At 73.3% G+C, this 53,347-nt stretch carries 63 protein-coding genes and 3 pseudogenes; 31 read left to right on the top strand and 35 right to left on the bottom strand.

Going from position 1 to position 53,347, the window contains the following annotated elements; all coding sequences use genetic code 11:
• The first annotated feature begins 42 nt into the window (after positions 1-42).
• On the top strand, positions 43-345 hold the full coding sequence (locus tag ACIPXC_RS24115) for a DUF3040 domain-containing protein (RefSeq protein WP_401621819.1): 303 nt from the start codon (positions 43-45) through the stop codon (positions 343-345).
• An 18-nt stretch (positions 346-363) separates the two neighbouring features.
• On the opposite strand, the gene ACIPXC_RS24110 is transcribed toward ACIPXC_RS24115, so the two are convergent.
• From ACIPXC_RS24110 to ACIPXC_RS24085, 6 genes are all read right to left on the bottom strand, one after another.
• Entirely contained in the window at positions 364-2,319 is a 1,956-nt protein-coding gene (locus ACIPXC_RS24110; protein ID WP_401621816.1) for a family 20 glycosylhydrolase, read from the bottom strand.
• An 11-nt stretch (positions 2,320-2,330) separates the two neighbouring features.
• Positions 2,331-2,867, bottom strand: coding sequence for a hypothetical protein (locus ACIPXC_RS24105; RefSeq protein WP_401621813.1), 537 nt, complete (start codon positions 2,865-2,867; stop codon positions 2,331-2,333).
• Complete coding sequence (locus ACIPXC_RS24100) at positions 2,864-3,541, bottom strand: RNA polymerase sigma factor (RefSeq protein WP_401621810.1); 678 nt, start codon at positions 3,539-3,541, stop codon at positions 2,864-2,866. Before ACIPXC_RS24100 ends, ACIPXC_RS24105 begins: the two co-directional genes overlap by 4 nt.
• An 8-nt stretch (positions 3,542-3,549) precedes the next feature.
• Complete coding sequence (locus tag ACIPXC_RS24095) at positions 3,550-4,014, bottom strand: LPXTG cell wall anchor domain-containing protein (RefSeq protein WP_401621807.1); 465 nt, start codon at positions 4,012-4,014, stop codon at positions 3,550-3,552.
• Between the two features lie 334 nt (positions 4,015-4,348).
• Positions 4,349-4,978 carry a class I SAM-dependent methyltransferase gene (locus ACIPXC_RS24090; protein WP_401621804.1) on the bottom strand — a complete coding sequence of 210 codons (630 nt, stop codon included), beginning with the start codon at positions 4,976-4,978 and terminating at the stop codon, positions 4,349-4,351.
• 45 nt (positions 4,979-5,023) lie between these two features.
• Positions 5,024-5,398 (bottom strand): YbjQ family protein, encoded by a 375-nt coding sequence (locus tag ACIPXC_RS24085; RefSeq protein ID WP_401621801.1) that lies wholly within the window; start codon positions 5,396-5,398, stop codon positions 5,024-5,026.
• 392 nt (positions 5,399-5,790) lie between these two features.
• On the opposite strand from ACIPXC_RS24085, the gene ACIPXC_RS24080 reads away from it, so the two are divergent.
• Entirely contained in the window at positions 5,791-6,336 is a 546-nt protein-coding gene (locus tag ACIPXC_RS24080; RefSeq protein ID WP_401621798.1) for a hypothetical protein, read from the top strand.
• Here the strand turns inward: ACIPXC_RS24080 and ACIPXC_RS24075 are convergent.
• The 5 genes from ACIPXC_RS24075 to ACIPXC_RS24055 all read right to left on the bottom strand — a co-directional run bounded on the left by ACIPXC_RS24075 (position 6,302) and on the right by ACIPXC_RS24055 (position 10,807).
• Positions 6,302-6,712 (bottom strand): NTP pyrophosphohydrolase, encoded by a 411-nt coding sequence (locus ACIPXC_RS24075; protein WP_401621795.1) that lies wholly within the window; start codon positions 6,710-6,712, stop codon positions 6,302-6,304. The two genes, ACIPXC_RS24080 and ACIPXC_RS24075, sit on opposite strands and share 35 nt — an antisense overlap.
• A 9-nt stretch (positions 6,713-6,721) precedes the next feature.
• Positions 6,722-9,013, bottom strand: a complete 2,292-nt coding sequence (locus ACIPXC_RS24070) for an AAA family ATPase (protein WP_401621793.1) — start codon at positions 9,011-9,013, stop codon at positions 6,722-6,724.
• 57 nt (positions 9,014-9,070) lie between these two features.
• The gene (locus tag ACIPXC_RS24065; RefSeq protein WP_401621790.1) at positions 9,071-9,322 is read right to left on the bottom strand and encodes a hypothetical protein; all 252 of its coding nucleotides are present in this window, start codon (positions 9,320-9,322) and stop codon (positions 9,071-9,073) included.
• A gap of 16 nt (positions 9,323-9,338) precedes the next feature.
• Positions 9,339-9,773, bottom strand: coding sequence for a VOC family protein (locus ACIPXC_RS24060; RefSeq protein ID WP_401621787.1), 435 nt, complete (start codon positions 9,771-9,773; stop codon positions 9,339-9,341).
• A 65-nt stretch (positions 9,774-9,838) separates the two neighbouring features.
• Positions 9,839-10,807: a hypothetical protein gene (locus ACIPXC_RS24055; RefSeq protein ID WP_401621784.1), complete on the bottom strand. Its 969-nt coding sequence runs from the start codon at positions 10,805-10,807 to the stop codon at positions 9,839-9,841.
• A 250-nt stretch (positions 10,808-11,057) separates the two neighbouring features.
• Between ACIPXC_RS24055 and ACIPXC_RS24050 the strand changes: the two genes are divergently transcribed.
• Complete coding sequence (locus tag ACIPXC_RS24050; protein ID WP_401621781.1) at positions 11,058-11,369, top strand: YdeI family protein; 312 nt, start codon at positions 11,058-11,060, stop codon at positions 11,367-11,369.
• 99 nt (positions 11,370-11,468) lie between these two features.
• Here the strand turns inward: ACIPXC_RS24050 and ACIPXC_RS24045 are convergent, their stop codons facing one another.
• Entirely contained in the window at positions 11,469-11,873 is a 405-nt protein-coding gene (locus tag ACIPXC_RS24045) for a DUF5997 family protein (RefSeq protein WP_401621778.1), read from the bottom strand.
• Between the two features lie 58 nt (positions 11,874-11,931).
• On the opposite strand from ACIPXC_RS24045, the gene ACIPXC_RS24040 reads away from it, so the two are divergent.
• The 3 genes and pseudogenes from ACIPXC_RS24040 (at position 11,932) to ACIPXC_RS24030 (ending at position 13,649) form a co-directional block, all read left to right on the top strand.
• Positions 11,932-12,762, top strand: a complete 831-nt coding sequence (locus ACIPXC_RS24040; protein WP_401621776.1) for a LysR family transcriptional regulator substrate-binding protein — start codon at positions 11,932-11,934, stop codon at positions 12,760-12,762.
• A 263-nt stretch (positions 12,763-13,025) separates the two neighbouring features.
• A pseudogene (locus ACIPXC_RS24035) lies at positions 13,026-13,229 on the top strand (SpoIIE family protein phosphatase); the annotation flags it as partial.
• Positions 13,230-13,277: 48 nt separating this feature from the next.
• The gene (locus ACIPXC_RS24030; protein WP_401621773.1) at positions 13,278-13,649 is read left to right on the top strand and encodes a VOC family protein; all 372 of its coding nucleotides are present in this window, start codon (positions 13,278-13,280) and stop codon (positions 13,647-13,649) included.
• Between the two features lie 120 nt (positions 13,650-13,769).
• Here ACIPXC_RS24030 and ACIPXC_RS24025 read toward each other — a convergent pair whose 3' ends face one another.
• Positions 13,770-14,039: a hypothetical protein gene (locus tag ACIPXC_RS24025; RefSeq protein ID WP_401621770.1), complete on the bottom strand. Its 270-nt coding sequence runs from the start codon at positions 14,037-14,039 to the stop codon at positions 13,770-13,772.
• A gap of 296 nt (positions 14,040-14,335) precedes the next feature.
• Here ACIPXC_RS24025 and ACIPXC_RS24020 point away from each other — a divergent pair, with 296 nt between their 5' ends.
• The gene (locus ACIPXC_RS24020) at positions 14,336-15,820 is read left to right on the top strand and encodes a cellulose binding domain-containing protein (RefSeq protein WP_401621767.1); all 1,485 of its coding nucleotides are present in this window, start codon (positions 14,336-14,338) and stop codon (positions 15,818-15,820) included.
• A gap of 27 nt (positions 15,821-15,847) precedes the next feature.
• Here ACIPXC_RS24020 and ACIPXC_RS24015 read toward each other — a convergent pair whose 3' ends face one another.
• Positions 15,848-16,120: a hypothetical protein gene (locus ACIPXC_RS24015; RefSeq protein ID WP_401621764.1), complete on the bottom strand. Its 273-nt coding sequence runs from the start codon at positions 16,118-16,120 to the stop codon at positions 15,848-15,850.
• Positions 16,121-16,179: 59 nt separating this feature from the next.
• On the opposite strand from ACIPXC_RS24015, the gene ACIPXC_RS24010 reads away from it, so the two are divergent.
• Entirely contained in the window at positions 16,180-16,521 is a 342-nt protein-coding gene (locus ACIPXC_RS24010) for a hypothetical protein (protein WP_401621761.1), read from the top strand.
• Here the strand turns inward: ACIPXC_RS24010 and ACIPXC_RS24005 are convergent.
• From ACIPXC_RS24005 to ACIPXC_RS23985, 5 genes are all read right to left on the bottom strand, one after another.
• Positions 16,511-16,750, bottom strand: a complete 240-nt coding sequence (locus tag ACIPXC_RS24005; RefSeq protein WP_401621758.1) for a chaplin — start codon at positions 16,748-16,750, stop codon at positions 16,511-16,513. The genes ACIPXC_RS24010 and ACIPXC_RS24005 overlap by 11 nt on opposite strands.
• Positions 16,751-17,485: 735 nt before the next feature.
• Positions 17,486-17,944: a hypothetical protein gene (locus tag ACIPXC_RS24000; protein ID WP_401621755.1), complete on the bottom strand. Its 459-nt coding sequence runs from the start codon at positions 17,942-17,944 to the stop codon at positions 17,486-17,488.
• A 124-nt stretch (positions 17,945-18,068) separates the two neighbouring features.
• Positions 18,069-18,266 (bottom strand): hypothetical protein, encoded by a 198-nt coding sequence (locus tag ACIPXC_RS23995; protein WP_030662027.1) that lies wholly within the window; start codon positions 18,264-18,266, stop codon positions 18,069-18,071.
• A gap of 110 nt (positions 18,267-18,376) precedes the next feature.
• Positions 18,377-21,127, bottom strand: coding sequence for a LuxR C-terminal-related transcriptional regulator (locus tag ACIPXC_RS23990; RefSeq protein ID WP_401621752.1), 2,751 nt, complete (start codon positions 21,125-21,127; stop codon positions 18,377-18,379).
• A 92-nt stretch (positions 21,128-21,219) separates the two neighbouring features.
• Positions 21,220-22,104 carry a YhjD/YihY/BrkB family envelope integrity protein gene (locus tag ACIPXC_RS23985; RefSeq protein WP_401621749.1) on the bottom strand — a complete coding sequence of 295 codons (885 nt, stop codon included), beginning with the start codon at positions 22,102-22,104 and terminating at the stop codon, positions 21,220-21,222.
• A gap of 453 nt (positions 22,105-22,557) precedes the next feature.
• Between ACIPXC_RS23985 and ACIPXC_RS23980 the strand changes: the two genes are divergently transcribed.
• Positions 22,558-22,743 (top strand): hypothetical protein, encoded by a 186-nt coding sequence (locus ACIPXC_RS23980; protein ID WP_401621747.1) that lies wholly within the window; start codon positions 22,558-22,560, stop codon positions 22,741-22,743.
• A 59-nt stretch (positions 22,744-22,802) separates the two neighbouring features.
• Here ACIPXC_RS23980 and ACIPXC_RS23975 read toward each other — a convergent pair whose 3' ends face one another.
• The 4 genes and pseudogenes from ACIPXC_RS23975 to ACIPXC_RS23960 all read right to left on the bottom strand — a co-directional run.
• Complete coding sequence (locus ACIPXC_RS23975) at positions 22,803-23,249, bottom strand: hypothetical protein (protein WP_401621744.1); 447 nt, start codon at positions 23,247-23,249, stop codon at positions 22,803-22,805.
• A gap of 138 nt (positions 23,250-23,387) precedes the next feature.
• Positions 23,388-23,813 (bottom strand): YjbQ family protein, encoded by a 426-nt coding sequence (locus tag ACIPXC_RS23970; protein WP_401621742.1) that lies wholly within the window; start codon positions 23,811-23,813, stop codon positions 23,388-23,390.
• A 908-nt stretch (positions 23,814-24,721) separates the two neighbouring features.
• On the bottom strand, positions 24,722-25,363 hold the full coding sequence (locus ACIPXC_RS23965; protein WP_401621739.1) for a GNAT family N-acetyltransferase: 642 nt from the start codon (positions 25,361-25,363) through the stop codon (positions 24,722-24,724).
• Between the two features lie 41 nt (positions 25,364-25,404).
• Positions 25,405-25,590: pseudogene (locus tag ACIPXC_RS23960) on the bottom strand (hypothetical protein); the annotation flags it as partial.
• 214 nt (positions 25,591-25,804) lie between these two features.
• Between ACIPXC_RS23960 and ACIPXC_RS23955 the strand changes: the two are divergent.
• Positions 25,805-26,218, top strand: coding sequence for a DUF5133 domain-containing protein (locus tag ACIPXC_RS23955; protein WP_401621736.1), 414 nt, complete (start codon positions 25,805-25,807; stop codon positions 26,216-26,218).
• 23 nt (positions 26,219-26,241) lie between these two features.
• On the opposite strand, the gene ACIPXC_RS23950 is transcribed toward ACIPXC_RS23955, so the two are convergent.
• Positions 26,242-26,481: a DUF6213 family protein gene (locus ACIPXC_RS23950; protein WP_401621733.1), complete on the bottom strand. Its 240-nt coding sequence runs from the start codon at positions 26,479-26,481 to the stop codon at positions 26,242-26,244.
• A gap of 154 nt (positions 26,482-26,635) precedes the next feature.
• Between ACIPXC_RS23950 and ACIPXC_RS23945 the strand changes: the two genes are divergently transcribed.
• From ACIPXC_RS23945 to ACIPXC_RS23915, 7 genes are all read left to right on the top strand, one after another.
• On the top strand, positions 26,636-26,959 hold the full coding sequence (locus ACIPXC_RS23945) for a plasmid stabilization protein (RefSeq protein ID WP_401621730.1): 324 nt from the start codon (positions 26,636-26,638) through the stop codon (positions 26,957-26,959).
• A 23-nt stretch (positions 26,960-26,982) separates the two neighbouring features.
• A complete protein-coding gene (locus tag ACIPXC_RS23940; protein ID WP_401621728.1) occupies positions 26,983-27,231 on the top strand; it encodes a hypothetical protein in 249 nt (82 codons plus the stop codon).
• A 78-nt stretch (positions 27,232-27,309) separates the two neighbouring features.
• Complete coding sequence (locus ACIPXC_RS23935; protein WP_401621725.1) at positions 27,310-28,404, top strand: glutamate--cysteine ligase; 1,095 nt, start codon at positions 27,310-27,312, stop codon at positions 28,402-28,404.
• A 125-nt stretch (positions 28,405-28,529) separates the two neighbouring features.
• Positions 28,530-29,015 carry a helix-turn-helix domain-containing protein gene (locus tag ACIPXC_RS23930; protein ID WP_401621722.1) on the top strand — a complete coding sequence of 162 codons (486 nt, stop codon included), beginning with the start codon at positions 28,530-28,532 and terminating at the stop codon, positions 29,013-29,015.
• 10 nt (positions 29,016-29,025) lie between these two features.
• The gene (locus ACIPXC_RS23925) at positions 29,026-29,439 is read left to right on the top strand and encodes a VOC family protein (RefSeq protein ID WP_030027260.1); all 414 of its coding nucleotides are present in this window, start codon (positions 29,026-29,028) and stop codon (positions 29,437-29,439) included.
• A 92-nt stretch (positions 29,440-29,531) separates the two neighbouring features.
• Positions 29,532-31,916, top strand: a complete 2,385-nt coding sequence (locus tag ACIPXC_RS23920) for an ATP-binding cassette domain-containing protein (RefSeq protein ID WP_401621719.1) — start codon at positions 29,532-29,534, stop codon at positions 31,914-31,916.
• A gap of 330 nt (positions 31,917-32,246) precedes the next feature.
• Positions 32,247-34,802 (top strand): discoidin domain-containing protein, encoded by a 2,556-nt coding sequence (locus tag ACIPXC_RS23915; protein ID WP_401621716.1) that lies wholly within the window; start codon positions 32,247-32,249, stop codon positions 34,800-34,802.
• A 399-nt stretch (positions 34,803-35,201) separates the two neighbouring features.
• Here ACIPXC_RS23915 and ACIPXC_RS23910 read toward each other — a convergent pair whose 3' ends face one another.
• The 5 genes from ACIPXC_RS23910 to ACIPXC_RS23890 form a co-directional block, all read right to left on the bottom strand.
• On the bottom strand, positions 35,202-35,360 hold the full coding sequence (locus ACIPXC_RS23910; protein ID WP_401621713.1) for a hypothetical protein: 159 nt from the start codon (positions 35,358-35,360) through the stop codon (positions 35,202-35,204).
• Positions 35,361-35,579: 219 nt separating this feature from the next.
• The gene (locus ACIPXC_RS23905; RefSeq protein ID WP_401621710.1) at positions 35,580-36,485 is read right to left on the bottom strand and encodes a geranyl diphosphate 2-C-methyltransferase; all 906 of its coding nucleotides are present in this window, start codon (positions 36,483-36,485) and stop codon (positions 35,580-35,582) included.
• Between the two features lie 2 nt (positions 36,486-36,487).
• Positions 36,488-37,960 (bottom strand): family 2 encapsulin nanocompartment cargo protein terpene cyclase, encoded by a 1,473-nt coding sequence (locus ACIPXC_RS23900; RefSeq protein ID WP_401621708.1) that lies wholly within the window; start codon positions 37,958-37,960, stop codon positions 36,488-36,490.
• A 92-nt stretch (positions 37,961-38,052) separates the two neighbouring features.
• Entirely contained in the window at positions 38,053-39,465 is a 1,413-nt protein-coding gene (locus ACIPXC_RS23895; RefSeq protein ID WP_401621705.1) for a family 2B encapsulin nanocompartment shell protein, read from the bottom strand.
• Positions 39,466-39,733: 268 nt separating this feature from the next.
• Complete coding sequence (locus ACIPXC_RS23890) at positions 39,734-39,913, bottom strand: hypothetical protein (protein ID WP_401621702.1); 180 nt, start codon at positions 39,911-39,913, stop codon at positions 39,734-39,736.
• Between the two features lie 158 nt (positions 39,914-40,071).
• On the opposite strand from ACIPXC_RS23890, the gene thpR reads away from it, so the two are divergent.
• The 4 genes from thpR to ACIPXC_RS23870 all read left to right on the top strand — a co-directional run bounded on the left by thpR (position 40,072) and on the right by ACIPXC_RS23870 (position 43,385).
• Positions 40,072-40,656, top strand: a complete 585-nt coding sequence (thpR, locus tag ACIPXC_RS23885; protein ID WP_401621699.1) for an RNA 2',3'-cyclic phosphodiesterase — start codon at positions 40,072-40,074, stop codon at positions 40,654-40,656.
• 300 nt (positions 40,657-40,956) lie between these two features.
• On the top strand, positions 40,957-42,480 hold the full coding sequence (locus ACIPXC_RS23880; RefSeq protein ID WP_401621696.1) for an NUDIX domain-containing protein: 1,524 nt from the start codon (positions 40,957-40,959) through the stop codon (positions 42,478-42,480).
• Complete coding sequence (locus tag ACIPXC_RS23875; protein ID WP_401621693.1) at positions 42,477-43,031, top strand: NUDIX domain-containing protein; 555 nt, start codon at positions 42,477-42,479, stop codon at positions 43,029-43,031. Before ACIPXC_RS23880 ends, ACIPXC_RS23875 begins: the two co-directional genes overlap by 4 nt.
• 198 nt (positions 43,032-43,229) lie before the next feature.
• Positions 43,230-43,385 carry a DUF6131 family protein gene (locus ACIPXC_RS23870; protein ID WP_172671261.1) on the top strand — a complete coding sequence of 52 codons (156 nt, stop codon included), beginning with the start codon at positions 43,230-43,232 and terminating at the stop codon, positions 43,383-43,385.
• Between the two features lie 19 nt (positions 43,386-43,404).
• Here ACIPXC_RS23870 and ACIPXC_RS23865 read toward each other — a convergent pair whose 3' ends face one another.
• Positions 43,405-43,791, bottom strand: a complete 387-nt coding sequence (locus ACIPXC_RS23865) for a VOC family protein (RefSeq protein WP_401621690.1) — start codon at positions 43,789-43,791, stop codon at positions 43,405-43,407.
• 32 nt (positions 43,792-43,823) lie between these two features.
• Positions 43,824-45,044, bottom strand: coding sequence for an aromatic acid exporter family protein (locus ACIPXC_RS23860; RefSeq protein WP_401621688.1), 1,221 nt, complete (start codon positions 45,042-45,044; stop codon positions 43,824-43,826).
• A gap of 149 nt (positions 45,045-45,193) precedes the next feature.
• Here ACIPXC_RS23860 and ACIPXC_RS23855 point away from each other — a divergent pair, with 149 nt between their 5' ends.
• A complete protein-coding gene (locus tag ACIPXC_RS23855; RefSeq protein ID WP_401621685.1) occupies positions 45,194-45,379 on the top strand; it encodes a hypothetical protein in 186 nt (61 codons plus the stop codon).
• Positions 45,380-45,453: 74 nt separating this feature from the next.
• On the opposite strand, the gene ACIPXC_RS23850 is transcribed toward ACIPXC_RS23855, so the two are convergent.
• Positions 45,454-45,828, bottom strand: a complete 375-nt coding sequence (locus tag ACIPXC_RS23850; RefSeq protein WP_401621682.1) for a hypothetical protein — start codon at positions 45,826-45,828, stop codon at positions 45,454-45,456.
• A 107-nt stretch (positions 45,829-45,935) separates the two neighbouring features.
• On the opposite strand from ACIPXC_RS23850, the gene ACIPXC_RS23845 reads away from it, so the two are divergent.
• Positions 45,936-46,472 (top strand): SixA phosphatase family protein, encoded by a 537-nt coding sequence (locus tag ACIPXC_RS23845; protein ID WP_401621679.1) that lies wholly within the window; start codon positions 45,936-45,938, stop codon positions 46,470-46,472.
• Positions 46,473-46,600: 128 nt separating this feature from the next.
• Here ACIPXC_RS23845 and ACIPXC_RS23840 read toward each other — a convergent pair whose 3' ends face one another.
• Entirely contained in the window at positions 46,601-47,059 is a 459-nt protein-coding gene (locus tag ACIPXC_RS23840; protein WP_401621676.1) for a DUF5709 domain-containing protein, read from the bottom strand.
• Positions 47,060-47,121: 62 nt separating this feature from the next.
• Positions 47,122-47,472, bottom strand: a complete 351-nt coding sequence (locus ACIPXC_RS23835) for an STAS domain-containing protein (protein ID WP_401621673.1) — start codon at positions 47,470-47,472, stop codon at positions 47,122-47,124.
• Positions 47,473-47,573: 101 nt separating this feature from the next.
• Between ACIPXC_RS23835 and ACIPXC_RS23830 the strand changes: the two genes are divergently transcribed.
• The 6 genes from ACIPXC_RS23830 to ACIPXC_RS23805 all read left to right on the top strand — a co-directional run bounded on the left by ACIPXC_RS23830 (position 47,574) and on the right by ACIPXC_RS23805 (position 51,197).
• Positions 47,574-48,476 carry an oxygenase MpaB family protein gene (locus ACIPXC_RS23830; RefSeq protein ID WP_401621670.1) on the top strand — a complete coding sequence of 301 codons (903 nt, stop codon included), beginning with the start codon at positions 47,574-47,576 and terminating at the stop codon, positions 48,474-48,476.
• Positions 48,477-48,627: 151 nt separating this feature from the next.
• Positions 48,628-49,044 (top strand): hypothetical protein, encoded by a 417-nt coding sequence (locus ACIPXC_RS23825; protein ID WP_401621667.1) that lies wholly within the window; start codon positions 48,628-48,630, stop codon positions 49,042-49,044.
• A gap of 127 nt (positions 49,045-49,171) precedes the next feature.
• Positions 49,172-49,447, top strand: a complete 276-nt coding sequence (locus ACIPXC_RS23820) for a carotenoid oxygenase family protein (RefSeq protein ID WP_401621664.1) — start codon at positions 49,172-49,174, stop codon at positions 49,445-49,447.
• A 123-nt stretch (positions 49,448-49,570) separates the two neighbouring features.
• On the top strand, positions 49,571-50,443 hold the full coding sequence (locus ACIPXC_RS23815) for an oxaloacetate decarboxylase (protein WP_401621661.1): 873 nt from the start codon (positions 49,571-49,573) through the stop codon (positions 50,441-50,443).
• Positions 50,424-50,639, top strand: a complete 216-nt coding sequence (locus ACIPXC_RS23810) for a hypothetical protein (RefSeq protein WP_401621658.1) — start codon at positions 50,424-50,426, stop codon at positions 50,637-50,639. Before ACIPXC_RS23815 ends, ACIPXC_RS23810 begins: the two co-directional genes overlap by 20 nt.
• 60 nt (positions 50,640-50,699) lie before the next feature.
• Positions 50,700-51,197: an NUDIX hydrolase gene (locus ACIPXC_RS23805; protein WP_401621656.1), complete on the top strand. Its 498-nt coding sequence runs from the start codon at positions 50,700-50,702 to the stop codon at positions 51,195-51,197.
• Here ACIPXC_RS23805 and ACIPXC_RS23800 read toward each other — a convergent pair.
• Positions 51,170-51,988, bottom strand: coding sequence for a class I SAM-dependent methyltransferase (locus ACIPXC_RS23800; protein WP_401621653.1), 819 nt, complete (start codon positions 51,986-51,988; stop codon positions 51,170-51,172). The genes ACIPXC_RS23805 and ACIPXC_RS23800 overlap by 28 nt on opposite strands.
• A gap of 316 nt (positions 51,989-52,304) precedes the next feature.
• Here ACIPXC_RS23800 and ACIPXC_RS23795 point away from each other — a divergent pair, with 316 nt between their 5' ends.
• Positions 52,305-52,817 (top strand): hypothetical protein, encoded by a 513-nt coding sequence (locus ACIPXC_RS23795; protein WP_401621650.1) that lies wholly within the window; start codon positions 52,305-52,307, stop codon positions 52,815-52,817.
• Between the two features lie 38 nt (positions 52,818-52,855).
• Positions 52,856-53,224 (top strand): annotated as a pseudogene (locus ACIPXC_RS23790) (EamA family transporter); the annotation flags it as partial.
• Positions 53,225-53,347 lie beyond the last annotated feature (123 nt).

The following is a 53,347-nucleotide window of genomic DNA, read 5'->3' as shown; positions in this document are numbered from 1 at the left end:
CGGTCCGCGCCCGGCGGCGGCAGCCCGCGGAGGTGCGCCGTGATGGACGGAGCCGGCCTTTCCGATCGCGAGCAGCGCGTCCTCTCGGCGATCGAGGCAGAGCTGAGGACCGACCGTGCCCTCGACCGCATGCTGCGGTCGGGACGCCGGCGCCGCCGCGCCGGCTGGGCCGGGGTCTGGGGCGCGGTGACGGTGGCGCTGTTCGTCGCGGCTTCGGCCACCGTCTCCGAACCCCTGCTCCGGGGCTGCGCCGCCGCCTTGACGCTGACGGTGGTCACGGCGCTGCCGCAAGCCGTCCGGTGGGCCGCCGGCCGCAGACGGCCCGGGCGGCACCCGGAGGGCTGAGCGCAGGGGCGCGGGGGCTCAGAGCCGCCCGGCGAGGGCCTGGAAGTCGGCCCAGGACAACTGGGGCGTCCGCGCGTCCCAGACCTTCTGCGAGAGCGCGGCCAGCGGCATCCGGATGCCGGCCGCCACCTGGTCCTGGGTCTGCGCGCCGGACAGGTCGGCCCAGACGGCGAGGCGGCCGCCGAGGATCTGGCCGTCGTAGGAGGCGGGCACGGGGGTGGTGCCGCGCAGCACCAGCGGGGTCCACTGCTCGTAGATCCGCCGGCCGGTGGGGTAGGTGAACTGGTTCGGCTCGCCGAGCACGTAGTACAGGTACTCGTCGTTGAGGTTCACGAGCTTGCGGCCCTCGCGCAGGTACTCCAGCGGCGGACGGGCGCCTATCTCCTTGCCGGTCCAGTACTCGACCTGGATGTCCTCGGCGGCGCTGGTCACCCCGCCGGCGAAGAACCCGTCGTTCCACGCCTTGAGCGCCTTCCCCGAAGGGCGGACCACGTCGGCGCGGTCGTTCAGCCAGCCCGTGGCCAGGTCCTGCACGCGCGCCGAGGGTCCGTAGCGCTCCTGCGCCGCCCGCGCGAGCTGGGGGAAGGAGGCCTGCGGATCGCGGACGACCAGCGCCTGGTACTCGTCGGCGCCGAGGTGCCAGGCCCCGCCGGGGAAGAGCGGCCGGTACTCGCGCAGCAGGTCGTCGATCAGCTCGGCCGAAGCCGGGTTGGATATGTCCACCGCGCCCTTGACGGCCCTGCCGTTCACGTCCCGCAGTTGCAGGTCGGGGTGGGCGCGCAGCACCGCGCCGAGGTGGCCGGGCGAGTCGATCTCCGGGACCACGGTGATGTGCAGCCGGGAGGCGAGCGCGGTGATGTCGCGTACCTGCGCCTTGGTGAGGTGCGGGGTGGAGACGATCTCGGGGTGGCTGTCGGACTGGATCCGGAAGGCCTGGTCGTCGGAGAGGTGCAGGCCGAGCTGGTTGAGCTTGAGGTCGGCCATCTCGCGCAGCCGGTTCTTTATCCAGTCGGGCGTGAAGTGCTTGCGCGCTATGTCGAGGTTGAGTCCGCGCTGGGGTTTGGCCGGGGCGTCGCGCACGGTGCCCTCGGGGGCCGAGCCGGAGGCGCGTACGGCCTGTTTGAGGGTGCGGGTGCCGTAGAAGACCCCGGCCTCGTCGGGGCCGTTGATGCGTACGCGGCCGTCCTTGACGGTGAGGGTGTAGGACTCGGGCTTGCCCGTGCCCTCCACCGAGAGTTCCACGTCGCCTGCGCGGGGGGCCGCCGCCTCGCCGTACTGGAGGCCCAGTTCCCCGGCGAGCAGCCGGGCCTCGTCGGAGAGGGCGGCGGTGTCGTCCTGTGCGACGAGCACCCGCGCCTGGGGGGCCGGCTTCCATCCGGGGCCGCGGGCCGGTTGGTGCTCCCGTACGGCCGGGATGGTGCGCGGGGCGGTGGACAGGGCGTACGTGGGGGACGGGGGGGCCGGCGGGGTGGGGGCTGCTGCGGGCGGGGCGGTCGCCGGGCCGGAACGGGCCGGGGTCGCGGGGCCGGGGGTGCGTACCTCGTCGGAGGCGGCCGTGCAGCCGGGGAGGGCAAGGGTGACCAGCGCGGCGACACCTGCCGTCGCGATCGTGTGGACCCTCCTGTGCCGCTTCGGTTTCCGCATCATGTGCCCGTGTCCCCCGTACCCAACGTGGCACGGGGGACACGGGCGCGCGACCCGGCGCTCTCGGACGAGGGCGTCGATCGCCGCGGTGGCGGACGCGTGGTCCTGCTCCGGGGAGCCGCCGCCGACGCCGACGCCCACGGCGCCGATGAGCCGGCCGTCGCGGTGGACGGGCAGGCCGCCCGCGATGAACAGCAGGGGGCGGTCGAGGACCGTGGGCGGGGTGTGGAAGGGGCCCCCGGGCCGGACAGCGTCCGTACGAAGGGGCCCGTACGAAGGGGCCCGTACGAAGGGGCCCGTACGAAGGGGCCCGTACGACGACCTCCGCACGACGGGGTCCGCTACCGGGCGGCGGGCGGCGGGGACGACGTGACCGCCGCCCCCGGGGTGACGGACGAAGGGCGTGGCGGCGTCCCCGGTCCCGGCCTCGAAGGGGAGGCCTGCGCCGACGGGCTCGCCGACGGGGTGGGCGTCGGGAACCCGGACGGGCTCGACGACGGGTCCACGTCCGGGGTCGGGGTCGGGGTCGGCCGTCCCGAAGAGGGTGACGGCGGTGAGCCGGTGGCCGGTCCCGGGGCCGTGACCTGCGGCGGAGTGGCGGGCAGCAGTGGACCGGGCTCCGCGTCCGCGGCGAACAGCAGGTATCCGATCCCGGCGGCCGCGGCCGCCACCAGACCCGCGAGGGGCAGCGCGAACCGCCGCAGCCTCTCCACCGGCCGCCGTCCGGCCCGTGGTCCCGGCGGGCTCGCCGGACGCAGCCGGCGGACGTCGATGCTGTCGGCCCGCGCGTCGAGCGCCCGGCGCAGCCTGCGCTCCACGGGGCGCTCGCCCGGGTGTTCCCCCAGGCAGTCACCGAGGCGTTCGCCGTCGGGCGTCATATCCGTCCCTCCAGATTCCGTTCCAGCGCGTCCAGGCCGCGACTCGCGTTGGACTTCACCGCTCCCCTGCTGATCCCGAGCGTGGCCGCGATCTCCGCCTCGCTGAGGTCGGCCCAGTACCGGAGCACGAGGACCTGCCGACGGCGGGGTGTCAGCCGGGCGAGCGCGGCGAGCACCTCGCGGTGGGCCTCGTCCAGGACCACGTGGTCCTCGGCGGACGGAACGTCGACCGCGGGCGGCGGGGTCCAGGCCCGCATGGTGCGCCTGCGGCGCAGCACGGAGCGCGCGGTGTTGACGACCGAGGTGCGCAGGTAGCCGAGGGCGTTGTCGACCTCGGTGATCCGCTCCCCGTGACGCCGGTACAGGGCGGTGAAGGCGTCCTGTACCACGTCCTCGGCGGTGGCCAGGTCATCCACGAGCAGCACCGCCAGCCGGACCATGGCCAGCCGGTGCGCGTGGTACAGATCGGTGACGGTGGGCGGCCCGGGGTCGTGGCCGCCCGGGTGGCCGGGGGCGTGCGGGGTCCCGTACGACGAGGCGTGCGCCGGACCGTACGGCCGCGGCGACACCTGCGGGGCGGGGGAACGATCGCGGCGCAGCAACGACCACAGGCCCCGCCACGCCCGGAGGGGACCGGGCGTGAGGGGGCCGACGGGTGATGCGAGGTGGAGCACGAGGTTCCTCAGCTGTTCGCGCGGCGCCGCACGGCGTAGAGGGCTCCGGCGCCGGCGAGGATCAGACCGGTCGCCCCCGCCCCCATCGCGGCGGTCGTCGCCGAGGAGCCAGTATGCGCGAGCTCGGCCCCTTCACCCTCGACGGGTGCCGGGGCGGGAGACGAGGGCGACGCGCCGGGCGCGGTACCGCCGCCCGCGCTGCTCGGGGAGGCGCTGGGGACGACGCTGGGGGACGCGCTGTTGCCGTCCTTGCCGGTCGGCGGGGTGCTGACCGAGGCGGAGGGCCTGGGGCCGTCCTGGCTGGGGGAGGCGCTCGCCGGGACGCTGACCGAGGGGGAGGGCGCGGCCGAGCCGCCGCCCGCCGCGTGGGCCGGGCCGGCCAGGGCGACGGCCGCCCCGGCGGCGGCTGCGGCGAGGGCCGTGCGGCGGACGGCCGGGGGGACGGCCAGGGGGACACGCTTCAGGTTCTTCACGGTGGTTCTCCACGGTCGGGTCGGGGTGCGGGACTGCGCCCCTTCACCCCCGCACGACGCGCGACCCCGCGGGAGGTTGCCGCGGTTCCCGGGAAATTTTCCGCCCGGCGGTACGTTGTCCGCGGACGACCGGTGCTGTCCGCCTTCTCCGCACGGGCCGACCTGCGGCTGCCGTTCGCCCCCGGACTGTCCGTGGTCGCGATCACGCCCGCACCGGCGCCCTCCGGCCGCGGTGGGCGCGCGGGCGGTGGCCACGGGTCCAGCCCGCGTACCGGTCCCGCCGGCACCGGCACGTGGATCGAGGTACGGGCGGACCAGGGCACGTACACACCGGTCAGGGCCTGCGGCGGGCGTAGCAGAAGAGATGCTCCTCGGGGCCCGCGAGGTCGTCGGCGGGCCGGAACACGGCGGTGTGGTGGTGCAGTACCTCCAGGCCCCGGTCGGCCAGCCGGGCCAGGTGGGCCTCCGTGGAAAGGCTGCTGACCGTGACCGCGTGCCCCATCCACTCGATGTCCAGGCCCCGGATGTCCCCCGGCACCGTGGCCATCACGAAGTACCCGCCGGGTACGGTCCACGAGGCCATCCGGTCGAGCGCCGCGGCGACCTCCGGCTGGTCCATGACCAGCAGCGGGAAGAAGGAGCACACCGCGTCGAAGCCGCCGGGCGGGGGCGTGTAGGTGCGCACGTCGGCCCGTTCGAAGCGGGCTCCCGGGACCCGGGCGCGGGCCAGGTCGACCATGGCCGCCGAGACGTCGATGCCGGTCACCTCGCAGCCGGCCCGGACCAGGGTCTCGGCGGTGGGCCGGCCGGTGCCGCTGCCCACGTCCAGGACGCGGGCTCCGTCGGGCAGCCGGGCGGTCAGCCAGTCGAGGGCCTCGATCTGGCCCGGCACCTGCCCGAACACCTCCTCGTAGCGCTCCCCCAGCGCGTCGAACACCTCGGCCGCTGACTTGCGTCGGCTCATCGGGCCTCCCCCGTCGTCGTCGGAGGAACCACCGTACAAGGACGGTCAGCTGGAGCCGGGGACGAGGACGACGGCCGTCCCGTAGGCACACACCTCGGTCCCGACGTCGGCTGCGTCGGTGACGTCGAACCGCATCATCAGCACGGCGTTGGCGCCCCGCGCCTTCGCCTGCTCGACGAGCCGCTCCATGGCCTGGTTGCGGGTCTGGACCAGGGTCTTGGTCAGGCCCTTCAACTCACCGCCGATCATCGACTTGAGTCCGGCGCCGATCTGGCTGCCCAGGTGACGGGAGCGCACGGTGAGACCGAAGACCTCGCCGATCACTCGCTCGACCCGGTAGCCGGGCACGTCGTTGGTGGTCACGACGAGGACGCCGCTCTCGTGCGCGCCGACTCCACCGCCGTAGTCATCGATACCCATGGCACCCACTCTTGCCCCGCCCGCCCGCAACCGCATCCGGGAACCCCCGCAACCGGCTCGGCCGAGCGGCCGCCCGCCGTCCCGAGCGGTCGCCCGCCGTACCGGGCGGCGGCGGGTCCGGCGGCCATGGGTCACACCGGGCCGGACCATCGCGATGGTCTCGCTCGCCGGCTCGGCCTTGTCCCTCCCGACAGCGGGATTCCGTCGGACGCGACGCGGGCACCGGGACGCGCTCCGGTGGACAGATTGGTCATATCGGGCTAAAAGCCGGTGAGGCACCGGGGCTGCGGGCTCCGGCCTCGCCATAGTCGTCCGTGGCAACCGCTCGTTGCCATCCCGCGCCGCGTGCCGCGGCCGGTCGGACGTCTTCACAGAGGAGTCGGCTCATGCTGATGCCCACCAGAACCATCCTCGCTCTCGCCACCGGAAGCCTGGTTCTCGGTCTGGTCGGGGCGGGCGCCGCCGTCGCGGACGAGGGCCCGCGGGAGATCATCGTCGGCCAGGTGCCCGCGTCCGCGCAGCCCGGCCAGTACCCGTACGACAAGTACGCCACCGGCAAGGTCGTCTCCAAGGGCCCGCTGAAGGTCCGCAGCAAGCCGACCACCGAGTCCCGTGCCATCGGCCACGTGAAGCCGAACAGCAAGGTCGAGATCGAGTGCAAGAAGTACGGCCAGAAGGTCGACGGGAACCGCATCTGGTACCGCCTGCACGAGGACCGCAAGGAGTGGGAGAACGGCTCCGGCCGTGAGGACCGGCAGGAGTGGGAGAACGGCTCCGGCCGCGAGGACCGGCAGGACTGGCAGAACGGCTCCGGCCGCGAGGACCGCCAGGACCGCCAGGACCGCCAGGACCCCAACCGCGCGAAGGCCTACGAGAAGGAGCGCTGGGTCTCCGCCCGCTACGTCAAGAACCTCTCCGAGGTGAAGTACTGCCGCTGACCCCCGGTCCGTCCACCGGGCGTACGGCACGCGGTCCCACGCACCGCGCACCGTGCGCCCGGACCCGTTCCCGCAGTCCGCGGTCGGCCGTGACCACGACCACGGAGCAGCCGGCCGCGGTCCGGTCCGCGGCCAGCTCGACGATCAGGTCGTCACCGCTGCCGGGCGCCGACTCGACCCGTACGCCGGGCACGGAACCGACACCCCGGGCGGCGCCTTCGACGACGAGGATGATCTCCTCGTCGTCCTCCCGGAGCCCCTCCCGGGAGGCCAGCCGGTCACGCAGCCGTTCGGCCGCGCCGCGCCGGTCGCGCCACCAGCCGTCCGGCACGGACCCGACGACGTTCGCGGCGTCGACGATCAGGACGTTGCTCACACGGGCACTCTAGAAGTCGCCGTAGTTGACCTGCCAGGTGGGCAGGCCCATCCGGCGCCAGATCGCCACGACGCGGTCCCTGTCGTCGAGGGACACCCGCACCGCGTAGCGGTGGCGCACGTGGGCGTCGAACAGCTCCGCCTTGACCACGTCGTCGCGGCGCGTGTCACCCGCCGCGCGCATCCACAGCTCGTCGTACGGCACCCGGTGCCGGCGCAGCCAGGCCTCGGTCTGCGGCCGGTACTCCTCGCTGCGGCCCGACAGCAGGACGATCGTGTCGCCGTCCGCACGCCGGAAGACGTCCAGGGCGTGCCGTACCGGCTCGTTGAGCAGATCGAGCTCGCAGCGCGTGAAGTCGTACGGACCCCGGTCGCCGGTCAGGGCGAGAGTCCCGTCGATGTCGCACATCACCGCCGCCGGCAGCGCCGGGTCGGGGACGTAGGCCGTCACGGGCGGTGCGGCCACCGCGCCGGAGCCGTTCATCCACTCCGTCGTCAGACGCCAGCCGCCCTTGCGGGCGTTGCGGTGCTTCTCGGCCAGGATACGGATGATCTCCTCGCCGACCTGGCGTTCGCGGGCGGCGTCCCGGCGCAGGCACTCCTCCAGCGGGACGTCGGTGAAGTCGTGTACGACGAAGGTCGCGAGACCGCCGGCCGCCGCCTTGAGCCGCTTCGGGATGTTCTTCGTCAGGTGCGTGTTGTCGACGACCACGTCGAAACCGCCGTCGACGGCCGCGCGGACGGCCGCGTCCTGGACGGCCAGCACGGTCTGCTCGTGGGCGAAGCCGCGGCCCCGCCCGGGGTCCGGCAGGTCGAGCATGGCCCGCAGGTCGTCGAGGTTGACGCGCCGCATGCGGCCGCCGGCCTCGGCCTGGAGGGCCCGCGCGGCCGTCGTCTTGCCGGAGGCGGGCAGCCCCGTCATCACGTGGACGACGGGCAGCCGGGTCTCGCGCTCCGCGGGGCGGTCGGGCCGGTCGGCCGACGGCGCCGGGATCCGCGGCGTCGCCTGCGGCGCGCGGCTGGGCGCCGAGGCGGGCGTCCGCTCCCGCGCGGGCACGGGAGCGGGAGCGGGCCGGTTCTCCTCGGTCACGGTGCCGTTCTCCTCGTCGGCGATGTACGGGTCGGCGGCCTCCGGCCGCACCTGGCGCCAGGTCGTGAGCTCGGTCGACCGGCCGTCGAGCCGCATGAACATCGCGGGCCGGACGGAACGGTCGGGCAGCTGCGCGACCGCCCGGGCGAAGTCCCCCCGGTCTGCGGTCAGGTGCGCGAGGCCCGCGTAGGCCTCGTCGATCGCGCGCTCGTGGCGGGCCGCCGCCTCCTCCAGGCCGGCGACGACCTCGCGCACCCAGTGGTCGAATTCGTCGGGCACCTGCTCCAGCAGGGCGTCCAGGGGCTTTCCGCCGGACCCCTCGATGTCGGCGACGGTGCAGTTCAGGCCCTGGGCGAGCTGCTTGGCGGGCAGGCCGGCGAAGCGCTGGACGCCGTGGCCGCGCCAGATGTCCCGCGCGGTCACGCCGGTCAGCACCTTGTGGAGCCGTACGTATTCGGACAGCTTGGCCTTGGCGCGCACACCCGAGGCGAAGCGCAGGACGAAGCCCTCGGCGTCCATGCCGCTGGCGGAGGAACCGCCGGGCAGGGTGTTGGACTCGGTCAGCGCGAGCAGTTCGCCGAGGGGCATGGCGGGCCACACCGTGACGACGGAACCGATGCCCTCCCAGTGGGGCGCGGCCTCGGCGAGCGGGACCTCGGTGCCGTCCGGGCCGAAGGCCGCGAGGAGCACGAGGTCGCGCCGGTCGCCGTAGTCGACGACGATGCGGTTCTGCGGGTACAGGATCTCCGCGAGGTAGGTGGTGCCCGGGTGCAGGGCCGAGGTGTCCGCGCCGTCGAGCCGACGCTGTGCCCAGACGGCCTGGGCGCTGATGAAGGAGCCCTTGGAGGCGACCCGCCAGCGGCCCGCGTAGTGGAAGACGATCGCGAGGCTGCCGTCGACCTTGTCGTAGACCTCGAACGGCTCGTCGGGCAGGGCCGGGGCGTACGGCTGTCCCGACTCGTGCTCGCCGACGTTGAAGAACTTCGGCAGCGGCAGGGCGACGACCGCGCCGGTCTCGTCGTCGGCGACGAGACCGCGGCAGCGCGTGGTGACCTCGTTCCAGACGCGCTCGTACTGGGCCGTCCGCGTGTACGTGTAAATGGACAGCGGCAGCTCGGGGTGCGACTTGCGGGTGACGTACCCGGCGTCGATCGAGTCCGCCAGCGCCTGTGCGGGCAGCAGGTCATGCAGAGTCAGGGTCTCCTGGCTCATGAGGTCCTCCCGGATTGAGATGGCTCATTCTCGCCTGCGGGAGGGGGTGCCCGGTAGTCAATTCTTCCTGGTCGGGGCACCTCCCAGGCGGTTGATGTCCGCCGGCCGCAGGATGTGGCCGGGAACCTCGGTGCCGGGAGTGGCGACGGCGATCATGGCGCGGCCGAAGGCCTCGGAGGTGACGACGAGGTCCGGCGCGAACCGTCGCAGCAGCGGGACCAGCGGTGCGGTGACGGCGTACAGGACACGGTAGAGCCGGGTCCTGGAGGGGCGGGGCGGGTGGGCCCCGGTGGGACGCGGGGGTCCCACCGGGCCCTGGCGGCCGTCAGTGGGAGACGCAGAGCTCGTTGCCCTGGGGGTCGGCGAGGGTCGTCCAGATACTGGGGCCCTGGCGGCCCTCGTGGAGGTGCTTCGCTCCCTTGGCGACGAGGCGCTCGACCAGTTCCTTCGGGTCGTCGTCACCGGTGCGCACGTCGAGGTGCACCCGGTTCTTGACGGTCTTGGCCTCGGGGACGAGCTGGAAGAGGATGCGGGGAGCGCCTTCCAGGCCGTCGGGGTGGCGGATCGCCGCGCCCGCCTTCCAGACGAGGGTGCCGCGGTGGGTGGTGGTGTCGTCGTCGGTCGCGTGACCGGCGGCGATCAGGCCGCGGATGAACTGCTCGTCGCTGGGCTCCACTTCCCAGCCGAGGGCGTCGGCCCACCAGTCGGCGAGCGGGTGCGGGTCGGGCGAGTCGATGGTCACCTGGAACGTGTACGCCATGCCGGGACCCTACTGACCGGGCGTCGGCCCCGCCACAGGACATGCTCCGTCACCTCGGCGGGCCGTCACCTCGGCGGGCTCTCCCGACGGGCCGGGTGCCGGACGGCCAGGAGGGAGTTGGCCAGTACGGCGACGGTGAACAGCCAGGTGGCCACGGCGATCCAGAGCAGGACCTCCCCCAGCGGCAGCAGCCGGGGGACGTTGGCCGGACCCGCGACGGAGAGGCAGGCGGTGGCCGTCATGCCGAGGGGGAAGACGGTGGCCCAGCGCCGGATGTCGTAGCGCGGCCGGGGATGGCGCAGTTCGGCGGTGAGGAGGACGACGTACCAGGCGAGGGACAGGGCGAGCGTGACGAGCGTGACGGTACGCAGGGCCATGTGCGCCGAACCGGACCATACGGGTGACGCCGTGAGCCTGGAGCCGGCCAGGGCGGAGATGGAGAGCGCCCCGCCGGCCACCCAGTGGTCGCCCGCGCCGCCCACCACCTCGCGCAGGTCGAACCTGAGGAGCGCGGCGACGTACAGCAGCAGCCCGAGGCAGAAGGCGGCCAGCGCCGCCCGGTCCAGCCAGGTCTGCCCGACGGCGGTGGCGAGGACCGCCGCGAGGACGGCGAGCCCCTGCGTGGCCACGCAGCCGAGGAACGCTCCCCCGGGCATGCGCCGACGCCAGTGCGCGAGGACGTTGAACAGCAGGGCCGGCCAGAGCAGCGCCGCCAGTACGAGCAGCGCGGCGGCCACGGTCTGCAGGCCGAGCAGCGAGAGGCGGGTGCCGATGACGGTGGTGGCGGCGACCGCCGTCAGGGCGGCCGGGGTGTCGGCCTCGGCATGGAACCTCCCGCGGTCGCCCACCAGCCGGGCCGTGAAGTCGAAGGCGAGGACGAGCCACAGGGCGACGGCAATGACCAGGGCGATCAGTGACGACGTCTCGTGTCCCGTCATGTGCAGCGCGACGGAGATGATGGCCGTGGCCATGACGGCGGCTCCCGCCGCCGGCGGGAGCCCGGCCCACCAGCCCGCCCCGGGGAGGATGCTCACCTCTCCAGCGGACCCCACGGGTCGGCGGACCGCCAGCGGGCCGGGCCGACCGGTGCCCAAACCTCTTGCGCGGAAGATCAACAGAACGTGCACGCGGTGCACAGGCCGGGGTACCTCCCGGTTCTAGGGTCGGTACGGAACGAAGACCTGCCGGTCCGTCACAGGGGAACGGACCGGCGGGTCCCCTCGCCGCCACCGCCGCCACCGCCGTCGGCCCGTGCCCCGGCGGCAGCGGAGCCTGTGGTCTCGGGTGGAGGTGGACAAGGTCGCGGAACTGACCGCCGCGGGCCGGATGCGCGAGCCCGGGCTCGCGCAGGTGCGCAGGGCTCAGGCCGACGGCCGGCGGGTCGGCGCCTACGCCTCGCAGCGGACCGCGGGGGTGCCGGAGGACCTCGCGGCGGCGCTCGAAGCCCACCCCGGGGCCCGCGCGGCCTTCGAGGCGATGGACCGGACCCGGCGCCACCTGGTGGCCCTGCCGCTGCTCCGGGCACTCACGCCGGAAACCCGGCGGGCCCGGCCGGAGCGGGCCCTACGGCTGCCGGCGGGCGACTCCCCGCAGTGATCCGGGTGCGGAAGCCCTGTCCGCACCCGGCAGAAGACGTCGGGCCCGGCCTCCCCCACGAGGGAAGCCGGGCCCGGCGGGAATCCCGACCGCAGCGGGTCAGGACTCCTGGTTGCGCGCCTTCTCGGCCCGCTCCTCGTTCCGTTCCTTGATCCGCACCGCTTCCTTGCGGACCTCGGCCTGGGTGGCCCGCTCCCGCTGGAGCCACTCGGGGGCCTCCTGCTTGAGCGCTTCGATCTGTTCCGTGGTGAGGGGCTCCGTGACTCCGCCGCGCGCGAGGCCGGCGATGGAGACGCCCAGCTTGGAGGCGACCACCGGGCGGGGGTGCGGACCGTTGCGGCGCAGCTCCTGCAGCCACTGGGGCGGGTCGGCCTGGAGCGCACTCAATTCACTGCGCGAGACGACACCCTCCCGGAACTCTGCGGGGGTGGCCTCAAGGTACACGCCCAGCTTCTTCGCCGCGGTCGCGGGCTTCATCGTCTGGGTGTTCTGGTGCGACGTCATGAGGTCAAGGGTATCGAGCGTGTGCACGGGTTCCGACCACGCCCGGTAACCTTGCGGGGTGACAGGCTCGGAAGTACCCCAAGCGTTCCGGCTCGCTTATGTCCCCGGCGTGACCCCTGCCAAGTGGGTGCGGATCTGGAACGAGCGGCTGCCCGACGTCCCGCTGACCCTCGCCCAGGTCTCCTCCGCCGAGGTGTTCGGCGTCCTGCGTGCCGGAGACGCCGACGCGGGGTTCGTCCGGCTCCCGGTCGACCGTACGGACCTCAGCGCGATCCCCCTCTACACCGAGACCACGGTGGTCGTCGTCCCCAAGGACCACCTCGTGGCGGCGGCCGAGGAGATCACCACCGAGGACCTCGCCGACGAAGTCGTGTGGCAGCCCCTCGACGACACCCTCGACTGGGAGAGGCTTCCGGGACGGCCCGCGATCGAGCGGCCCGCCACGACGGCGGACGCGATCGAGCTGGTGGCGGCGGGCGTGGGCGTGCTCGTCGTGCCCCAGTCCCTGGCCCGTCTGCACCACCGCAGGGACCTCACCTACCGGACGGTCACGGACGCGCCCACGTCACGGGTCGCGCTGTCGTGGCCGCAGGCGGAGCCCACCCCCGACCTGGTGGAGGAGTTCATCGGGATCGTCCGCGGGCGGACGGTGAACAGCACGCGGGGTCGTCAGCCCACCCCCGCGCAGCCGAAGGCTCGGCGGGGGCGCCCCGAAGCGGGCGCCGGCAAGGGCGGCGGCGCGGCCGGGGCGCGGCGCGGGACCGGGGGCGGCGGCGGGGCCGGAAGGTCCGCCTCCGGAAAGTCGGCGGGGAAGAACCAGCGCGGCGGCTCCGGCGGCGGCAAGGGCGGCAGCGGCGCCAGGAGCGGCAAGCCGCGCCGGCGCCCGTAGGCCGGCCCAGCGGCCGTCCGGGACCGGCACGGCCGACGCGGGGCTGCGGGGCCGGGCCGGCGGCACCGGAACGCCGGCGCGTGGTGACGGGCTGGTGGCGACGGGCGCGTCCCGCGGCGGCGGAGGCCCGCTGGTCCTGCGCGGCTCCGGCGGGGCCGTGGGCCTCGACGTGGCCCGGCCCGCGCCGCCGCTGGGCCTCGCCGGGCTCGTGACATCGACCGTCACCGCCCAGACCTTCCCCTTCGGGCCGGGGGACGTCCTGCTCCCTGTACACGGACGGCGTTCTGCAGGCACGCGACCGGGCGGGCTCCTTCTACCCCCTCACGGAGCGCGTCGCCGCCTGCGGCGGCATGCAGCCGCAGGCACGGCTGGACCTCCTGTGCGGGGACCTGCTCGCGCACACGGCCGGGAACACCCTGGACGACGACGCCGCGATGGTCGCGGTCCGGCGGCCCTCGCCGCCCTGATCCGCTCCCGGCCGGGGCCCGTCCTGCGGGGTTTGCCAGAATCGGATCATGCTGACCATCGGGACGATCGTCATGGGCGCCGCCGACGTGCGGCGGGCCGCGGAATTCTGGTCCGGGGCGCTGGGCTACGTACCCCGCGACGGCGAGGTGGACGAGGGCTGGACGGTCCTGGTCCCCGCCGACGGCGGCGGGCCCGCGCTGGCGCTCGGGCGCAGCACCACCCCCGTCCAGGAGCGCCCCCGCGTCCACCTCGACCTGTACGCGGCGGACGCGGCCGAGCAGGCGGCGGAGGTGGCACGCCTGGTGGCCCTGGGGGCCCGGCACGTGGACTGGGACTCCTACCCGGAGGACCCGGACTTCGTGGTACTGGCGGACCCGGAGGGCAACCGCTTCTGCGTGATCGACGCAACCCACGGCTGACGCCCCCGACCTCCCACGCTCAGCGCATACGGGACCGTGGTGCCCGGAGGTCGAGGAGCGGCGAAAGCCGCCTGGTGCAGGTCGCCGATGCGGCGGTGGTGGAGGCCGCTCGTCCCCGCCTCACGTGCTGCCGCGGCATGGGCGCGGTGTCGTCGAGGAACAGGCGGTCGACGGTGACGCCGAGCGCTCGGCGGCGATGCGCTGGACCTGTGGGTCGGGCTCGGCGAGGCCGATGCGGGCGGTGTTGACGGCACGGTCGGCGAGACCGGCCGGTCCCTGTCGCTCCAGGTCCTGTCCGAGCCGGGTGGTCGCGTCGGAGACGAGCGAGACGGAAGCGACCTCAGGCAGGTCCCGGAGCAGGGTGACCACTTCCTGATCGACCGTGGGCACGAGCTCCGACCAGGCCCTGACGACGGCCGGGTCCTGTGCCGCCGTACCTTCGGCACTGCGGGGGACGAACACTTCTGGCGGCGCTGGAACCCGGCCTCCATCCAAGAGTGCGGCGAGCCGCGGTCCTTGGGCCGGAAGGGCTCCACGACGGTGCTTCCTTGGCCCTCCCTTTCCCCTTCCTTAAGCGGAACCTAAGGCTCATCGAGGGTGCACCGAAACGAACGAATGTCCGCTTCGGTGCGGATAGCGTGCTGCCGCAACCCCAACTCCCCAGTAACACAGAGGCAGGCACGCACATGGGCAGCACAGTCGGTCACCGGCGCAGGACGAGTCGTACGGCGAGGGTCACGGGCGCGATCGTGGCGGCGGCGGTGATCGGCGGTGCGGCCCTCACGCTCACCGGGACCGCCCACGCCGGTTCCGTCGGCGCCGTCTATACGAAGTCCAGCTCCTGGAGCGGTGGTTACACCGGGCAGTACGTCATCACCAACAGCTCCGGCCAGGCCCGGTCCGGCTGGACCTTGGAGTTCGACCTGCCGGCCGGCACGAAGATCGACTCGCTCTGGAACGGCACGCATACGGTCGCGGACCGGCGCGTCACCGTGAAGCCCGCTACCTGGAACGGGCAGTTGGCGGCCGGCGCCTCCGTGACCGTCGGCTTCGTCGCGAGCGGCTCCGGCGCCCCGGGCGACCCCACGGGCTGCCGGATCGACGGGGTGAAGTGCTCCGTGGACCAGGGCGCTACGGCCCAGCCGAGCGGGCGCCCCACCGCCCGCCCCACCGCCACCGCGGCCCCGACCACGGCTCCGACCGCGCCGCCCACCTCCGCCGCGCCGACCCGGACCGCGTCGCCCTCGCCCACGGTGACCGCCCCCGCCCCGGTCGGCGGCGGCGCCCGCTTCGCCCCGTACGTGGACACCTCCCTCTACCCCGCGTACGACCTGCTCGACACCGCGGCGCAGACCGGCGTGAAGGAGTTCCACCTCGCCTTCATCACCTCCGGCGGCGGCTGCGCACCGCTGTGGGGCGGCGTCACCGACCTGGCGAACGACAGGGTCGCCTCCCAGATCGGTGCGCTGCGCGCCAAGGGCGGCGACGTCCGGGTGTCCTTCGGCGGTGCCGCCGGGCACGAACTGGCCCTCAACTGCGCCACCGTGGACCAGCTGGCCGCCGCCTACGGCAAGGTCGTCGACCACTACAAGCTCACCAAGGTCGACTTCGACATCGAGGGCGCGGCCCTGCCGGACACCACCGCCAACACGCGCCGTGCGCAGGCCATCGCCAAGCTCCAGAAGTCCCACCCGGGTCTGGACGTGGCCTTCACCCTGCCCGTGATGCCCGAGGGCCTCACCCAGCCGGGGGTGGCCCTGCTGGCCGACGCCCGGAAGAACGGCGTCCGCGTCGACGCCGTCAACATCATGGCGATGGACTACGGTCCGGCGTACAGCGGGGACATGGGGCAGTACGCGATCCAGGCCGCGACGGCCACCCAGGCCCAGATCAAGGGTGTGCTCGGCCTCTCCGACGCGGCGGCGTGGAAGGCCGTGGCGGTCACACCGATGATCGGCGTCAATGACGTGACCAGCGAGATCTTCACCGTGGCGGACGCGACGCAGCTGGTGGAGTTCGCGGCGTCGAAGGGCATCGGCAGGCTGGCCATGTGGTCCTCGACGCGCGACAAGCAGTGCGCGGCCGGAGCGGTCAACCACGCGGACGCCACCTGCAGTTCGATCCTGCAGCAGCCGCTCGCCTTCACCCGGGCGTTCGCCGCCCTCAAGTAGCGGACGCCCTGGCCGGCTTCGGCCGGATCAGGCCAGGATGCCCGCGCGGGTGGCGATGTCGAGTGCCACGTCGACGCGCGGTGCGGGGCGGCCCCCGGCGGTGCCGGGGGCGGTCAGCAGGGCTGTCACCGCGTCGGTGTCGGCCCTGCCCTCCCGTACGAGGGCCGCAAACCGGTCGACGACCTCGGCGAGGGCCCGCCCGTGCACGTGGGGGACGTCGAAGGAGGAGGCCGTGAGTCCGAGGAACTCCTCGTGCGAGCCGACCCAGGGTGCGGCTCCCTCCAGCCCGTCCTCGCGCATCTCCTCCGGGTAGGGGATGCGGTGCCAGGCGTCGTCCTCCCACCAGTAGCTCCCGCCCGGTGCCGCGGTCCGGCGACCCGGAGAACGGCGGCGGCTTCGGCTTCGGCATCGTCGAGGAGCTGACATCGTCGGTGACGGTCCGGTCGCACACGGTGGGCAAGTCCGTCCCGGGCCGTCTGGCACCCGAGACGATTGCGGGCCGCCTGACCCGTGCCGGTCCGGGGGCATCGCCTGTACGGGCCGGGCTGGCCGCGGGCGAACTGGCCGTGGTCGCTGCCCGCCACGAGCTGCCCGACCAGCGGGTGCGTACGCACCCTTCGCCGACCCGGACCGGACCTACGGCCCGTCCCGGCCGGGGGTCCGGCCGGGACGGGCGCGCTACGACGACCCTCAGGTGTTGATGCAGACGTTGCCGGCGGCCGGGTTGAGCGCGCCGACCAGGTTGATGCTGTTTCCGCACACGTTGATCGGAATGTGGATCGGGATCTGGACGACGTTGCCCGAGAGGATGCCCGGCGAGCCGACCGCGTAGCCCTCCGCGACGGAGTCCGCCGAGGCCGAGGACGCACCGCCGATGACCGCCAGGCCCATCACCAGGGCGAGGCCCGCACTCTTCCAAACACGCGACACGTGGAATCTCCTTGTCGTGCAGGACGGTGCCGGAGCACCGCACGGCCCCGAGGGGGGCCGCCCCTCCTTCTTCGGCAGCGGGCCACCGCCGACCGAAGCCCGGACGGCCCCGTTCCCTCGAAGTGGTGTCCCCCGCGCCCTCCGTTTGGAGGCATCCGCGCCCGCCACTCCTCCCGCACCGCACAGCGGCCGCTCCCCCGGCCCGGATTCCCCGGCCGGCGGGACACGTTCCCCTGTCGGCCGGGAACGGCGGACATCCAGTCTCGCCGGCGCCTGCCCACGCGTGGGATCAACGCGTCAAGGGGGAAGTGCGACCGACCGGGAGGTCGACCCTCCAGCGGATCGGTCGGGGCCGGTGGATCCGGCACTCGCGGTGGCCGTCGAGGAGCCGGACACACCCGAACTCGCCGACCACACCCTGCTCCTGGCACGAAGAGCCGACATCACACGGCGACGCGACCTCCTCGAACCCCACCGCTGCGACCTCGCCCACCACCCCACCACCATGAGGACCCGGTGGAGCGGACGGCGGGCGGTGAGCCGATGCGGCGCAGCCATGCCTGGTGCAGGCGATGGTGCCCGGGCCGGCCGGGGATCCCGCCGGGCTGCGGCGAGATCGGCGAGGTGCGCCTCACGCTGGCCTGAGCACCGGCCGGGGCCGCGTACGGCGAGCACCCGGTGCGGGTCGACCGGACCGGGTGCTCGCCGTGCCGTCGCGTCACGCGGGCTTCTGTGTCACGCCGGCTTCTGCGACCAGCTCGCGCACAGGGCCCAGATGATGAACACGTCGATCGCGATGATGATGATCGACCACCACGGCTGGTAGGGCAGCCACAGGAAGTTCACGATGATGCTGAGGCCGGCGAGGGCGATGCCCGCGCCCCTGGCCACGTTCGAGCCGAGGAACAGCCCCACTCCGGTCAGGACGACGACGAGTCCGACGATGAGGTGGATCCAGCCCCACGCCGTCAGGTCGAATTCGAAGACGTAGTTGCCGAGGCGGGCGTACACGTCGTCCTCGGCGATGGCCGCGATGCCCTGGAAGATCGCGAGGCAACCGGTCACGACGAGGAGCACCGCGGCAAAGAACGTGCCGACCGCCCCTCCGGTTCCGTCGCCGCCGCTGGACAGCGGTGTGGTGCCCGGCGCGGGGCCGGTGTTCCAATTTCCCCCGGTCGGTGTCGACTGGCCCATCGAACTCACCTCACAGTTGGCGGTACCGCGCCGGGCACACTTCGAAAGTGTCGTCCGGCCGACGGCTTCTCGTGATCACCCGAAGCGGGTGGTCCTCCCTTCCGGGTCGGGGAAAGGTGCGGCGTCAGGCGGGTACCTGGCGCATTTCGAGCACCCGCAGGCCCAGGGACTGGAAGCGCGTGAGGAGCCCGTACAGGTGTGCCTCGTCCGCCACGATGCCGAGGAGGAGCGTCTGCTCCCGGACCGGGATCCGGTCGAGCTCGGGGAAGTTCGCGGCGAGTGTGTCCGGCACGACGCCCGAGATGCGGAACTCGTAGCGCATGAGAGCACTCACTTCTCTCCGAAGGAAGACTTCAGGTGGCTTGCGCCGCCATCGTCGGTCCGGGTCCCGGCGCCCCGCATCGCCCGGTACGGGCGAGAGAGGGCCGCGCGTCAGAGCAGACCGAGGTCCTGGGCCCGGTGGACGGCGTCGCTGCGCCGGGTCACTCCGAGCTTGCGGTAGATGCTCTTCAGGTGGGTCTTGACCGTGTTGGCCGACACGTACAGCTCGGAGGCGATCTCCTCGGTGGAGAGCATCCGTGCCGCCTGGCGCAGTACGTCGGTCTCCCGCGCGCTGAGCGCCTCCACGACGGGCGGCGGCTCCTCGGCCGGGCTGCCGGTCCGGCTGGCGGCGGGCCGGCCGGCCGGGCTGCCGGTCCGGCTGTCGGCGGGCCGGCCGGCCGGGCTGCCGCCGGCCGGCACCTGCCCGGTGGCCTCCCGCAGGGCCCGGCGCGCCCAGGGCCCGCCCTCGGCGAACGGCCGGCGCAGTTCCTCCGGCCCGGCGAGCTCCACGGCCTCGGCCAGCCGCCGGTGGGCCGCTGCGGTGTCGCCGTCGGCCGCCGCGATCCGGGCCCTGAGCAGGCACGCGCCGACCCTGACCGGCAGTGTCAGGCCGTCGTCCGCGGGCAGGGCCGCGAGCTCCCGCACGGCGGGCTCGGCACGGCCGGCCGCCATCAGGGCACGGGCGCGGGCCAGCGCGTGCTCGGGCCGCCCGGGCGGTACGGCGTCCAGCGCCCGCAGGGCCGCTGCGGTGTCCCCGCGGGCCAGATGCGCGGCGGATTCGGCAACGGCCAGCTCGTCCGCCGCCCAGGCCCGGGCCGGCGGCGCCGTCCCCGGCGGCCGCGGGCCGCTGAGGACGGCGAGCGCGGCCTCGCCGTCCCCCTCGGCCGCCGCGATCCGGGAGCCGATGACGGCCGCCACCACCGCGACGGCGGGCTCGGGGCGGGGCCCGGCGGCTGCGGTCGCGACCGCCAGGTCCAGGTGGGAGCGGGCGGCCTGCAGGTCGTCCTGCTCCAGGGCCACGCCCGCCAGGACGAGGTGGCCGGTACCGGACCGGCGCCCGGGCGGCAGGGCCGACTGCTCGGCGACGGCGAGGGACGCCCGGGCGTGTTCGGCGGCCCGCCGCAGCCGGCCGCACATCAGTTCGGTGAGGGCCAGCGAACCGAGCGCGTCGCAGAGCGGCGGGCAGAGTGCCGCGAACTCCGTTCCCGGGCCGTTCCCCGGGTCCGCTCCGGGATCCACCCCCGGGCCCGCCCCCGGGTCCGTTGCCGGGTCCGTTGCCGGCCGCGTTCCAGGTCCTCCGCAGGCCTCGACCGCGGCCGTGAGGGCGCTCTGCGCGCCGTCGAGCCGTCCGGCGCCCAGCCGCACCGCGCCGAGGGCCGCCAGGAGCAGGGCGCGGACCTCAGGGTGTGCGGCGACCAGCGGGGCGGGCAGCTCGCCGAGCACGCGTTCGACGTAGGCCGCCGCCCGCTCGGCGGCCGACGGGTCGCCGGTGGCACGCCCTGCGAGCACCTCAAGGAAGGCCCGGCTGAGCCGGACGGCCGCGCCGGATCGGGGGCCCAGGTGGGAGTCCGCGCGCCGCACCATGTCCTCGTAGCCGGGGAGGTCCTGTACGACGAGCCGGGTGGCCGCGCCGACCAGTGCGGGGGCCGCGCCCTCCACCTCGGCCGGCAGGGTTGCGAACGCCCGGTTGAGCTGCTCCGCCTCCAGGCCGGTGAACAGCCGGCCGATCGCCAGGGCGTCGACGAGCTGCCCTGCGGCGAACGGCCAGTCACCGGCGGCCGCTCCCTGGAGCACCGCTTCGGTCAGCCGGCCGGTGCCGGCGAGCCAGCGTGCCGCGCGCCCGTGCAACTGCTGCTCCAGGCCCGGGTGACGCTGACGCAGGTGGGCGCGCAGGACCTCGGCGAACAGGGGGTGCAGCCGGTACCAGGCCGATGCGTCGATCTGTTCCAGGAACGCGTTGTCGCGGGCCAGGCCGGCGAGCGTCCGGGCGGCGTCGTCACGGCCGGTCAGCGCGTCCGCGAGGTCGGGGTGGACGCGGTCCGTCACGCAGACGCGCAGCAGCAGTTCCTGGGTGGCCGGCGGCTGCGCGTCGAGGACCTCCCCCAGCAGGTAGTCGGCGATCGTGGTGCGGTCGGCCGCGAACTGGCGTACGAAGGCCTCCGGGTCGGGGCTGCGCTGCATCGCGAGGGCGCACAGCCGCACTCCTGCGGCCCATCCCTCCGTCCGCTCCAGGAGGAGCCGGATGCCGTCCTGTGAGAGGTCCAGCCGGTGCTCGCCGAGCAGCGCCTCGGCGTCCGCGTGGGTGAACCTGAGGTCGGCCTGCCGGATCTCCGCGATCTCCCCGGCAGCCCGGTAGCGGTGGAGGGGGAGCAGGGAGTCCGTCCGGCTGGTGAGCACGATGCGCAGTCCTCCGGCGGCGTGCCGGAGGACGAAGTCCAGTCCTTCCGTCATGGCGGGCGGCTGGGCCGTGTCGAACTGGTCGAGCACGAGGACCACGGGCTGCGCGGACTCGGCCAGCCCCGCGGCCAGGCGCACCAGGAAGGACTGGGTCACCCCCTCGGCGCGGGTCGGTCTGCCCACGGCTGCGGGCAGCTCGACGCCGCCCCGGTGCAGGGCCTCCAGGACGTACGCCCAGAAGACGCCCGGGGCGTCGTCGGGTTCGACGGTCAGCCACAAGGGGGGTCGTGGCGTGCGGCCTCCGGCCGCCGCCCAGTGGGCGGTGAGCACCGTCTTGCCCGAGCCGGCCGGACCGTTGATCAGGGTGAGCGGGCCCTGCACCCCGGCCGTCAGACGTCTGAGCAGCTCGGGCCGGTGGACGAGGGTCTTCGGCACGGCCGGTGCGGTGAAGCGGGCCGTGAGCATCGGATCGCACTGTGGTCGGGCCACAGCCTCCACTGAAGCCGTGATCGGTCGTGATCACCACTCGTGTCACCCGGTCCGGGTGAGGTGCGGGCTCACTGCGGGACGGCGGCGGGCTCACTGCGGGACGGCGGCGGGTCGTCGGGGGTTCGCAGGTGGTGCGCCAGCAGGGACTCGTGGGCCAGTACGTATCCCAGGGCGACGCCCATGGTGACGACGACGAAGAACATGATCAGCCAGGACAGGACGACGAAGACCAGCCCGAGGCCGCCGAACTGCTGGAGGCTGTGGTTCAGGGCGCGGGGCATGTAGAACCTGGAGCCCCAGCTGATGAGGCCCGCTCCCACCGCGACCAGGACCGCGCCGGGCAGCAGGGGCAGCCACGCGATCCGCCCGCCGAGCAGGAGGTGCTGGGTCCACCACCACAGCAGGACGCCGCTGATCAGCGAGACGACGGCGCCGAGGACGGGGCCGGCCCCGAACGCCTGCTGGACGGGCCCCTGGAACAGCAGGGCCGTCAGCCAGACCAGCAGCCAGGCCATCCAGCGCCAGGCCGCGAGCCGGGCACCCGCCTTCGGAAGGTGCCACGCGCGCTCGCAGGTCCGCTGGAGCGCACGGCTGCAGGCGGTCGCGGACAGCAGCGTGACCACGACACCCACCACCCCGGTACTCGCGAGGGTCGCCGTGTCCTCACCGCTGTTGTGCACCACCGAGCGGATCTGGTCCAGTGCCGGGCCGGTGAAGCCCAGGGTCGCACTGACGGTGGCCACGAGCTGTTCGCGCATCCAGTCGGGTGCGATGGCCCCGATGACGAAGATCGCGGGAATCGCGCCGAGGAAGGCCTGCGCGGCCAGCCGGGTGGCGCAGTCCAGCAGGTTGACACGGGCGAACTGTTCGAGGATCCGGCCCAGGAACGGCGTGTACTTGCGCATCCAGCCCGGCACAGTGAAGCGGGGCGGCTTGTCACGCGGTTCCGACACAGTGAGGGCTCCTTCCGCGGACGGCGCCTGTCGGCTGCGGCTGCCTCCATGAGAAGGATGGGTCAGCGCCGGATGTCCGGCACGTCGGCAGGGCCGCCCGCGCGGCGAGAAGGGAGCGCGGTCGCGGAGACCGCACACCTACGATCCGGGCCGAGCCCCTTGGGAGAAGGATCGATGGAGATCATCTTCCGAAAGCTCCCGGACAACCGGCACGACCTCGAAGTCCCGCGGCCGGCGGGGACCGGACGTGCGGCTGATGGCCGGGGCGACGGGTCCGACGATGCCCCACGACCTCGTGCACGCGACGGTCGGGGGCGCGCTCGCGATCACCGACGGGTTATGGGGTGCCATGGCGCGGGGCGCCGCCTCCGAGGGGTTCGAGAGGGCGGCGCCGACGCGCCACCGCCGGTCGGGGATGAAGGTCCTGCGACGCGGCGATGCGGTGACGCGGTGATGCGGGCGGAACTCTGCGTCAACTGGGCCTACCGTGTCCGGTCCGGCCTGATCACGCGGGGCAGGAGGGTGGGGCGGAGCCCGCTGGACGACCGTCAGGTCGCCCTGGCCTGCGCGGCGCTCGACCGTGCAGCCGAGCGCCGGTCGGGGGTGGCGGAGGGCGGAACCCTCACCTGGCGCTGGTGAGGACCGGGCCGCGGCCGGCGTTCCCACCCGGCGCCGGCCCCGTACCCGCCACTCCCCCGCTACAGCCCCTGGGGGCCGGTGTACAGGCGGGCGATACCGTGCTCCAGCGGGCCGAGTTCCCTCCCGGGGGCCGTGTCGAGGGCGGTGATCTCCGCTTCCACCGCCGCGAGTTCCTCCGGGCTGCCCGTGATCGTCAGCTGGTACCGATAGGCCTTGAGAACGACGACCAGCAGCTGCAGCCTCCCGGCCTCCAGGGAGTGCATCCGGCGTGCGGCCGCGACCGCCTCGGCCCGCAGGGCGAGGGCCGTGCCGGGCTGATCGGCGAACTCCTGGTGGCCGTAGGCGCACAGCGCCCGGGCCAGCAGGGGCAGGTACGCGAGCGGGCTCACCTGTGCGAGCACGCGGTATGCGGCGACCTCCTGTCGGACGGTCAGGGTCTGGGAACCGAGGAGGGCCACTCGTGCTCGGAGTATCGCGTCGTGACTGATGTGCGCCGTGTGAGTCATGACGATGATTCTGAAAGCCGCACAGGGGCCCGAACAAGGACAATCGACTGTGCCCTTGATCCTACGAAAACCCGCTCTGACCTGTCATGATGGATACGTCTTCACCCCTGCGCCCACCCGGCGCCCTCGGCGGTCGAGTCAGCCGGCGAGGAAGGACAGCCGGACCTGACGGCGGGGGTTGTCCCGGTTGGTGTCCACGAGGGTGACGGACTGCCAGGTTCCGAGTTCCAGCGTCCCGCCGATCACCGGAAGCGTCGCGTGGGGCGGGACGATCGCGGGCAGGACGTGGTCGCGGCCGTGGCCCGGGGAACCGTGCCGGTGGCGCCATCGCCCGTCGGCGGGCAGCAGGGACTCCAGGGCGGTGAGCAGATCGTCGTCACTGCCCGCCCCCGTCTCGATGACGGCGAGCCCGGCGGTCGCGTGCGGCGTGAAGACGTTCAGCAGTCCGCTCCGGCCGCGCGCCACCTCCCCGAGGAAGGCGACGCAGGCGGGGGTCAGGTCGTGGACGGTCTCCCGGTCCCCGGTCGTCACGTCGATGGTGCGCGATACGAAGGTGTCGGCCATGGCGCCATCCTCCCGCCGCGCCGCCGCGCGGCGGCGCAACCGCGCCGGTGCCGGCGGCCGGCCCGGCCGCCTACGATGGTCACGGGGCGTGATCACGGACGGGGGCGGGCCGGTGTCGGAGGATGCGGGGGCTCCGGGCATGCCGGTGTCGGAGCTGAAGGCGCTGAAGGAGCGGCTCGTCGCACTCGACGTGGCCGCCGGGCGCGGTGGGCGGCGGCCGGGGCGCTTGAGGCCGTGCGCTGCGCCGACCGGGGCGGGCCGGTGTGGGACGCCGAGGAGCGGGCCGCGCTCGCCGAGCTGTTGCAGGTCGCCGCATGGATCACCTTCGATGCCGAACAGCAGGCGATGTCACGGTGGTTGCACCTGCGTGCACTGGAACTGGTCTCCGGGGACCGCGAGTCCGGACCGGCGGAGGTGGAACCCCTCATCCTTGCGGTGCTGTCGATGCAGGAGGAGCACCTGGGCCGGCCTGCTGGTTCGCTGCGCATCGCCAGGTCCGTACTGGCCCGCACGGACCTTCCGGGCCGGGTGGCGGCGATCTTCCAGGTGCGGGCGGGTCGGGCCCTGGCCCGTCTGGGGCAGGGCCCGGGGGCCGGACGGGCCCTGCGCATCGCCGGTGAACTCCTCGCGGACGGCCCCTCGGACCGGGATCCCGCGTGGGCCTGGTGGTTCGACCGGCCGAGCTGGAAGGCCACGAGGGGCTGGCGCTGGCCGCCCTCGGCGATCCGGAGGGCGCCGCCGCGCTGCTGTACGGCGCCGCGTACGCCGGTGGCGACGGCCCCGCCTACCGGGTGCTGTTCGCGGCCGAACTCGCCCGCGTCCTGGTCCGGACCGGCGACTGGCGCGAGGCCGAGGCGGCGATGTCCGGCCTGGTCGGCGCCGTGCCGGGTGCCGGGTCCGTCCGTGCGTTACGGGTGATGGGCGATGCGGTCCGGCTCGTCGGGCAGGCGCACCGGGTGCCGCGCCGCGCCCGGGACACCGCCCACGACCTGGACCGCGCCCTGAGCCGCCTGAGCGTCCCGAGCGGCGGGTGAGCCGTCCCGGACCGCCGGCGGGTCGTACTCCATGCAGACCAGGTCCTCGCGCGGGTCCCACGAGCCGGTCGTCCGGAAACCGGACCGTTCGTACACGGCGATCGCGGATCTCCGCCAACTCCACACGGACAGGCGGACGGTGGTGACGTCATATTCGGCGCAGCAGGCGAGCGCCGTACGCAGGAGCAGGGTGGCGACACCGCGCCCCCGTCGGGCCGGATCGGTCCACACCCGCCTGATCTCCGCGATCCCCTCCTCCGGAGCGGTCACCACGAGACAGCCCGCCGGTACGCCGCCGTCGACGGCCAGGAACACCGTGTCGTCCGCGAAGGCGGTCCGCGGGTCCTGGATCTCGGCCCGGTACCGCGCGGGGAGTGCGGTCGCGTCCGCGACGGGCAGCCCCTTCTCCGCTTCCGTACTCAGGTGATAGTCCGTCAACATCGCTGCCAGCGCTGCGGGTTCACCGATCAGGCGGCCCTCGCTGCGGACGACGACCGGCGGGGCGTGGGGGTGCATGGCGAGATCATGTCATCTCCGGCTCACTGCGCGCTGTGCCGGTGCTCCTCGTCGCACGCCGGCCACGGCTCGTCGGCGGGCCGGAGCAGCGGGCCGCCCACACGGCTGTCGCGCGCCGTCGGGCGTCCGGGGCGGGGATGCAGCCTGGTCGCCGTCGCACGATGGGCGGACAGTCCGGGGAACAGGGCCTCGATGTCGAGCTGCCGCGGTGGGGTCCTGAAGATCATGCGGCCGAACCTACGAGGCGGCGACGCGGGGTGCGTTCTCTGGGTGTGGGAAGGCAACTGCAGCGGGCATACCTTTCATACTTCCCCCCACCGCTCATACAGCCTTCACTTGAAAGGATGATCGGTGACCTCTCAAAGCATTCATCAGTCCTCTACAGGGCATGGACCGGTCCTCCGTGGCGAGCCGGCGGTGGAGTGGGCCACGGGCACGGTGATGGCCCTGGCACCTTGCGGGGCCCGTGAGGCACGGCTCGTACTGGCGGCCGCCGCCGAGCTCGTGCGCGTCCCGGTGGCGGACTTCGCGGCCGCGGTGGTCGCGGGCGCGCCCGGGGAACCCGTACCGGCCCGGTGGGGGCGGGCGCTGCGCCGGGCGGTGGAGGCACTGCGCAACCCCCTGCCCGGACCGGAGGGCGGGCGGGGCGTCGGCCTGCTGCCCAGCCGGGCCCGGACCGAGGACGCTCTGGCCCGGTTCCGGGCGTCCCGGGAGCGGCTCGCCGCCGCCCCGGGCGATGCGGCGGCCCGCAGCTTCATGGACGACGCCGCGTACACCCTGTGCGTGCTCATGGGCCGGTCGGCCGTCCACGAGGCCGTCCTGGCCGCCGAGCGGCATCTGGCGGGACCCGACTGACCGTCCCCGCCGGCACCGCGGTCTCAGGTGTCGTCGTCGAGTGCGGAGGCGAAGCCGATGCACTCGACGTCGATCTGGTCGGCGAGCTCCACCAGCACTCCGGACAGGTCGCGGGCTGTCTGCCCGTCTCCGCGCAGCTCTCCGGATTCGGCCGAACGCTCCCAGTCCGCCGCGAGGCGGCGCAGGAGGGTGGTCACGTGGTCGGCGGGGATCAGCATCACGCCGTCCACGGTGGGGATCAGCGGTATCGACACGTGGATCATGGCCGGCCCTCCCGGAGAACCCTTGTGCGCGGCGGCTACCCGGTCGACGGCGGGTCAACCACCCTGCGCGGCCCGGAGCGGGTCGTGTGCGGCGGCGGGCACCGGGTAGGCGCCGGGCGTACCGGATCGACCGCACACCGCCCAGGGAGTGATCATGCCTCGCGGTTCCAGCCCCAAGCGTGAACGGCAGTACGAGCACATCAGGCAGAGCGCCGAGGAGCGCGGCGAGAGCCCGGAGAGGGCGAAGGAGATCGCCGCGCGGACGGTGAACAAGGAACGGGCCCGGGCCGGTGAGTCCGAGACGGCGAGCCGGACGTCCCTGGAGGACATCTCCTCCGGCCGGCGCGGCGGACTGCGCTCTCACGAGGGAGCCGGGGGCCCGACCTACGACCAGCTCTACGAGGAGGCCAGGCGCAAGAACATCCACGGCCGTTCCTCGATGGACAAGGCCGAGCTCAAGCGGAAGCTGGGCCACTGACACCGACGACGCGGGAGGATGCGATGACAGGGCACGGGCAGGCCCACGGACGCCGGCCGACCACCCCGTCTCGGGCCCAGGGCGAGAGCGGGGACCAGGAGGCCCGCCGGGAGGCGGACCGGGCCGTCCGGTGGGACACGGGCGGCGGGGACGGCGAGGGGGCGGGCGCGCACGCCGCGAAGCGGCAGCGTCCGGGCACGGGGCGGGAGGAGCAGGTCCGCCCGCACCCCCCGCGGGACGGCCGTCCAGCTGCGGGGAGCGGCGACCGCTGACCCGCCGGCCGGGGCGCTCCCTAGGCCGGTCGGCTCAGGCGACGGATGATCGGACCGCTGCCGGGGTAACCGCACGGCGTGATCACATTCGGCGTCGAAGAGGAATACCTCTTGGTGGACCCGGTGACGGTGCTGCCGGTCCCAGGGGCCGAGTACGTCCGCAGGGCGGCCGGTCTCGGTCCGCTCGCGGAGGACGACGAGGTCCAGGACGAGCTGCTGCAGGCGCAGGTCGAGGTCGCCACGCCGGTCTGCACGGAGCTGGAGGAGGTGGGCGGCCACCTCCTGCGGCTGCGGCACGCGGTCGCGTCCGCCGCCGAGGAGCACGGCTGCCGGGTCGCCATGGCCGCGGCCGCGCCGCTCAGGGACGCCTCGGCGGTACCGGTCACCCGCAAACCGCGCTATCTGAGGATGGAGGGCCAGGCCCGGCAGCTGGTGGACGAGCAGCTGATCAACGGCATGCACGTGCACGTGGGGGTGCCCGATCCGGAGACCGGCGTCGCGGTGCTCAACCGCATCCGGGTCTGGCTGCCGACGCTGCTGGCCATGTCGGCGAACTCCCCCCTGTGGGACGGCAAGGACACCGGCTTCGCGAGCTGGCGCACGATCGTCTTCGGCCGCTGGCCGGTGAGCGGCCCGCCCCCGTACTTCGACGGCCTCGCCGACTACGAGCAGCGGATCGACGCCCTGGTGGCGTCGGGGGTGATCACCGACCGGGGCCAGCTGTACTGGCAGGCACGGCTCTCCGAACGGTTCCCGACCGTGGAGGTGCGCTGCCTGGACGTGCAGTTGCGGGCCGAGGACGCGGTGATGCTGGCCGGTCTGGTGCGCGCCCTGGTAGCAGTCGCCCTCGCCGAGGAGAAGGCCGGTGCCGAACCGGCCCGGTGCCGGCCGGAGCTGCTGCAGGCCGCCAACTGGCACGCGGCCCGGCACGGCCTGAACTCCACGCTGGTGGACCCCGCCGGCCGCTGCCGCAGCAGCGGTGACGTGCTGTACTCCCTGCTGGCCCACGTCACTCCGGCGCTGGTGGAGTCCGGTGACGAACGCGAGGTGTCCTCGCTCGTCCACCGGCTGCTCCAGGAGGGGACGCCGGCCGACCGGCAGCGCCGGGCCCTGCGGGAGGGCGGTATGCCGGCCCTGCGGAGCCTGATCGTGGGCGACTCCCCGTCCGGCTGAGCCCCGGAGCCCGCCGCGGGGGGGCAGGGCCGGGGCGACAGGCGTCGGCGCGGGTGGGGATGCGGAGGTTGCGCAGGTTCGGGGATGCCGAGGCGGGCGGCGGGCGCCGTGCGATGCTGGTGCGTATGACCCTGGAAGACCTGGTGAGGCTGCGCCGTGCCCGGGACGTGATCGACCGCGACTACGCGGAGCCCCTGGACGTTCCCGCACTTGCGAAGGTCGCCCTGATGTCGCCGGGTCATTTCTCCCGCAGCTTCCGCGCCGCCTTCGGGGAGACCCCGTACAGCTATCTGATGACCCGCCGCGTCGAGCGCGCGAAGGCGCTGCTGCGGCGCGGCGACATGAGCGTGACGGAGGTCTGCTTCGCCGTCGGGAGCACCTCGCTGGGGTCCTTCAGCTCACGCTTCACCGAGCTGGTCGGCGAGAGCCCCAGCGCGTACCGGGCCCGCGAGCACGAGGCGGGCGAGGCCATCCCGGCCTGCGTCGCCAAGTACATGACACGACCGGTGAGGGGCGGCGGACCGGCCGGGAATCCGGTCGGGAATCCGGTCAGGAATCCGGTCGGGGATCCGGTCAGGAATGGAGAAGCGAAATCGGCGGGCGCCTCGTAGCGTCGGAGCCATGAACATCAACCTCTCGCAGTGCTTCATCGCAGTCGACGACCACGACAAGGCGATCGCGTTCTACCGCGACGTCCTCGGCCTGGAGGTGCGCAACGACGTCGGGTTCGAGGGGATGCGCTGGGTGACCGTGGGGTCGCCCTCGCAGGACGTCGAGATCGTCCTCGAACCGCCGCTCGCCGACCCCGGCGCGCCCGCCGCGGACCGCCAGGCGATGGCCGAGCTGCTGGCCAAGGGCATGCTGCGCGGCGTGATCTTCTCCACGGACGACGTCGACGCCACCTTCGAACGCATCCGGGCGGCGGGCGGCGAGGTCATGCAGGAGCCGATCGACCAGCCGTACGGTGTCCGCGACTGTGCCTTCCGTGACCCGGCGGGCAACATGCTCCGCTTCAACCAGCCCCGCAAGCAGTAGGACCGCCACGCCCCCACGGGCCGCGGTCTCGGTCGCGTCACCCGGCGTGAACCGGGCCGCGGCCCGCCCCCACGGATGGAGAACCGCCCAGCATGGCCACGAGGAAGAACGCGCAGCCGCCCGCTCCGCACGCTGCCGACAGTCACGATCTGATCCGCGTGCACGGCGCCCGCGTGAACAACCTCAAGGACGTGAGCATCGAGATCCCCAAGCGCCGGCTGACGGTCTTCACCGGGGTCTCCGGTTCGGGCAAGAGCTCGCTGGTCTTCGACACGATCGCCGCGGAGTCGCAGCGGCTGATCAACGAGACGTACAGCGCCTTCGTACAGGGCTTCATGCCGACGCTGGCGCGGCCCGAGGTCGACGTACTCGACGGTCTGACCACCGCGATCATCGTCGACCAGCAGCGCATGGGCGGCGACCCCCGTTCCACGGTGGGCACCGCGACCGATGCCAACGCGATGCTGCGCATCCTGTTCAGCCGCCTCGGCAAGCCCCACATCGGCTCGCCCAAGGCGTTCTCCTTCAACGTCGCCTCCATCAGCGGCGCGGGGGCGGTCACGGTGGAACGTGGCGGACAGACGGTGAAGGAGCGCCGCTCCTTCAGCATCACCGGCGGCATGTGTCCGCGCTGCGAGGGCCGCGGCTCGGTCACCGATCTCGACCTCACCCAGCTCTACGACGACTCCAAGTCGCTGAACGAGGGCGCCCTCACGGTCCCGGGCTACAAGCCGGGCGGCTGGAGCTACCGGCTCTACAGCGAGTCGGGGCTCTACGACCCCGACAAGCCGATCCGCAAGTACACCGAGCGGGAACTGCACGACTTCCTCCACCGCGAGCCGGTCCGGATGAAGATCGCGGGCATCAACATGACGTACGAGGGGCTGATCCCCCGGATCCAGAAGTCGATGCTCGCCAAGGACCGGGAGTCGATGCAGCCCCACATCCGGGAGTTCGTGGACCGGGCGGTCACCTTCACGACCTGCCCCGACTGCGACGGCACCCGGCTCACCGCGGCGGCCCGCTCGTCGAAGATCAGGAAGGTGAGCATCGCCGACGCCTGCGCAATGCAGATCAGCGACCTCGCCGCCTGGGTCGACTCCCTCGACGAGCCCTCGGTGGCACCGCTGCTCGCCACGCTCCACCACACCCTCGCGTCGTTCGTCGAGATCGGGCTCGGCTACCTCTCCCTCGACCGTCCCGCGGGTACGCTCTCCGGCGGCGAGGCGCAGCGCGTCAAGATGATCCGCCACCTCGGTTCCTCGCTCACCGACACCACCTACGTCTTCGACGAGCCCACCACGGGCCTGCACCCGCACGACATCCAGCGCATGAACGGCCTGCTGCTGCGGCTGCGCGACAAGGGCAACACGGTGCTCGTCGTGGAGCACAAGCCGGAGACGATCGCGATCGCCGACCACGTCGTCGACCTCGGCCCCGGGGCCGGCACGGCGGGCGGCACCGTCTGCTTCGAGGGCAGCGTGGAGGGGCTGCGCAAGGGCGGCACCATCACCGGCCGGCACTTCGACGACCGGGCGGCCCTGAAGGAGACGGTGCGCAGGCCCACCGGCACGCTCCCGATCCGCGGCGCCACCGCGCACAACCTGCGCGACGTCGACGTGGACATCCCGCTGGGCGTCCTCACCGTCGTCACCGGAGTCGCGGGCTCGGGGAAGAGTTCGCTGATCCACGGTTCGATCCCGGCCGGCGAAGGTGTCGTCTCCATCGACCAGGGGGCGATCCGCGGTTCCCGGCGCAGCAACCCGGCGACGTACACCGGTCTGCTCGACCCGGTCCGGAAGGCCTTCGCGAAGGCGCACGGGGTCAAACCGGCGCTCTTCAGCGCCAACTCCGAGGGTGCCTGCCCCACCTGCAACGGCGCGGGAGTCGTCTACACCGACCTGGCGATGATGGCGGGTGTCGCGACCACCTGCGAGGACTGCGAGGGCAAGCGGTTCCAGGCCTCGGTGCTGGACTACCACCTGGGGGGCCGCGACATCAGCGAGGTGCTCGCGATGCCGGTGACCGAAGCCCTGGACTTCTTCAGTTCCGGTGATGCAGCCACGCCGGCCGCGCACCGCATCCTGGCCCGGCTCGCCGACGTCGGGCTGGGCTACGTCAGCCTCGGGCAGCCGCTCACCACGCTGTCCGGCGGCGAGCGGCAGCGGCTGAAGCTCGCCACGCACATGTCCGACAAGGGCGGCGTCTACGTCCTCGACGAGCCGACCACCGGGCTCCATCTCGCCGACGTCGAGCAGTTGCTCGGCCTGCTGGACCGGCTCGTCGACTCGGGCAAGTCGGTCATCGTCATCGAGCACCACCAGGCGGTCATGGCACACGCCGACTGGATCGTCGACCTCGGCCCCGGCGCCGGCCACGACGGCGGCCGGATCGTCTTCGAGGGCACTCCCGCCGATCTCGTCGCCGGCCGTTCCACCCTGACCGGGGAGCACCTCGCCGCCTACGTGGGCGCCTGACCGCCGGACGCGGCCGCGGAAGCCTCACCAAGCCACGGCGGCCGCGGAAGCCGCGTCCGATCAGTCGCGCACGGCGCGTACGTGGGGCGGGCCGGGCCGGGCGCCGCGCGGAGGGCTTGCCGCGTGACGCAACGCGGTTCCCCCGTCGTTTCCCCTGCCGTTCCCCGCGCCGTTCCCCCGTGGCGGCGGCCTGCGCCCCGGCCCTGGCCGCCACGGCGCGCCCTTCGGGGCGTCGGCACGGATTCCCGCCAACTCTGCCTATTCCCAGGCGGGTTGTGACCGCTCTGACTATGTTCTACGGGGCACATCAGTTCGCCCCAGGAGGTCAGATTGCAGTCCAGGCGCTCACGCGCGCTCACTCGCCTGTTACGCCGCTCCCACCTGCTCATAGCCTTCGCCCTCGGATCCGTGCTGCTCGGCCTGACCCCGTGGCTCGGGGTCACCAGCACCGCTGCGGCCGGCCGCACCCCGGGACCGCGGGCCGCGCCCGTGCCCACCGACCAGCAGGCGGCGGTGCAGTCGCCGCACCACGGCGTCGCACCGGCGAACGCGATGGAGCCGACGGCTCCCGTTCTGGACCGGGCCGGCTGGACGGCGTCGGCGAGCGACGAGGAGACCACCGGGGAGAACGGCCGCGCCGCCAACGTCCTCGACGGCAACGCCAACACCATCTGGCACAGCAAGTGGACGTCCCCCGCCGCTCCCCTGCCGCACAGCATCACCATCGACATGCACCGCACGGCGGTCGTCTCCGCCCTCGTCTACCGGCCGCGGGCCAACGGGCCCAACGGCCGCGTCGGCGAGTACGCGATCAGCATCAGCGCGGACGGGCAGAACTGGGGAACCCCCGTCGCCACCGGAACCCTCGCGGACGACGCCACATCCAAGACCCTCGGCTTCGCCCCGACGGGCGCCCGGTTCGTCCGGTTGACGGCGATCACCGAGGCCGGCAACCGCGGGCCCTGGACCTCCGCCGCCGAGATCGACCTGCTGGGCGACCCCGGCACCCCGGCCGCCACCGTCGACCTGTCCCGGGCCGGCTGGACGGCGACGGCCAGCGACGAGGAGACCACCGGGGAGAACGGCCGCGCCGCCAACGTCCTCGACGGCAACGCCAACACCATCTGGCACAGCAAGTGGACGTCCCCCGCCGCTCCCCTGCCGCACAGCATCACCATCGACATGCACCGCACGGCGGTCGTCTCCGCCCTCGTCTACGCTCCCCGCGCTGACGGTCCCAACGGACGTGCGGGCGCGTACACCGTCTCGACCAGCACCGACGGCACCTCCTTCGGCTCTCCGGTGGCCTCCGGCACCTGGCGGGACGACGACACCGTCAAGACGGCCACCTTCACCCGCGCCGAGCACACCCGGTACATCCGTCTGACGGTGACCAGTGAGGCCGGCGGCCGCGGTCCGTGGACCTCGGCCGGCGAGATACGTCTGAGCGGGCCGGCCAGCCCCGCCGTGCACGGTTCCTGGGGCCGGATCATCGGCTTCCCGCTGGTACCCGTGGCCACCGCCGCCCTGCCCGGGGACAAGCTGCTCGCCTGGTCCGCGTACGCCGTCGACCGCTTCGGCGGCAGCAACGGATACACCCAGACGGCGATCCTGGACCTGAAGACCGGCAAGGTCACCCAGCGCCGCATCGACAACACCGGCCACGACATGTTCTGCCCCGGCATAGCCATGCTGGCGGACGGCCGGGTCCTGGTCACCGGCGGCAGCAACGCGGAGAAGGCCAGCATCTACGATCCGGCCACCGACTCCTGGTCCGCGACCACCAGCATGAACATCGCCCGCGGCTACCAGGCCATGACGCTGCTCTCCACCGGTGAGGCCTTCGTCCTCGGCGGGTCCTGGAGCGGCAACGCCGGCACCGACAAGGCCGGTGAGGTCTGGTCGCCGGACACCCGTACGTGGCGTTCACTGCCGGGTGTTCCCGCGTCCAAGGCGCTGACCGCCGATCCGGCGGGCCCCTACCGCGCCGACAACCACATGTGGCTGCACGCCACTTCGGGCGGCAAGGTCCTGCAGCTGGGGCCGAGCAAGCAGATGAACTGGATCTCGACCAGCGGCCAGGGCGCCGTCACTCCCGCCGGCACCCGTGCCGACAGCCAGGACGCCATGACCGGCAATGCCGTCCCGTACGACATCGGCAAGCTGGTCACGCTGGGCGGCTCCCCGGCCTACCAGGACTCCCCCGCCACGCAGCGGGCGTACACGGTGGGCATCTCGGGCAGCCAGGTCCAGGCGGCCCGCACCGGGGACATGGAGCACCCCCGCGCGTTCAGCAACAGCGTCGTCCTGCCGGACGGCAAGGTGGCCGTCTTCGGCGGGCAGGCCTATCCGGTGCCGTTCAGTGACGCCACCTCGGTCCTGACGCCCGAACTGTGGGACCCGGCGACCGGCAGCTTCACCCCGCTCGCCTCCATGGCCGTCCCGCGCAACTACCACAGTGTGGCCAACCTGCTGCCGGACGGCCGGGTCTTCTCCGGTGGCGGCGGCCTGTGCGGCGACTGCGCGACCAACCATCCCGACGGTGCCGTCTTCACACCGCCGTACCTGCTCAACGCGGACGGTACGCCCAAGGCGCGGCCCGCCATCACCGGGGGCGTGCCCCCGAGGGCGGCTCCGGGTGCGCAGCTGACGGTGAGCACCGACAGGTCCGTGTCGTCGTTCGTCCTGATGCGGGCCGCCGCCGCGACCCACTCCACCGACAACGACCAGCGGCGGGTACCGCTCGTGTCCACGCCCGCGGGAACGGGCGCGTACACCGTGTCGATCCCCTCCGACACCGGTGTGGTGCTGCCGGGGACGTACATGCTCTTCGCCCTCGACGCGCAGGGGGTGCCGAGCATCGGGCAGTTCGTGACCGTCTCCTGACGCGCGGGCGCCGCCCGGCCCGCCCGTGCGGGACCGGGCGGCGCCCCGGAACGCGGCCCCCGGGACACCCGGATGCGGACGGGGAACGTCCCAGAGCACAGCAAGGACGCGGACGCTTTCGAGGACCGCGACATGGACAACTTCATGGCGGAAGTCGCATGGCTCACCCAGGTGGCCGCCGTCTACAGTAAGCTCGGCAGGGCGAGTTGAGAGCTCCCGCCCGGTTTGCATCCCCCGTCGAACCGGGCGGGCACCTCCCGTTCCCCCGTGTTTCCTCGGGCCGGTCGGGTGGCTTCCGCCCGGACTGGCCCGGCCCATCCCCCCCGCGTTGGCGACGGCCATCAGCCCGCCGGAGCACGCGGAGTCCAGCGCATAGCTCTCGCCGTGCAGAGCGAACACCTAACTGACGCTGTTCGGGCCCATGCTGAGGAGCAGTCCGGCCACGGAGGTGCCGTGCAGCCCCTGGACGGCGCGTACGGCCTCCTGGTGTCCGGGGTCCGTCGCCCGGGCATCGAACTCGCCGCCGGCCGGCCGGCGCAGGCGACGAGCGTCGGCCATGCGCGGACCCGGCGGCGGTAGGGCGGTGCGGCGCAGTGGTGGATCGCCACCGCGCCCCGTGCGGCGGCGATCAGGCGCTCGGGGTCCGCCGCGTCCCCGGTCCGGGCCCGGGCCCGGACCGGCGTCCGGACCTGCTGCGTCGACGGCCGCCCCACGCGCCGTCGGGCCGGGCCCGTGGTCACGGGCCCGGCCTCCCCCTCGCTCCGGCGTCAGACGCGGTCAGACGCGGTCGGCCGCGATCAGGACGTACTGGAAGGAGCCGTCCCTGTAGGAGTTGATGAACGCCTCCTCGATGCCCGTGACCAGTGAGGACGTCGCGCGCAGCTCCCAGTAGGGCAGCGTCTGGGGGGTCAGGTCGATGACGGCCTGCGGCACGAGACGGTTGTCGGCCATAGCCCGCATGTACTCGCGGCGGGAGTGGATGTTGCACTCGAAGTGCGCGTTGATCTGCGAGACCCACTTCGAGGGCTGGCCGTAGCGCGGGTTCCAGCAACCGGTGATGGTCACGTACCGGCCGCCGACCGCGAGGACGCGGGAGTGCTCGGCGAACAGGTCGTGCAGGTCGACGTACATGCTCGACTCGTTGTTCCAGGAGGCGGCGGCCTGCCCGGTCTCGAACGGCGTGCTGAGCATGTTGCAGACGCGGGCGCGGACGGAGTCGTCGATGCCGAGTTCACGGGCGCGCTGGTTCGCGAAGTCGGCCTGCTTGGCCGAGAGGGTCACGCCCTCCACCTTGCACCCGAACCGCTGGTGGGCCATGACCATCGAACCGCCGCGGCCGCAGCCGGCGTCCACGACGGTGTCGTCGCGTCCGATGGAGCCGAGGTGGTTCAGCAGGACGTCCGCCTGTGCGGACTCCAGGCGGTGGAGCTCGGCGATCAGCTTCTTCTCGTATGCGCTGTCCTCGGTGTCCCCGAGGGCCTCGTGGTCGATGTCACCGATGCCGTAGTGGTGGTGGTAGAGGCCGTCGACATCGCCGAGGCGCAGGTTCACCGGCCGGGCCTCGTGGTCCCAGTAACGGGCGATGTCCCCCTGGTAGGGCGTCGCCGGGGCGGGAATGAAGGCGGAAGCGGCGGAAGTGGGGGCGGTAACGGTGAGATCGGTGCTGGTCACGAATATATCCATCCTTACCAGAAGTCGGGCAGGCTGTAGCGGTATGTGTTGGTCCGGTGCCAGTAGTGGTTGCCGTCGACCCAGACGGCCACTCCCCGGAGGAAACGGACGACGCGTGGATCGGGGCAGGACAGGGCCAGTTCGGCGGCCGCGGCCTCGAAGGCGTGCATGAGGTCGTTGTGGACCTCGACCGCCTTCAGGTAGGCCTCCTTGTCGGAGAGGCCCTCCCGCGCGGCGATGACCACCGGCAGGTTCAGGTGCAGGCCGGGGCTCTCGAGTTCCTTGGTGTACGAGTAGAGGTCGTTGGAGATGGTGGTGGCGTTGCCCGCGAGCGCGATGACCCGTTGCATGGCGGGCATGGCGTGCAGATCGGCCGGCAGTTCGTAACCGCCCACGGTGTCGGTGATGGTGGGGCAGGGGCGGAAGTTGTTGAACTGGCGCATCGCCAGGTACTCGGACACCTCCGGCACGTACTTCGTCTCGGCCCAGGCGGCCTCGGCGAGGTATCCCAGGTGCAGCCGGGCCATGTCGTGCCGGTACCGGTCGGCCTGCGACGGGGTCGCCGCCTGCGTGAAGTACTCCATGGCCGAGCGGTAGGAGCGCCGCGGCGCGTCCGAGAGGAGCGACTGCGCCCACGCCGGCTGGTACTCCGCCGTCGTGTGGACCGGGTCCAGCGCGGTGTGCGCCAGCAGAAGCCTTCCTCCTAGTCCTACCGGCGAACCTCCGTGGTCCTCGCAGTAGCAGTCGTCGACCACGTTCTCGGCGACCATCAGCCTGGTGGCGATCATGAGGTGGTCGACGGTCGGCGCGTCGGGGTGGCAGGCGACCATGTAGCGGCCCACGGAGAAGCCGTCGAACTGATCCTCCCACTCCGGCGGGTACGCCTCCACCTCGTCCACCGCCCAGCGCTTGATCCGGCGGCTGACCTCCGCCACGCGGGCGGGGTCGGGCTCCGGGACGGGGTGGTGGTAGAGGCCGGGGATCGGCCGGCCCTCCGCCGCGGGCGGGGGCGCGGGCAGCTCCGGTGCCGACGGCACGGCGGGCTGCGCCGCGGGAGGTGCCGGGCGGGGCGTGAAGAACAGTCCCGCCGTACCCACACCGCTGGGACCCCGGATGATCCGCTCCAGGGCGGGGTTCGGTGCCGGGCTCGGTGCCGGGCTCGGTGCGGCCGTGGCAGCGGCGGCCCGCCGTGGCGGCTCCGCCACCAGGTCACCCCCCGCCCCCTCGGCCGGTGCGGGCACTGCCTCGGACCCTGGCACGGAAGCGGGGACGGGAGGGGAAACGGGGACGGGAGTGGGAGCCGGGACGGGAGGGGGGACGGGGTGGAGGGGCCGGGCCGCCGGTCCGAAGGGCAGCGCCGGCCCCGTCGGCAGCGCGGGTTTACCCGCGGGGACTGCCTCGGCGCCGCGGCCGTGACCGTGGGCACCGAAACGGGCCGCGGCGGCAGGCAGGCTCGACTGCGCGGGGGAAGGCCCGGGAACGGGCATCCGTGGCTCCTAGGTGATGGGGTGGGCTGTCCCGGCCCCTCCCGGACGCGATCGGCCTGTCCGGGAGGGGCCGGGCTGACGGCGGCCGCGCGTCAGTCGCGTCGGCGGCCGATCTGGACGTTCTCCATCACACCGAGCGCGTCGGGCACCAGGATCGCGGCGGAGTAGTAGGTGGTGACGAGGTACGAGATGATCGCCTGCTCGCTGATGCCCATGAAGCGCACGGAGAGGCCGGGCTCGTACTCCTCCGGCAGCCCCGTCTGGTGCAGGCCGATGACGCCCTGGTTGTCCTCGCCCGTACGCATGGCGAGGATGGAGCTGGTGTTCTCCTTGCTGATGGGGATCTTGCTGCAGGGCAGGATCGGCACCCCGCGCCAGGCCGGCACCTGCTGGCCGCCGAGGTCGACGTGGTCCGGGTAGAGCCCGCGGGCGTTGAACTCGCGCCCGATCGCCGCGATCGTCTTGGGGTGGGCGAAGAAGAACCTGGTGCCGCGACGGCGGCAGAGCAGTTCGTCCATGTCGTCCGGGGTGGGCGGCCCCGAGTGGGTCTGGATGCGCTGCTTGAAGTCGGCATTGTGGAGGAGGCCGAACTCCCGGTTGTTGATGAGCTCGTACTCCTGGCGCTCACGCAGCGCCTCGATGGTGAGCCGGAGTTGCTCCTCGGTCTGGTTGTGCGGTCCGTTGTAGAGGTCGGCGACGCGCGTGTGGACCCGCAGCACGGTCTGGGCGATGGAGAGTTCGTACTCGCGCGGCTTGAGTTCGTAGTCGACGAAGGTGCCGGGGAGGGCGGCCTCACCGGTGTGGCCGGCGGACATGGCGATCTCGGCCTCGCCGTGCTTGTTCTGCCGCTGGTGCGGCAGGGAGCCGAACCGCTCGACGTGGGCACGGAGGTTCGGCGCCGCGTCGAGCACGGCGGCGAAGTCGGCACGGGAGAGGGTGAGCAGGGTGCCGGAGGTCTCGGCGGTGGCCGTGTAGTCGGCGGTCGCATCGGCGTCCAGCAGCGCGTTCTCACCGAAGCGGTCGCCGTCGGCCAGTACCGCGACGGCGACTTCGTCACCGTACTTGCCGACCGAGGTCTGGCTGATGCGGCCGTGGGCGATCAGGTGGATGCCCTCGGCGGGCGTGCCGCGCTCCACCAGCACCTCGCCGGCGCGGAAGTCGCGCTGGACGCACCGGTCGGCGAGCGTGACCAGCACCTGCTCGTCCTCGAAGCCCCGCAGCATGGCGAGTTCGCCGAGTTCGCGCGGGATCACCCTTACCGTGGCACCGTCCTGCAGGAACTCGATGCGGCCGTCGCCGACGGTGTAGGTCAGGCGGCGGTTGACCCGGTAGGTGCCGCCCTTGGTCTCCACCCAGGGGAGCGTCTTCAGCAGCCACCGGGAGGTGATCTCCTGCATCTGCGGGGCGGACTTGGTCGTCGTGGCAAGGTTGCGGGCGGCCGCCGTGCCCAGACTGGTCTGCTGGGTCGGCTCCAGCTGAGTCTCTGGGCTGGTGTCCACGGTCATCGCGCAGGCCTCTCCTTCGTGCGGGCGGTGATCGGCGCATGCGTGTGCACGTCACCAGTGAAAGAAGAAAAATAGGGTGAATACCCGGGCAATCCCTCTAGATCCGGAAGCACAGTAACCGTCCGCCCATCGGGCCACCCACCAGAAGGGGGAGGGATTACCTCGATTCGGTGATCTTGAGCCTCGCCGCGTTTGATCAGCGCCTCGGCGGTTTCGGACACGGGCACCGCGCGCTTTTCGCCAGCATGGTGACGGATCGTCAAACGGCTTACCGCAGCGACTGGTTGTCGCGGACGTCGGGTCGGTGCGGGGCGGTCTCGTCCACGAGACCCGGATCGACGAGTGTCCCGGCGCAGGCCTTCGCGCGATCCGGGAGGTCCGTCGCCCCAGCCGCGCCGGGCCGGCCGGGGCGATGCGGGGCGGCCTGGGCGCCGTACGCCGTGATCACGCCGCACAGGAGACGTGGCCAGAGCCTGTCCGGCGTGATCACGCGTCCTCGACCCGCGGGGCATCCTCAACCCGGGTGTGCTGGTCGGCTGAGCCGCCGGCGTCGGCGGGCGGGCCGGAAAGATGACCGGGGCGTGCGGCGTACGGTACGAAGAGCTTGTGAAGGAACAGATCCAGCCCTCGACCGTTCGCGTGTTCATAGCCCTCGCCCCGCCCGACGACGCCAAGGAGGAGCTCGCGGGGGCGCTGCGGCCCGCCTACGCGGCGTACCCGGGCCTGCGCTGGAACCGCGTCGAGGACTGGCACATCACCCTGGCGTTCCTCGGGGAGCTCCCGGTCGGGACCGTCCCGCTCCTGCGACCGCCGCTCGCGGATCTGGCGGCGGCGGGCCGGCCCCTCGAACTGGCACTGCGCGGCGGCGGGCACTTCGACGAGCGGGTGCTGTGGAGCGGTGTCGACGGGGACCTCGAAGGCCTGCACCTGCTGGCCTCCGAGGTGCGCGCGGTCGTCAAGGAATGCGGCGTTCCGTTCGAGGGCCGGCCGCTGCGCCCCCACGTCACGCTGGCCCGGACCCGCCGAAACGATCCCGCGTGTGTGGTGGAGGCCGCCGCCGGGCTCGCCGCGTTCTCCGGCCGCCGGTGGCGGACGGCGCGCCTGCACCTGGTCGGCAGCAACATCGGCCGCGGTCCCGGTCCGATCCACTACCGCGACATCGAGGCCTGGAGCTTCCGCCACGACGGGTGAGCCCGGGCCGGCGGTGGAGCGCTGCGGCCTGTGCACCGGCGAGCTCACCGAACCACAGGGGCAGACGCTCGTGTTCTGAACGGACGGGAGTACCGGGATTGCCCCGTGCGGCACGGGGCAATCCCCCGCAGGGGTGACCCCACCCTGTTCGAGCGAGTTTCAGGGCTGCCGGTCCAGGTCCCGAGGGACTGCCGCCGCCGGCCAGAACATCCGTTCACCGACTGCCCCCGCGCCGACCGTGACGGGCCGCGCCCCGAGCCGTTCTTGGAGCCGACCCTCCCCCGCACCTGTGAGGTTCACGTGCCGCCCACCCGCTCCCACCTCCGCGGCGCCGTCGCCGCCCACCTCGAACGCCGTCCCGCCGCACGCGAGGTGCTCGATGACCTGCTGACCGCCCTCGACGCCGGGGCCGATCCCGCCGGCCCCGTCGATCCCGCCCGCCCGACGGCCCCGGCCGGACGCATCACGTGCAGCGCGGTCGTGGTCGACCGGCACCGACGCGTCCTGCACGTCCGCCACCGGCCCGGCGGCAGCCTCCTCCTGCCGGGCGGGCCCGTCGGGCCGGACGACCGTACGCTCCTCGACGCGGCGCTGCGCGCGGTCCACGAGCAGGCGGGGATCCCGCCCGCCGCCCTGTGCCGTACCGCCGAGTACCTGGACGTGCCCGTCGACATCGCCGTCCACGCCGCGCAGGCGGGGCCGGCCGGGGGTGAACCGGCCCGTCGGCACTACGACTTCCGCATGGTGCTCCACCTGGCGGAGGAGAGCGCCGATGCGCCACCGCGGCCCGAAGGGGCACCGGGAGCCGCGTGGCTCCCCTTCGACGAGGTCGGCCCGCCCGCCCTGCGGGCCGGACTGCTGGAGTCCGGACTGGACGGCCGGACCGAGCCGGTGAACGCCTCGGCGTTGATCCACGACGGCGCGGGCCGGTACCTGCTCCACCTGCGGGACCACGTACCGGGCATCTGGGAGCCGGGGGCCTGGGCCCTCCTCGGCGGTGGCCGTGAGCCGCAGGACACCTCCCTGGAGGACACCGTCCGCCGGGAGCTGCGGGAGGAGGCCGGGCTCGAACCCCGCGCCCTGGAGCCGTTCGCGGTGGAACACGCCACAGGAGCCGACGGCACCACCGTCCCCGTGCAGGTCTTCGCCACCCGCTGGACCGGCGATCCGGGCACCCTCACCCTGACCGAAGGGGTCATGCTCGCCTGGCACGACCTGCGGACCCTGCCCCGCCTGCGGCTGAACCCCTCGACCCTCGCCCTGATCCGCCGGCACGCCGCAGAGCAGGGCCCCGAGCAGAGCCCGGCGCAGTGCCCGGAGCACGGCGCGGCGCACGCCCCGGAGCCGGTCCGCGCCGGGTCCGCGAACACGCCCGTCCCCCATATCGTCGGCGTCCACCTCTACCTGGAACGCGACGGCGAGGTCCTGCTCGGGCTGCGGCACCCCGACTCCGCCTTCGCGGGCTCCACGCACCACTTCCTCGCCGGTCACTGCGAACAGGAGTCCGCCGTCGGCTGTCTGGTCAGGGAGGCGCAGGAAGAGGCCGGGATCGTCATCGACCCGGCCGACGTCGACCTCGTCCACCTGGTGCACGTCAGGGACCGGCCCGATGCCCCGCCGCGCATGCAGCTGGTCTTCCGGGCCCGGCGCTGGCGAGGGGAGCCCCGGCTGCGGGAGCCCGACCGGTGCGTGTCGTGGAACTGGTGGCCCCTCGACGCCCTGCCGGAACCGATCGTCCCCTACGCCCGTGCCGCCCTCGAGGGCATCCGCGCCGGACGCCCCTACACCGAACTCGGCTGGAACGGCTCCGGGAGCGCCCGATGACCGCGCCACGCAGGTACACGCTGCCGCTCGACGTGCATCTCCTGCTGCGCCGGGACGGCGGCCGCGGCCTTGAGGTCCTGCTGTCGCGGCGGGCCGGGCCGGTGTACGCGACCGGGATGTGGCACCTGCCGTCCGGTCATCTGGAGGCGGACGAGGACTTCGTCGGGGCCGTCGTCCGGGAGGCGCGAGAGGAGACCGGGGTCGTCGTCGATCCGGCGGACGTCCGGGTGGCGGTCACCGTGCACCACCGTCCCCCGACGGGCTCCTCGTCCCGCGTCGGCGTCTTCTTCGAGGTACGCAGATGGACGGGCCCGCCCCGGATCATGGAGCCCGACCGGTGCGACGGCATGGGCTGGTACGCGCTGGACGCCCTGCCCGCGCCGATGGTCGCGTACTGCCGGGCCGGGCTGGACGCCTACCGGGCCGGGCTCCCGGCGGCCGTCCATTTCCAGCGGCCGGGCGACCCGGTGGAGCACCGGGACGGCGAACCGGGTCCGGGCCGCACCGAGTTCCTCGCCGGCCCCGCTGCCGGCACACCGGGGGGCCGGTAGCGTGCCCGGCACGCCGACAGCACCCTCGCCGGGACGATCGAGCTCGTCCTGCGCGACACGGGCCTCGTGGGGCTGCCGCCCCGGGTCGACTGATCACCCGACGACAGCGGCGGCAAGAAACGGATGAAAGCGGGCATGAGGCCGCACGACCGTGGTAGACGCCCTGCATACCGGTTCGACAGGAACCAGGAGGTAGTCATGATCGTTCTGGGCGTCATCCTGCTGATCATCGGCTTCGTCACGGGGATCTCGATCCTCTGGACGATCGGCGTGATCCTCGTCGTCGTCGGCCTGGTGCTCTGGCTGCTGGGCGCGGTCGGACACGCCGTGGGAGGCCGCAAGCACTACTACTGACGCCGGGCCCTCCTGGCACTCAGGGACGGAAGCGCAGTGGATGGTCCTCCGGGACCTCCACGACGGCGATCCGCACGCCGTCGGGGTCGGCGATCCACATCTCGACCAGTCCCCACGGTTCGCGCAGCGGAGGCCGCAGCACTTCGGCGCCGCGGCTGTGCAGCTCCTCGTAGGCCGCCTGTACGTCGGCGACCTGGAGCCACAGCCGCAGGCCCGGCGCGGGCGGTGCGTCGGACCGTCCCGACACCTCGAGGAAGCCGCCGCCCAGGAAGTAGACCGTGCCGCGGTCCGGCCCCGTGCCGAACTCCCGGTACACGGCGAGGCCGAGGGTCTCGCCGTAGAACGCACGCGAGCGCGCGGGGTCCGTCGGTCGCAGCAGGATCCTGCTGCCCAGTACGTTCACCATGTCCCCACCTTCGCGCACCGCAGCCCCCTTCGTCACCCGGGCCGCTCCGCCCCGCGGCCCCTGCGGGTCCACGCCCGCAGGCGGCCGCGTACCCCGTCGGCGCGCCGGCTGCGGGTGTGCCGGTCGAGTTCCTCCAGCAGGCGCTGCGAGCGCTTCTCCACGCCCAGTTCGTCGAGGACCCGGTCGATCTCGGTGAGCAGCGCGCCGCGCAACTGCCAGTGCCCGGGTTCCTCCCGGGCGGAGGCGAGCAGCAGCTCCGCGAGCCGGTCCCGGTGGGCCCTGGCCACCGCGAGCTCACCGGACAGCCGGGCTTCGGCCTCCTCCGCGTTGGCGCTCACCTGGGCGGTGATCAGCTGGGCGAAGCTCTCCACGGCGACAGCGGTGTGCCGCAGCACCTCGCGTAGCGCCGCGCCGGTGGCGGGCTCGAAGAGCGGGCCGTCGGGGCGGACCTTGGCCAGGTCGGTCAGGGTCCGGCAGGCCACCCGGAGCACCACCGCGCAGATCTCCAGGGTGTCCAGGCCGGTGCGCAGCACCAGCCGGAAGAGCAGGCCCTCCTTGACCCGCGGATTGAGCCGGAGGCTGTCCTCGGCCTGCCGCAGGGCGCTGTCGACCTGTGCGATGTCGTTGTCGAGGCGGCGCGCCTCGTGCAGGCGGGCGGCGGCATGTTCGACCTTGCCCGGGCCCCGGGGTTCCTCTCCGAGGTGGTCGAGCAGCCGGCTCATGCGCAGGGCGAGGTCGGTGATCGCGGCGCCGGCCGGGCCGATCCAGAGGGGTGGCGCCAGCAGGAGGTTGACCAGGAGTCCGACCACCGCGCCGATGAGGGTCTCCAGTACCCGGTCCCAGGCGGTGTCCGCCACCTGGGTGACGCCGAGGACGAGCATGGCGCTGATCGCGACCTCGGGGACGAACTCGTCCACGCGCACGAGGTGGCCCACCACGAGGGACGCCAGGATCAGCAGGCCCAGGCTCCACCAGGTGAGGCCGACCAGCGCGCTGAACCCGATGGCGATCAGGACGCCGACGACCACCGAGTTGACCCGGCGGATGCTGGTGGTCAACGTGGAGTAGAGCGTGACCTGCACGACGAGCAGGGCCGTCAGCGGGGCGGTCAGCGGGTTGGGCTCGCTGCTCAGGCGGAGCGCCACGACGTAGCTGATGACGGCCGCGGCGGTGGAGCGCAGGGCCTGGACGGCGACCGGTTCGCGGCGGCGCCGTGCGACACGGGTGGCGATGCTGCTGATCGTTTCCGGCATGACTGCGCATCTTCCCAGGCCGTGCGGGATGACACGTGCCACAGTGGTCACGTCCGTTCGTGTCGCGATCGTGTCACGAGTGACCGGTGGGGTAGGTGGGGGGGAAGTCCGAAGTCAGCGTCGATCGGATCTGCGAGGGAGCGACAGCCATGAAGGGTACGGAGGACAGGCGGCAGCGGCCGGCCGGGGGCCGTGAGGAGCACCCCCAGGAGCACCCCGGACCGGACCCCGTGCACCCCGAGGCCAGCAAGCCGGTCGCCGGCAAGACCCCGGAGGAACTGCGGATGCGGCAGGAGCGGAAGATGTCCCACCCGGACGAGGAGGACGCCGACTGACGGTCGGTGTCCCACGTCTGTGTCCCACGTCGGGGTCCCACGTCGGCGTCCCACGTCTGTGTCCCACGTACGGGTCAGTGCTCCCAGGGGCCCTCGTCGTAGGTACCGGCCTCGACCTCCAGGGCGAGTTCCTGGAGGACCTCGATGGAGGAGACGTCCGTGCGACCTGTGTCATGGGCGATCGCGAGGCTGGTGAACGCCAGGCTGAATCCGGAGACCATCGTGTGCAGGGCCGGGCCCAGGGCCTCGGCCACCAGCGTCGCCACCTGCTGCGGCGACGCGTCGGCCGGCACGCTGATCGAGGGCAGCATCTCGTTCAGGAGCTGTGTGGCCACACCGGCCGTCCCGCCCGGGCCCTCGGCGTCCTCCCCGGCCTCGGCGGCCCGGCGGATGTCCTGGGCCTCGGTGAGGATCCCGATCACCCGCCTGAGTACGTCTGCTCGTTCCATCCCTCGCAGCGTAGTCCGCCGGGCGGCCGGGTGCGGGTGCGCGCCCGCGGGACCCACCGCACCATGGGCCTGTACCGTACGCGCACCAGCCGGAGGGAGAGCACTCCATGTCCCCCGACCCCGCACCGCACCCGACCGGGAGCCGACTGCTGCTGGTCCGGCACGCCAAGGCGGTACCGAAGGGCGACCCCGCCGAGGACTTCGAGCGTGGCCTGGGCGAGCGCGGCAGGGCCGACGCACCCCGTACGGGCCGCTGGCTGGCGGAGCGCGGCTACCGGCCGGACCTGGCGCTGTGCTCGCCCGCGCGCAGGACGCGCCAGACCTGGCAACTGCTGGTCCCCGCCCTGGCGGACCCGCCGGACGCCGTCTACGACGACCGGCTCTACAACGCGGCGCCGAACGCGCTGGTCACCGTGCTGACCGAGCGCGGGTCGGGGCTCGGCTGTCTGGCGTTGGTCGGCCACAACACGGGCATCCACGAGCTGGCGACCGCGTTGTGCGGCAGCGGCCCGGCGGAGCTGCTGGACCGGCTGAAGGACGGCTTCCCGACCTCCGGCGTCGTGGTGGTGGACCTCGCGGGCGGCTGGGGGGACCTGACCCCCGGCAAGGGGCATCTGACAGACCTGTGGTCACCGGCTCACTGAGCGGGGGCCACCAGCGTCGCCCGTCATCACGCGTGCACGCATCCGGTGCCCCCGGGCGGGCGGGAGCGCTTCCACGTCATCTGACCGCCGGGACGCCGAGGAGGAGGAGGAGGACGAGGCGCCGCGGCTCAGACGTCCAGGTCCTCGGCGGGCGGCAGTTCATCGACGACGTGGACCGCGGCCTCCTCGGCCGATGCCGCTCCGCCGTCGATCCCGACGTCGCGGGCCAGTACGGAGATGTGGCGCTGCGGGGCGGAGTCGTCCACCGCGGCCAGGCGGCCCGCGCGGTCCGATCCGGCCAGCAGGGCGTCGCCGGCCTCGTCGGAGACCTCGTCCTCGTCGGACACCTCGGGCTGCTCCCGGGCAAGGCGCTGCTCCAGCGTCTCGCCCGTGCGCGCCTCGGCGGCGGTCGTGCCCCTGTCGTCGACCGCGAGCGGGCGGTCGAGGGGCACGTAGGCGGTGTCGAGCGTGTCGTCGAGGCCCGGCTCGTCGAGGGTGTTCTCCAGGTCGGGTTGGGCCTCGGCGGACTCGTCGCTCTCCTGCGGCTGGTAGACGTCGTCGCCGTAGGCTTCGTCGGCGCTGCTCATCGGGTTCTCCGATCGGTCGGGGTCGGCGTGCCGCCGGCGGGGGCGCACCGGTCCCGGTGTGCTCAGCCGGGCACGGAGGCGTCCAGCGGGAAGGAGCCGTTCGAACCGGTGAGTTCGAGCAGCCGCAGCAACTGGTGGCTGGGCGCTGCCAGGCGCAGGACGTGTCCTGTCCGGACACCCTGCCGCCGGGCGTCCAGCAGCACGTTGAGGCCCGCGGAATCGCAGAAGGACGAATTCCGCAGGTCGACGATGATGTCGGCACCCTCGGGGGCCTGAGTGAGGGCCGCGGCGAGCGTCTCCCGCAGTTCGCCCGCGTGGTCCAGGTCCAGGTCGCCGCTGACCGGCACCACACAGGGACCGCTGTGGCCGGTGTCGGCGGCGGCTTCCGGAACGGGCGTGTCCTCGGCAGCCATGACGTACCTCCTCGTACATGGGGCACCTGCCCGTCGCGGTTTCTCTCAACCGTCCTCCCGTCCATGGGACCGCGGAGCGGCGCCGAGCGCATACTGGGCGCATGGCGAGCCCGACGACCGCCGTCCGGCGGCTCCGGCGGCAGGCCGGCGAGGCGGTGTTCCTGCGCGTCGCCGGGCCCGACGGATCCCGCAACCGGGAACGGATCCACGCGACTCCCGGACCGCGCTGGTTCGCGCCGGACCGGCCGGTCAGGCGGGTGCACGGGGACGCGTCGATGTTCGTCGGCGGCCTCGCCGCCCTGCTGCTCCAGTCGCTGCACCCCGTCGCGATGGCCGCGGTGGCGGCGCACTCCGGGTACCGCGGCGACCCGTGGGGCCGCCTGCACCGGACCAGCACCTTCCTGGCGGTCACCACTTTCGGTACGAGCGCCGACGCCGAGGCGGCGGTGGCCCGTGTCCGGGCGGTGCACTCCCGTGTCCGGGGCCGGACGGCCGACGGCGTGCCGTACCGGGCCGACGACCCGGAGCTGCTGGGCTGGGTCCACGTCGCCGAGGTGGACTGTTTCCTGCGGGCCCACCAGCGGTACGGCAGGCATCCGCTGGATCCGGCCGGCTGCGACGCGTACCTCGCCGACACGGCGCGGGTGGCCCGGGCGCTGGGCGCGGACCGGCCGCCGCGGGACGTACGGGAGCTGGCGGCGCGGATGGCCGGGTACCGGCCCGCGCTGCGGCCCACGGAGGCCTCCCGGGACACGGCCCGATTCCTGCTCACCGATCCGCCGCTGCCGGGGGCCGCCCGGCTGCCGTACGCGCTGCTCGCGGCGGCGGCCGTGGACCTGCTGCCGGTCTGGGCGAGGACGGCGGTCACGGCCGGTTCGGGGGCCGCGGCCGAGCGGTTGCCGGGCGTGGCCGCCCGCGCGGGCGGCCACGCCGTGACCCGGGCGATCCGGTGGGCGTTGCCGCCGGCTCCCGGTCGTGCGGGTCGGTACCCCTCGTCCGGGTAGCCTCAGCCGATCTCGGTGACATCGGTGACGGCGGTGACGCCGGTGACGGCGGATGAAAGATCGATGGTGCCCGACATGGTGGGAGACTGGGCTGCGCCACCGACACGGCAGGGCGCCCCGCCCCCGTCCCGACCGGAGAAGTGAACGACCGATGACGCTCCAGGAAGGCCAGCGGGTCAAGCTGGCGGCAGACCTCCGGCTGGCCGGGACGGTGTGCACGGTCCAGGACGGCCCGGCGGGCGAGGACGGCCCGGCCGACGAGGACGCCGTCGTCGGTTCGCTGTCCCTGGCGTCGGGCATCGCGGGCACCGTCGAGCGGGTGGACGCGCCCCGGGAGCGGGAGCGGAGCCACGAGGTGCGCGAGTACGCACGGCTCAAGGCCCTCCTGGACGACTTCGGCCACCAGATGCCCCCGGCGAGCAGGCGGCACTTGGAGGAGCAGGTGGCTTCCCTCGAACCCGCGTGGACCGCTCACCGGGAACACGGCCCCCGGGTGACGGTCCGCGTCCGCCTCGACAACGGCTTCGTACTCGACGACGCGCGCGCGGACGTGTTCACCCCCGCCTGACCCTTCGGCGGTGGCCCTCCGGCCGTCCCGGGCGCGGGACGATCCGGCACCCCGACGGGCACCGCTTTTCACTGGGCGGAGACCGGGGGCTCCGGTGTCCGGCGGGCCGGGAACCACCTGTCGGCCGGTGAACCGGTCTTCGTTCCCCGACCCCGGCCGGGACTCCGACGGGCACGGTCACTGGCTGAGCTTCGCCGCCGAGCGTACCGACGGGTCGAGCTGGTTCCCGGTCGTCCCCGCCGAGGACCCGGAGGCCGGACCGGTGGCACGCGCCCGCATCCCCGTCCGGGTCCCCCTCGGCCTGCACGGCTGCCGGCTGCTGCCTGCCGGCAGCCGGCAGCCCACCGAGGCCTGGGCCCGCTGCCAACGTTCCTGTGGTGAACCGGCTACGCCGTCGGGGTGAGTAAAGGCTTCACCCGCGAAAGTTCCGCTCTTCACCAAGGAAGGATCTGCTTCGGGTAAAGAGCCCTGGTGGCGCGGCTCTCTGCCCTCCCTGTGCCGATGCGCTCCTCGGAGGAACCAAACGATGACTTACGGGAACAAGCTGCGGGAACAGATCGCCGAACCGGGCACCACCCCGCTCATCGGGGTGTACGACATGTACTCGGCCTCGGTGGCGGCCGCGCACTACGACGGGATGTTCGTCTCCGGATTCGGGTTCGCCGCCTCCTACTACGGGCTGCCCGACATCGGATTCATCGCCTGGCCCGACATGGTGGCCTTCGTCCAGCGACTGCGCGGCGCCTTCCCCCGTCACCACCTGCTCGTCGACATCGACGACGGCTACGTCGACCCGGAAGTGGCCTGCCACGTCGTGGAGGGCCTGGAACGGATGGGTGCCTCCGGGGTGATCCTGGAGGACCAGAAGCGCCCGCGGCGCTGCGGTCACGCCGACGGCAAGCAGGTGCTGCCACTGACGGAGTACCTGGAGAAGCTGGAGATGGTGCTGGCGACCCGCAAGGACCTCGTCGTGGTGGCCCGGACCGACGCGACGGAGGAGGCCGACATCATTCACCGCGCGCAGGCCCTGGCGGCGACCGACGCGGACGTCGTCCTCGTCGACGGGGTCCGCAGCGTGGAGTGGATCGAGCGGATCCGCGAGGCCGTCGGCGGCAAGCCGCTGCTGTTCAACCAGATCGCCGGCGGCAAGTCACCGCGGCTCTCGCTCACCGAGCTGACCGACCTCGGTGTCGACCTGGCCATCTACAGCACCCCGTGCCTGTTCGCCGCGCACAAGGCGATGGACACCGCCCTCGCCGAACTGCGGCTCGCCGACGGGCGGCTGCCCGCGGCCGAAGGGGGCGAGGAGGTCGGGGTCGGCGAGTCCACGAGGCTGCTGACCAAGAACATCTCGCGCCACCACCCCGTGCCGGTGGCGCGTGAGAGCGTGCAGGTGTGACCGGCGCGCGCATCCGGGCCGCGGCCGCGCTCGCGGCGCCGGGTACCTGGACCGGGGCGGTGGCCGATTCGACCCCTTCTACGCGGGGGTCAACGGCGCCTCCACCCCGGGCCCGAACACCCAGGACATCGTGGCCATCGCCAATGTCCTCGCCATGATCGCCGCCTATCTCCAGGAGGCCCCGCCGTCACCCTGACGGTCCGCCGCAGGCCCCCGGAGCCGAACGGGTGATCACGTCCGTGCCATCGTGTGCTCCATGGGTGAGCGTGTCGAACGGGTCGACGAGCAGGACGAGGTGCTGGGTGTCGTGGACAGGGGTGAGGCGATCCGCCGCGGGTGGCTGCACCGGGTGGCGACGATCGTGTGCCGTGACGGTGAAGGGCGGATCCTCGTGCACCGCCGCCCCGACCATGCGGCCCGCTTCCCCGGGCACCTCAACTGGATGCTCGGAGGGGCCGTGGACGTGGCCGAGTCGTATGAGGCCGCCGCCGCGCGGGAGCTGGCGGAGGAGCTCGGCGTACTCGCCCGGCCCCGCTTCGTGCTGAAGTTCCTGTGCGCGGGCGCAATCAGCCCCTACTGGCTCGGCCTGCACGAGGTGGTCGTCACCGGGCCCGTGCGACCCGACCCCGCCGAGATCGCCCGGCACGACTGGGTGACCGAGGCCGAACTGGCCGAACTGGTCGGCCTGCAGACGTTCGTCCCCGACGCCCGGGAGGCGTTCGACCGCTACCGGCGGGCGGCGGTGACCAGGTAGTAGTCCAGGATCCGCTGCTCCCAGGCGGCCATGAAGTTCCGCGGCCAGGTGCCGGGCGCCCAGAGGCGGGCGAGCCAACGGTCCCAGCCGGGCCAGACGTGCGGGCCGATCGAGTCCGCCCGCACGTCGGCGAAGCCCGCCTCGGCCAGGGCCTCCGCCAGCCGGGAAACGGGCCGGGCGATGTCGAGTCCGCTGGCGAACGTCTCCAGCAGCCCCGCGAGCCGCTCCTCGGGCGCGGGTGCGCCGTCGACGGTGAAGAATCCGGCGACCGCCACCCGGCCGCCCGGGCGCAGGACCCGCGCCGCCTCGCGGGCGAACGCCGGCAGGTCCGGAAAGTGCTGGACGGCCTCAACGCTGTAGAGGCAGTCGAACTCCGCGTCGGCCAGCGGCAGGCTCTCGGCCGCCCCGAGCAGGAAGCGCAGCCGCTGCGGCCGGGCGGCGAGGAGCGGGGAGTTCGCCTCGCGGGCCCGCCGCAGCTGCTGGGGGTGGATGTCCACCCCGGTGATGGTTGCGGGGCCGTACTCGTCGAGGGCCAGGGCGCATCCGAGGCCGAGGCCGCAGCCGACGTCCACGGCGCGGCCGCCGTCGGGGGCGACGGCGTCGAGCACGTGCCGGTACAGGTCCTGCTCGCTGCGGATCCGGTCGTCCTGCGACAGCGGTCCTTCGAGGTCGACGCGGTGCCAGTAGCCGAAGTTGATGAACCCTCCGGCGAACACCGGCACGGTGCTGAGATCGGCCGGTCCGTACGTCTCCCACACCTGGGGCCGTACGAACGGAGCGGTTCGTCCCACGGGGTCCTCCGGCACCACGCCACCGCCTCCTCGTGACGGGGGCGCCGCGCCCCCGAGCCACCAGTGTGGCCGCTGAAACCCCGTCACGACAGAGGGCACGCCCGGCACTCGGCGGTCCCGCCCCGCAGGCCGCTGCGGCCCAAGGGCTGTCCCGTAATCCCCGGCGGGCGCACGACGCCAGCTACGGCACCTCGCTGCGTTGTCGGAACGCCCGAATACGCCCGGTATGGGGACGCTCCTCCGCCTTGCGATGCACCGCATCTGACGCCGTGCGCTGATCCACCGGGGATTACGGGACAGCCCTTAGGCTGCCGGTATGGATCACGTCGACGACGCACCCGCAGACGTGGCGGCGGCTGCCGCGGCCCGGCTGAAGGAGCGGCTCTATGCCACGATCACCATGATCTCCGTGGTGATCGGCCTGGCCGCGTCGGAGCACGTGACCGCCGCGGGGACCGCGGCCACGGTGCTGACCGCCGCCGTCGGACTGTGGCTGGCGACCCTCGTCGCCGACCAGCAGGCCCACCGGGTGGTCCACGGCCGGCTCGCCACCGGAGCCGAGCTGCGGCACATGCTGTGGGTCGGCAGTCCGCTGCTGCTGTCCGCCGTCGGCCCGCTGATCCTCATCGCCTCCTCCGCCCTGGGGGTGATGGACCTGCGCACGGCCCTGTACGCATCGGCCGGTGTGAGTGTCGCCGGCCTCTTCGGATGGGGCTGGTACGGCGGCGTCCGCATGGGCAGCGGCGCGGCCGTCGCCCTGCTCGCGGGCGCGCTCGACGCGGCGATCGGCCTGGCCGTGGCCCTGGTGAAGGCCGCGGCCGGCCACTGAGCGGGACACGGCCGACCGTTCGCCGCATACCGAAAACGCTGCTCGCGGCCCGCCTGCTCGGCGAGGCGCTCCCGCCGCGGCTGCTGGCGGGCATGGCCGTGTCCTTCGTCGGCGCGGTGGTCGTCGGCCTGTCGATGTCGTCCGGGGACGGCGGCTCCACCTCGCTCCTCGGAGTCGTCCTCTGCCTGCTCGCCGCGGTGGCCTACGCGACCGGCGTCATCGCGCAGAAGCCCGCCCTCTCCTACGGAACGCCCCTCCAGATCACGGCGTTCAGCTGCATGACGGGCGCCGTGGCCTGTCTGCCCTTCACCGGCCGGCTGCTCGACGAACTGCCCCGGGCGCCGCTCTCGGCGACCCTGAACATGGTCTACCTGGGCGTGGTCCCCACCGCCCTGGCCTTCACCACGTGACTACTCCCCCGGATAAATCCGGGGACTTCTCGTCAAGCTGGTTGAGCTTGACGACGGGCCAGCCCGGCCCGCAGAACGTTGGAAGCCCCCACGACGTCGGCGTGCGCCTGGTGGCCGCAG

It is taken from the genome of Streptomyces sp. NPDC090021 (genome assembly GCF_044748225.1).
GTDB lineage: Bacteria > Actinomycetota > Actinomycetes > Streptomycetales > Streptomycetaceae > Streptomyces.
This window is presented reverse-complemented; position numbering and strand designations above follow the sequence as displayed.

Excerpts from the sequence above, each read along its gene's own strand:
- ACIPXC_RS23845 (WP_401621679.1), top strand. The coding sequence starts at position 45,936 with ATGTCCCCCGACCCCGCACCGCACCCGACCGGGAGCCGACTGCTGCTG.
- ACIPXC_RS24020 (WP_401621767.1), top strand. The coding sequence starts at position 14,336 with ATGGGCAGCACAGTCGGTCACCGGCGCAGGACGAGTCGTACGGCGAGG.
- ACIPXC_RS23905 (WP_401621710.1), bottom strand. The coding sequence starts at position 36,485 with ATGGATATATTCGTGACCAGCACCGATCTCACCGTTACCGCCCCCACT.
- ACIPXC_RS23995 (WP_030662027.1), bottom strand. The coding sequence starts at position 18,266 with ATGCGCTACGAGTTCCGCATCTCGGGCGTCGTGCCGGACACACTCGCC.
- ACIPXC_RS23940 (WP_401621728.1), top strand. The coding sequence starts at position 26,983 with ATGACAGGGCACGGGCAGGCCCACGGACGCCGGCCGACCACCCCGTCT.
- ACIPXC_RS23795 (WP_401621650.1), top strand. The coding sequence starts at position 52,305 with ATGGATCACGTCGACGACGCACCCGCAGACGTGGCGGCGGCTGCCGCG.
- ACIPXC_RS24115 (WP_401621819.1), top strand. The coding sequence starts at position 43 with ATGGACGGAGCCGGCCTTTCCGATCGCGAGCAGCGCGTCCTCTCGGCG.
- ACIPXC_RS23850 (WP_401621682.1), bottom strand. The coding sequence starts at position 45,828 with ATGGAACGAGCAGACGTACTCAGGCGGGTGATCGGGATCCTCACCGAG.
- ACIPXC_RS23840 (WP_401621676.1), bottom strand. The coding sequence starts at position 47,059 with ATGAGCAGCGCCGACGAAGCCTACGGCGACGACGTCTACCAGCCGCAG.
- ACIPXC_RS24045 (WP_401621778.1), bottom strand. The coding sequence starts at position 11,873 with ATGACGTCGCACCAGAACACCCAGACGATGAAGCCCGCGACCGCGGCG.
- ACIPXC_RS23970 (WP_401621742.1), bottom strand. The coding sequence starts at position 23,813 with ATGGCCGACACCTTCGTATCGCGCACCATCGACGTGACGACCGGGGAC.
- ACIPXC_RS23945 (WP_401621730.1), top strand. The coding sequence starts at position 26,636 with ATGCCTCGCGGTTCCAGCCCCAAGCGTGAACGGCAGTACGAGCACATC.
- ACIPXC_RS24030 (WP_401621773.1), top strand. The coding sequence starts at position 13,278 with ATGCTGACCATCGGGACGATCGTCATGGGCGCCGCCGACGTGCGGCGG.
- ACIPXC_RS24015 (WP_401621764.1), bottom strand. The coding sequence starts at position 16,120 with ATGCGCGAGGACGGGCTGGAGGGAGCCGCACCCTGGGTCGGCTCGCAC.
- ACIPXC_RS23955 (WP_401621736.1), top strand. The coding sequence starts at position 25,805 with ATGGCCCTGGCACCTTGCGGGGCCCGTGAGGCACGGCTCGTACTGGCG.
- ACIPXC_RS23975 (WP_401621744.1), bottom strand. The coding sequence starts at position 23,249 with ATGACTCACACGGCGCACATCAGTCACGACGCGATACTCCGAGCACGA.
- ACIPXC_RS23835 (WP_401621673.1), bottom strand. The coding sequence starts at position 47,472 with ATGGCTGCCGAGGACACGCCCGTTCCGGAAGCCGCCGCCGACACCGGC.
- ACIPXC_RS24060 (WP_401621787.1), bottom strand. The coding sequence starts at position 9,773 with ATGGCGTACACGTTCCAGGTGACCATCGACTCGCCCGACCCGCACCCG.
- ACIPXC_RS23925 (WP_030027260.1), top strand. The coding sequence starts at position 29,026 with ATGAACATCAACCTCTCGCAGTGCTTCATCGCAGTCGACGACCACGAC.
- ACIPXC_RS23815 (WP_401621661.1), top strand. The coding sequence starts at position 49,571 with ATGACTTACGGGAACAAGCTGCGGGAACAGATCGCCGAACCGGGCACC.
- ACIPXC_RS24105 (WP_401621813.1), bottom strand. The coding sequence starts at position 2,867 with ATGACGCCCGACGGCGAACGCCTCGGTGACTGCCTGGGGGAACACCCG.
- ACIPXC_RS23870 (WP_172671261.1), top strand. The coding sequence starts at position 43,230 with ATGATCGTTCTGGGCGTCATCCTGCTGATCATCGGCTTCGTCACGGGG.
- ACIPXC_RS23950 (WP_401621733.1), bottom strand. The coding sequence starts at position 26,481 with ATGATCCACGTGTCGATACCGCTGATCCCCACCGTGGACGGCGTGATG.
- ACIPXC_RS23865 (WP_401621690.1), bottom strand. The coding sequence starts at position 43,791 with ATGGTGAACGTACTGGGCAGCAGGATCCTGCTGCGACCGACGGACCCC.
- ACIPXC_RS23910 (WP_401621713.1), bottom strand. The coding sequence starts at position 35,360 with ATGGCCGACGCTCGTCGCCTGCGCCGGCCGGCCGGCGGCGAGTTCGAT.
- ACIPXC_RS23855 (WP_401621685.1), top strand. The coding sequence starts at position 45,194 with ATGAAGGGTACGGAGGACAGGCGGCAGCGGCCGGCCGGGGGCCGTGAG.
- ACIPXC_RS23875 (WP_401621693.1), top strand. The coding sequence starts at position 42,477 with ATGACCGCGCCACGCAGGTACACGCTGCCGCTCGACGTGCATCTCCTG.
- ACIPXC_RS23805 (WP_401621656.1), top strand. The coding sequence starts at position 50,700 with ATGGGTGAGCGTGTCGAACGGGTCGACGAGCAGGACGAGGTGCTGGGT.
- ACIPXC_RS23895 (WP_401621705.1), bottom strand. The coding sequence starts at position 39,465 with ATGACCGTGGACACCAGCCCAGAGACTCAGCTGGAGCCGACCCAGCAG.
- ACIPXC_RS23900 (WP_401621708.1), bottom strand. The coding sequence starts at position 37,960 with ATGCCCGTTCCCGGGCCTTCCCCCGCGCAGTCGAGCCTGCCTGCCGCC.
- ACIPXC_RS23920 (WP_401621719.1), top strand. The coding sequence starts at position 29,532 with ATGGCCACGAGGAAGAACGCGCAGCCGCCCGCTCCGCACGCTGCCGAC.
- ACIPXC_RS23990 (WP_401621752.1), bottom strand. The coding sequence starts at position 21,127 with ATGCTCACGGCCCGCTTCACCGCACCGGCCGTGCCGAAGACCCTCGTC.
- ACIPXC_RS24070 (WP_401621793.1), bottom strand. The coding sequence starts at position 9,013 with ATGAGCCAGGAGACCCTGACTCTGCATGACCTGCTGCCCGCACAGGCG.
- ACIPXC_RS23930 (WP_401621722.1), top strand. The coding sequence starts at position 28,530 with ATGACCCTGGAAGACCTGGTGAGGCTGCGCCGTGCCCGGGACGTGATC.
- ACIPXC_RS24080 (WP_401621798.1), top strand. The coding sequence starts at position 5,791 with ATGCCCACCAGAACCATCCTCGCTCTCGCCACCGGAAGCCTGGTTCTC.
- ACIPXC_RS24090 (WP_401621804.1), bottom strand. The coding sequence starts at position 4,978 with ATGAGCCGACGCAAGTCAGCGGCCGAGGTGTTCGACGCGCTGGGGGAG.
- ACIPXC_RS24000 (WP_401621755.1), bottom strand. The coding sequence starts at position 17,944 with ATGGGCCAGTCGACACCGACCGGGGGAAATTGGAACACCGGCCCCGCG.
- ACIPXC_RS23825 (WP_401621667.1), top strand. The coding sequence starts at position 48,628 with ATGACGCTCCAGGAAGGCCAGCGGGTCAAGCTGGCGGCAGACCTCCGG.
- ACIPXC_RS23980 (WP_401621747.1), top strand. The coding sequence starts at position 22,558 with ATGCGGGCGGAACTCTGCGTCAACTGGGCCTACCGTGTCCGGTCCGGC.
- ACIPXC_RS23965 (WP_401621739.1), bottom strand. The coding sequence starts at position 25,363 with ATGCACCCCCACGCCCCGCCGGTCGTCGTCCGCAGCGAGGGCCGCCTG.
- ACIPXC_RS23860 (WP_401621688.1), bottom strand. The coding sequence starts at position 45,044 with ATGCCGGAAACGATCAGCAGCATCGCCACCCGTGTCGCACGGCGCCGC.
- ACIPXC_RS23830 (WP_401621670.1), top strand. The coding sequence starts at position 47,574 with ATGGCGAGCCCGACGACCGCCGTCCGGCGGCTCCGGCGGCAGGCCGGC.
- ACIPXC_RS24085 (WP_401621801.1), bottom strand. The coding sequence starts at position 5,398 with ATGGGTATCGATGACTACGGCGGTGGAGTCGGCGCGCACGAGAGCGGC.